This window comes from Paenibacillus aceris (genome assembly GCF_017874035.1).
Lineage (GTDB): Bacteria > Bacillota > Bacilli > Paenibacillales > NBRC-103111 > Paenibacillus_E > Paenibacillus_E aceris.
Map to the genome: position 1 here is coordinate 1 of NZ_JAGGKV010000034.1, position 55,976 is coordinate 55,976.

The following is a 55,976-nucleotide window of genomic DNA, read 5'->3' on the forward strand; positions in this document are numbered from 1 at the left end:
GCGTTCCCATCTCGAACACGACCGTTAAGCCCTCCAGCGTCGATGGTACTTGAACCGCAGGGTTCTGGGAGAGTAGAACGTTGCCAAGCACAGAACAAAAAGCCTTTTTGAGAGGAATCTCAGAAAGGCTTTTTTGCTTTTTTTACGGCAATTTTACGGTGAAGTTTTCGCAAAGTGAGGTCTCTTTTTACAAAAGGGGAACTACAGGCCGCTATTTGAGCTGATTTTGCTCTTTTCAGAGTCTAAACGGAACTACAGGCTCCTATTTCTCCTAAAAGTCCCAAATATAGTCGCAATTGGTGAAATAGCGAATCGTAGGTGCCTTCAAGAGGCCGATGAGCGGCTTTTGTCAGAAATAGCGGATCGCAGTTTCCACTTGCTCAAGGCGCGCAATAGCTCTCACACAATGTCTCCCTCTTACCATGCCCCAAAAAAAGGAACGCACCCTAACGTTAAGCAGGGGTATTTTTGTAAATACTGTGAGTAGGTTGTGAAACAGGCCAGTTTTTCGAGGCGAAAAGTGAAAGGTCGTACCTCGCCGCAAATGTCTGTCTTGGGACATTAGAGTCAGCACTTGTCAAAAAGAAAGGAAATGATTATAATCTAGTTAAGGTCAAAGAAAGTCAAAGTCAATCAAAGTCAATTTACTTCTAGCGGTCTGGGAGGATGAATTGATGCGTAACGTATCAGAAATCATTGAGCAGTATTTAAAGCATGTCCTGCAGCAAAGTTCTGAAGGAGCCATCGAGATTCAGCGTAATGATCTGGCGGATCAGTTCCAGTGTGTGCCTTCCCAAATTAACTACGTGATTAGTACAAGGTTTACGTTGGAAAAGGGTTATCTCGTTGAGAGTAAGCGCGGCGGTGGCGGATACATTCGTATCCAGAAGATTGAGCTCAAGAGTCACGGATCGATTTTGGATCATATTTTTCGCACGATCCATACACACATAGATCAAGTCACTTCAGAAGGACTCATTTACCAGTTGCAGGAGGGGCATTATATTTCAACACGAGAAGCCAACTTGATTCGGGCAGCGATATCCAGAGATGTGTTGACCTTCAAGCTCCCGCTGCGCGATGAAATTCGAGCTAAAATTCTTAAAGCGATGCTGATATCCTTGCTTAGCAGATAAGGAGGCATATGAAATGATTTGTCAGGAATGCGGGAAACGACCGGCGACTCTTCATTTTACAAAGATTGTGAATGGAGACAAGAACGAGTTCCACATTTGTGAGAATTGCGCCCGAGAGAAGGGAGAAATCATTCCTGGAACGTCTGGCGGCTTTTCGATTCATAATCTTTTATCAGGATTACTTGATTTCGAGCCTTCCTCCATCTCGGCGGCGAAGTCCCAGGCTATCCGTTGTGAAAACTGTGGGCTAACCTATTCGCAGTTTAGTAAATTAGGCCGTTTTGGTTGCGGATCCTGTTATCAAAGCTTTTCGGAAAAGTTAGATCCTCTGTTCAAAAGGGTGCATGGGAACACCGTACACGTAGGGAAAGTTCCCAAACGCAGCGGCGGGATTATCCAATGTAAGCGTGAGATTGATACGCTCAAGAAGGATATGATGACCTGCATTGAAGCTGAAGAATTCGAACAAGCGGCCAAGATTCGGGATCAAATTCGCGATATTGAGAAGAAAATTGCCAGCTTGTGAGTTTGTATGGAAGGTGTGAATCCAGTGACACTACAGCGGTTTACAGGAGATGCATTAAGCGAATGGATGAAGGGAGAGGGACCGGAATCGGATATCGTGATCAGCAGCCGAATCCGGATTGCACGCAACCTTAGAGACTACCCTTATCCAATGCTTGCTACCAATCAACAATCACAAGAAGTACTCGATCAGTTGTCCGGTGTGCTTGATAATGATGAACTGGAGACGATCAGTAATTTTTCGCTTATTCCGCTGTCAGATCTTAATGAGCTTGAGCGAATGGTTCTTGTTGAGAAGCATTTAATTAGTCCTAATTTAGCTAATGAATCCAGAAATGGTGCCGTTATTTTAAGCGAAAATGAATCCATCTCCATTATGATCAATGAAGAGGATCATCTTCGTATACAATGCTTATGCCCAGGCTTCCAAATTAAAGAGGTTTGGGACTTGGCGAATCAGATTGATGATATTTTTGAAACCCAGCTGGATTATGGCTATGATGAGAAGAGGGGCTATCTAACCAGCTGTCCCACGAACGTCGGAACCGGCATTCGCGCTTCAGTCATGATGCATTTGCCTGCTTTGGTGCTCACCCAACAAATTAATCGAATTTTATCCGCTGTTACACAAGTTGGATTGACGGTTAGAGGATTATATGGGGAAGGCAGCGAAGCATTAGGTAATCTGTTCCAAATATCGAATCAGATTACGCTAGGGCAATCCGAAGATGAGATTATTGATAATTTACACAGTGTCGCAAGGCAAATTATTGAGCACGAGCGAGCCGCGAGGCATAAACTGATGCAAGAGTCTAGAATGCGCATCATTGATCGAGTGAATCGCTCACTTGGCATTTTGTCTTATGCAGGAATTATGGACTCTAAGGAGGCTGCGCAGCGCCTGTCGGATGTGCGACTAGGCATAGACCTTGGGATTATCAATAATGTTTCATCCAATGTATTGAATGAACTACTGGTAATGACGCAGCCTGGTTTCCTTCAGCAATTCGCTGGCGAGAAGCTGAGCGCGGATGAGCGCGATATGCGAAGAGCTGAGCTGATTCGCGAGAAATTCGGCAGGATTTAATCAGATTAAGATTCATCCTTTAGGTTTTCCATAGATATACTACTTTTGGAGGTGTTCTCTATGATGTTTGGCAGATTTACAGAACGTGCGCAGAAGGTGCTTTCTTTGGCTCAAGAGGAAGCAGTCCGCTTAGGGCATAACAATATTGGTACTGAGCATATCTTGCTGGGTCTTATTCGTGAAGGGGAAGGTATTGCTGCTAAAGCACTCGTTGCTCTGGGTTTAGGTCTTGAGAAAATTCAAGATGAAGTTGAATCCCTGATCGGCAGAGGACAAGAACAACCTACCAACATTGCGTATACACCTAGAGCGAAAAAGGTCATCGAGCTTTCCATGGATGAAGCTAGAAAATTAGGTCACACGTATGTGGGGACTGAACATATTTTACTCGGACTTATTCGTGAAGGCGAGGGTGTCGCTGCGAGAGTCCTTAACAATTTGGGCGTTTCTTTGAATAAAGCGCGTCAACAAGTGCTTCAACTGCTAGGCAGCAGCGAGACTGTGTCGCCAAGCCATGGCAATACCCAGAATGTGAACACACCTACACTAGACGGTCTAGCGAGAGATCTAACCGCTTACGCCAAAGAGGGGCACCTGGATCCTGTCATTGGGCGTAGTAAAGAGATTGAGCGCGTTATCCAAGTGTTAAGCCGCAGAACCAAGAATAACCCGGTACTGATCGGTGAGCCTGGGGTTGGTAAAACGGCAATTGCCGAAGGCCTCGCTCAGAAAATCATTAATAATGAGATCCCCGAAACGTTGAAGGATAAAAGGGTGATGACCCTTGATATGGGTTCTGTCGTAGCAGGAACCAAATATCGCGGTGAATTCGAGGATCGCCTCAAAAAAATCATGGACGAAATTCGTCAAGCCGGCAACATCGTGCTCTTTATTGATGAGCTGCATACGTTAATCGGTGCCGGTGGTGCTGAAGGCGCCATTGACGCTTCCAACATCCTAAAACCAGCATTAGCGAGAGGCGAGCTGCAGTGCATAGGCGCTACAACGCTGGATGAATATCGCAAATACATCGAGAAGGATGCCGCTCTGGAACGCCGCTTCCAGCCAATTACGGTGGATCAGCCTTCCCCAGAGGAAGCGATCCAAATCCTGTACGGCCTGCGTGACCGCTATGAAGCTCATCACCGTGTGAAAATCACCGATGCCGCTATTCAAGAGGCTGTTAAGCTTTCCGACCGCTACATTACGGATCGTTTCTTGCCGGATAAAGCCATTGACTTGATCGATGAAGCGAGCTCCAAAGTAAGACTTCGTTCTTACACGATACCGCCTTCATTGAAACAGCTTGAGAACAAACTCGAGGATATCCGCAAGGAGAAAGATGCCGCGGTTCAAAGCCAGGAGTTCGAGAAAGCAGCTGGACTTCGCGACACCGAACAAAAGCTTCGGGAAGAGCTGGATACAACGAAAAATGATTGGAAAGAGAAACAAGGTCGTCTGGACACGGAAGTAACACCAGATGACATCGCTCAAATCGTCGCAAGCTGGACGGGAATCCCCGTTAGCAAGCTGGCGGAAGAGGAAACAGAGCGTCTGCTCAAAATGGAAGATATTCTTCATGAGCGCGTCATTGGACAAGAAGAAGCGGTTAAAGCTGTCAGTCGCGCGATTCGCCGCGCTAGAGCAGGCCTGAAAGATCCGAAGCGTCCTATGGGCTCCTTCATCTTCCTCGGACCTACAGGGGTGGGTAAAACCGAATTAGCGCGTGCGCTAGCTGAATCGTTATTCGGTGATGATAATGCAGTAGTCCGTATCGACATGTCGGAATACATGGAGAAACATTCGACGTCTCGCTTAGTCGGAGCGCCTCCAGGGTATGTTGGATATGAAGAGGGCGGGCAACTGACAGAGAAAGTTCGCCGCAAACCTTACTCGGTCGTGCTGCTCGATGAGATCGAGAAAGCACATCCGGAAGTTTTCAATATCCTGCTGCAAGTCCTGGAAGACGGTCGATTAACGGATTCCAAAGGGCGTACAGTCGACTTCCGTAACACACTGATCATTATGACATCCAACGTTGGTGCAGACACGATTAAGAAAAATTCGTCTCTCGGCTTTACTGCTGCTCTCGATGCAGGCAAAGATTATTCCAACATGAAAGATAAAGTAATGGGCGAGCTTAAGAAAAGCTTCCGTCCAGAGTTCCTAAACCGGATCGATGAAATTATCGTCTTCCACTCTTTGGATGAGAAGCATATCGCAGAAATCGTCACTTTGATGGCGGATGATCTTCGCAAACGTCTGAAAGAACAAGAAGTTGATTTCTTGCTGACGGACAATGCGAAAATGTTCCTGGCCAAAGAAGGATATGACCCGACTTACGGTGCAAGACCGCTGCGCAGAGCGATTCAGAAGCATATCGAGGACCGCTTGTCTGAAGAGCTTCTCAAAGGCAATATTGCCAAAGGCGACTCTTTAACGATTGATGAGAAAGACGGCGAACTGGTTGTCCTGAAAGGCGAAGGCGTAGCCGCTAAATAATGCAAAGCGAAGAAGCATTTTGCTGCATCCTGTCCGGGTGCGGCAAAATGCTTTTTATTTGCAGATGACCTTTCATGGACTTCGTAAAAATGGTAAACTTTATTGGTAAGGATAGCCAAATATAGAATTGTAAGATCTAAGGAGTCACTTACGTCATGAGTAAACAGAAAACGAAATTTTGCTGTCAAGAATGCGGTTATGAATCGCCGAAATGGATGGGCAAATGCCCAGGTTGTCAATCTTGGAATACGATGGTGGAAGAAATCGAAACGGTTGTGCGTACAAAGGGCATGAATTCTTCTACCCCTCGCACGAAAGAAAAACCGACCCCCATCATACATATAGAAAGTAGCCCGGAGCCTAGGGTCGTGACCAGCAATAAAGAGTTAAACCGCGTCTTAGGCGGAGGTATCGTGCCTGGATCTTTGATTCTCGTAGGCGGGGATCCGGGAATCGGGAAGTCAACGTTACTGCTTCAAACCTCTTTCGAGCTTACGCAAGCACACCAGAAAGTGCTCTATATATCGGGGGAAGAATCCGTCAAGCAAACGAAACTTCGTGCGGACCGATTGAATGCAGCATCTCCGCTGCTCTATGTGCTTTGTGAAACGAACCTTGAACTCATTGAGGAAGCGATTCAAGAGATTGAGCCGGATTTCTTAGTGATCGACTCGATTCAGACGGTCTATCATCCTGCGATTACATCAGCCCCCGGAACCGTTTCGCAAGTTCGGGAATGTACGGGTCATTTTATGAGAATAGCTAAAGGTAAGGGTATTGCAACGGTCCTTGTCGGCCACGTGACGAAGGAAGGCGCCATTGCGGGACCTAGGATGCTGGAACACATGGTGGATTGTGTGCTTTATTTTGAAGGTGAGCGGCATCATTCGTATCGAGTACTTCGAGCAGTGAAGAATCGTTTCGGGTCAACGAATGAAATCGGCATTTTTGAGATGCAAGAAGCCGGCTTGGTTGAAGTAAGCAATCCCTCTGAACTATTCCTGTCTGAGAGACCGCTTGGAGTTGCTGGTTCCACAGTGGTTGCCAGTATGGAAGGAACGCGTCCTGTTTTGGTAGAGATTCAGGCCTTGGTGTCTTCAACGAATTTCCCTTCTCCCAGAAGGATGGCGACAGGCGTTGATCATAACCGGCTTTCTCTCATCATTGCCGTTTTGGAGAAAAGAATGGGCATGTTCCTTCAGAATCAAGATGCCTATCTGAACGTGGCCGGCGGCGTCAAGCTCGATGAACCTGCGGTCGATTTGGCTATTGCGATCAGTATCGCATCCAGCTTTCGGGATCATGCAACGAGACCTTTTGACGTCGTGTTCGGTGAGATCGGGTTGACTGGAGAAGTACGCGGTGTGTCTAGAATTGATCAACGAGTGAAAGAAGCGGAGAAATTAGGATTCCGTAGAGTCATTATGCCGGAGAAAAGTTTGAAGGGGTGGACGCATCCGCCCGGTATGGAGATTATCGGAGTGAACACAGTGTCCGAAGCTTTGAAAGCGGCACTGGATTAGCTCCTGAATCATTCAACCTGCAAGCCTTCAGGAGGAAAATATGAGTAAAGAAGAGATAAAGCGAGACGTCATGAGCCAATTGCTGCAAATGGTAGCGCCTGGCACATCGTTCCGTGACGGTTTGGAGAATGTCCTGCGCGCCAAAACAGGCGGACTAATTGTTGTTGGATACAGTGCGGAAGTAAGGGAAATTGTCGACGGCGGCTTTTCGATCGATTGTGAGTTTTCCCCCAATTATTTATATGAACTTGCCAAAATGGACGGAGCGATCATCCTCAGCGAGGATATCAAGCGTATTCTCTATGCGAATACGCAATTAATTCCCGATTCCTCGATTTCTTCATCGGAGACCGGAATCCGACATCGGACTGCTGAACGTGTGGCGAAGCAGACAAATAAATTGGTTGTCTCGATTTCACAGCGGCGAAATGTTATTACCCTTTATCAAGGCAACTTGCGCTATGCGCTCAAAGATATCGGCGTCATCCTGACGAAAGCCAATCAAGCTATCCAGACTTTGGAGCGCTATAAAGTGGTTTTGGATCAGTCGCTAACCAATCTAAGTGCGTCGGAGTTTGAGGAGTTAGTTACGCTGCATGATGTCACCAATGTCATTGCCCGTTTCGAAATGGTGCTGCGCATTAAGGCGGAAATCAACCGGTACATCAACGAGTTGGGGAATGAGGGCCGCCTAATTAGCATGCAGCTTGAAGAACTTGTCGGCAATGCGGAACTTGAAGCGCGATTGCTCGTAAAAGATTATGTAAGGGAATTATCGGAAGAACGCGTTAAGGAAATGCAAGCAGGCTTAAAGCGCTTGTCTTCGGATGAGCTGCTGGAGCCGCACCAAATCATTCGATTACTCGGCTACCCTCATACGAATTCGATCGTTGAAGAGCCGGTATCTCCTAGGGGATTCCGGATTCTTGGGAAAATACCGCGGCTTCCCTCGATCATTATTGCGAATCTTGTAGAGAAGTTTGGCTACCTGCCGCACATGATGATGGCAACGATTGAGGAATTGGATGAAGTTGACGGAATCGGAGAAGTGAGGGCGCGCGCTATTAAAGAGGGCCTCAAAAGAATTCAAGAACAAGTGTTCATTGACAGACATATTTAAACTGGATACAATCATAAAGTATCTAATGTTGAGGTTTTATAAAGTCAAGTTTAGGGCATAGTAAATCCAGAGGTGGACAAAAACATATGTTAACGAAATCAATTCCCAGTCTTTTTACAGTAGGGAACTTATTCCTCGGTGTTCTGTCAATTATTCTCGCTTTCAGTGGTGAACATGGTATTGCAGCTGTACTTGTTATCGTCGCGATGTTGCTTGACGGTCTTGACGGTCGTGTAGCCCGGGCATTGAATGCGCAGAGTGAATTTGGTAAAGAGCTAGACTCGCTGTCCGATGTTATTTCTTTCGGTGTAGCGCCTGCCTTTATCATGTACGTTGTAGCCTTTAATGATCCGAGTGTGATTAGTCCGGCATTTGCCTGGATCGTCACGGCGATCTTCCCCATTTGTGGAGCACTTCGTCTGGCTCGCTTCAATGTTGTTGCAGGTACACCCGGCTATTTCATCGGCTTGCCGATTCCAGCTGCAGGTGGCGTGCTATGTACACTAGCGTTGTTCGTGAACGAAATTAACGTGTATGTGCTCTTGGTAAGTACAATCTTGTTGTCTTACTTGATGGTAAGTACAGTGAAGTACCCGAATTTCAAGAAAGCGGGTATTCCCAAAGCAGCAATCTGGATCACACCGGTTATCGTTGCCGTAGCTATCCTGATTGCAATTAAATGGCCTGAGTCTATTTCCAAAATGATTTTCGTACCGCTTTTACTGTACGCACTTTACGGCCTAAAAAAAAACGTTGATGGGTTCTTCATCCGCATCCGCAGAAAGAACAAAAGACGCGGCGTAGAGGATCCGAATTCCGTGAAATCGGACGTTTAAACTCCAAAATAAAAAGCATTTATTTTCTTCTGATGACTCAGAGAAAATAAATGCTTTTTTTTTGTTCATCTTCATTTTCATGACATGTTGAATAGTCCAAGGGTTGTGCACTTCTTTGATTCATTTTCGACGACTTGCTCCAGATTAACATCAAGAATGTTACTCAGTGCGGACATATAGAAAAGATTTCTGCCCAGTTCACTACTGACAACCTCAATGCATTGTTCACATAAATGACCGGTTACATGAGTGCCAAGTACATCCTTAGCTTCATTCAACGTCATCTCTGGATGATACTCTTGCTTCGCTGCGTTAACCTGAATACATCCACACTCGGTAATGGATTTCACCACGGAACGATTAGCGGCTGCGCCTGACTGTTGAAATTTGGATAAGACGTCAAGCAGACTTCGGTGACGGAGCAACAATTCGGATACTTGATCTTGAAACTGCTTTAAAGTCAAGGAGCTCATTCCATCCACCTCTGGTAGGTTGGTAACTTCCAATTTCATTATAATGGAAGCCCTCTAATATTTCAATTTTACATGTAAAGAAGTGATTAACGTTGGATAAATTGGAACATAATTGTAAGGGAGCTTTATTAATAAGTTGATGCAGGAGGTGAATCTATGATGAGGAAATGGGTGCAATTCATTTTGGCCATCATGGGTGGTAGTTTAGGTTTTGGATGGAGTGACGCGATCCTTCGAACGACAGGTTTTATGAATGATTCAGGAAAAGCAATAGCCATCAATAGTTTATGTGCGGTAGTTATGTTCATTCTTTCAGCATGGGTTGCAGGCAAGGGGATGAAACTGCTTGTCAGAGGGGAACGGAACGTTGCGGACATTCCTGTGTCCGATCTGCTCTCAGGTACATTAGGATTAGTAATTGGACTGCTTATATCGGTATTGGTGTTTCCTGTGCTCGAGCAGGTGAAATGGGCAAGCCCTCTTTTACCTTTCGTTGTATCAGGGGTTCTAGCGGTTATGGGGTTTCGAATTGGTTACAGCAAACGGGAAGAGCTGGTCCAGATCATTGCAATGAGCCGGGCACCAGCCCCAGAGAAGCAGACGCATCGTCCTTACGAGGAGCATAAGATTCTCGATACCAGTGTTATTATTGACGGGCGTATCGCGGATATTTGCAAAACAGGGTTTATCGAGGGTACTCTCGTTATTCCGGAGTTTGTTCTTGAAGAGCTGCAGCATATTGCTGATTCTTCCGATTTGCTGAAGCGTAACCGTGGTCGCCGGGGGCTCGATATTTTGAACAAGATTCAAAAGGAGCTCGAAGTGAAGGTGCTGATTTATGAAGGCGATTTCGAAGAAATATCAGAAGTAGACAGTAAATTAGTGCGTCTGGCTAAGGTGCTTCAAGGGAAAGTCATCACGAACGATTTTAACCTGAATAAAGTATGTGAATTACAAGGCGTTTCGGTATTGAATATTAATGATTTGGCGAATGCCGTGAAGCCTGTTGTCCTGCCGGGGGAAGAAATTATTGTTCAAGTCATTAAAGATGGCAAAGAGCATGGACAAGGTGTCGCTTATCTGGACGACGGTACGATGATTGTGGTGGAAGGCGGACGTGAATTCATAGGAATGACGCTTGAAGTGATGGTGACGAGTGTTCTTCAGACTTCAGCGGGCCGCATGATTTTCGCGAAACCGAAATTATTGGAAAAAGCGCAATAAAACCAGTATGATAAGGAGATGTAACATAGCTCTTACAAGTTGATAGGAAAGTATAGATTTTATACTTTTGCTTTGCATCAACCTTGACAAACCGCTGGTCCTAAATGGACGACGGAGTTGTTTATCCTTGGGTCTATGCTTACGCAGAAAGCTTTCGGAAGGAAAGCGCCAGTTGGGGTTGGAGGACTTATGGGGAAGCTAGGGGTTATCATCGTGGCAGCGGGCAAGGGCTCGCGCATGGGAACGGCGGAAAGCAAACAATATTTACAACTTGGACAGAAGCCAATTCTGGTACATACGTTGCAATTATTTCAAAACATACATGAAGTGAATGAAATCATTTTAGTTGTTGGCGGAAATGACGTAGAGCGCTGTACAGGCTATGTACAGAGTTATGCGCTTTCCAAGGTCACTCATGTGCTGGCAGGTGGGGCGGAGCGTCAGGATTCCGTCAGACGAGGCCTAGGGGCCCTGGAACGGGACACAGAATGGGTGCTCGTTCATGATGGTGTTCGTCCCTTTGTCAAAAGAGAACACGTGTTCGAATGCCTCGTGAAGGCGCAAGATCGGGATGCAGCCGTGCTGGCTGTACCTGTGAAGGATACGATCAAAATCGTAGATACCGAGAAGCGAATACAATCTACACCGGATAGAAGAAGCTTGTGGGCCATCCAAACCCCGCAAGCTTTTCGACTTTCCCTTCTGCAGGAGGCGCATGAGCGTGCGCTTCAGGATGACTTTATGGGAACAGACGATGCTATGTTGGTGGAGCGGATAGGAACGACGGTGCATGTTGTCGAAGGGGACTATTACAATATTAAGATTACGACACCGGAAGATTTGCCATGGGCAGAATGGATACTACTGAATGTTAGGGGAGAGGGACAACAATGATTCGCGTAGGACAGGGATTTGATGTTCATCAGTTAGTGGAAGGCCGTAAGTGCATTATTGGAGGCGTGACCATTCCTTATGAAAAGGGACTGCTCGGCCACTCCGACGCGGATGTGCTTCTTCATGCGATAACCGATGCGATTCTAGGCGCACTGGGCTTGGGCGATATCGGGAAGCATTTCCCGGATACGGCTGCGGAATTCAAAGATGCGGACAGTTTGGTGTTGTTGAAACATGTTTGGCAGCTGGCTAAGGACAAGGGGTATCGCCTAGGAAATGCAGATTCCACGATTATTGCCCAGAAGCCCAAAATGGCTCCGTATATTCCGCAAATGGTCGAAATTATTGCCGCTGCATTGGGAGCTTCGCCGGATCAAATCAATGTGAAAGCGACGACGACCGAACAGCTCGGCTTTACGGGCCGGGGCGAAGGAATTGCCTCACAATCGGTTGTTTGTTTAATTCGAGATGTGCTAGAATAGCAGGTATTATTGGGGAGAAGAGGGTACAGTCATGAACCAACCTTTACGTGTGCGCTATGCACCTAGTCCAACGGGACATTTACATATTGGCGGTGCTCGTACGGCACTGTTTGATTATTTATTGGCGCGCCGTCATGGCGGAGCGTTTGTAGTACGATTTGAAGATACCGATCAAACTCGTCATAAAGAATCCGGCATTGAGGATCAATTAAACGGTCTGAGATGGCTTGGGTTAGAGTGGGACGAGAGCGTAGATATCGGGGGGCCATACGGTCCTTATCGTCAGATGGAAAGACTTGATATCTATCAAACCCACCTGAATCAGCTGCTTCAGAGCGGCCATGCCTACCCTTGCTACTGTTCCGAAGCGGATTTGGAGCAGGAACGTGCAGAGCAGGAAGCGCGCGGTGAAATGGGCGGTTACTCGGGTAAATGCCGTCATTTGACGCCTGAGCAGATTGCTGCTTACGAAGCGGAGGGCCGCAAGCCTTCAACTCGGTTCCGCGTGCCGGCAGACCGGATTATTGGCTTCGAGGACAAGGTGCGCGAGCATGTTGAGTTTGAGTCGGCTGGGATTGGCGACTTTATTATCGCGCGTCCTGACGGAATTCCCACCTATAACTTTGCTGTTATTGTGGACGATCACATGATGAAAATCAATTTGGTCATCCGCGGGGAAGAGCATCTGTCCAATACGCCAAGACAAATTCTCATGTACGAGGCTCTCGGCATGCCTGTTCCGGAATTCGCGCACTTGGCGCTGATTCTGAATCCGGACCGGAAGAAAATGAGTAAACGGGATGAGTCCATCATCCAGTTCATCGAACAGTACCGGGAATTAGGCTATTTGCCGGAAGCTGTTGTGAATTTCATTGCTCTTCTAGGATGGTCTCCTGGCGGCGAAGAAGAGATGTTTACGAAGGAAGAACTGATTGCCCAGTTTGACCTCGATCGTGTATCGAAGAGTCCGGCTGTGTTTGATATGGATAAATTGAACTGGATGAACAATGCCTATTTGAAAAAGGCCCCGCTCTCCCGCGTCGTTGAGCTGTGTGTGCCTCATTTGCAGAAAGCCGGATACATCGCTCCGCAGTTGGATGAAGCGGGCCAAGCATGGGTGGAGGCTCTGATAGGCTTGAATCAAGAGAGAATGCGCTTCGCGGCGGAAATTGTCGAATTGTCGAGCATCTTCTTCAAAGAAGAGCTGGTGATCGATGAGGAAGCTGCGGCTGTGCTAAAAGAAGAGCATGTACCGGTCGTACTGTCCAGCTTCTTGGGGCAAGTCGAGCAAGCGGAAGATTTCACGGTAGAGGCTATACCAGCTTTGCTGAAGCAAGTGCAGAAGGATACAGGCTACAAAGGGAAGCAGTTATTCATGTCGATCCGTTCTGCGCTGACAGGGCAAGTGCATGGACCTGATCTCAATGTGTCCTTGTACCTGCTCGGGAAAGAAAAAGTCGCTTCACGTCTACGGAACTTGTTGTAATACGGGGTTCTTTTCGCTATACTTAGTTCAATAAGGAACGCAATGATCAGGAGAGTACGATTATTTAGGGATTTATCAGAGAGGATAATCGGAGCCGTCAGGCTTTGGCTGTGAGTTATCCATTCCCTCTAATCGGAAATGCACCTGGGAGCTGCCGCGCCGAATACTCGGATAACAGAGTAGGGTAGGCGCAGCCGGAATGCCCACGTTACGGGTTTTTGAGTTGGGAGACTTCCGAGTCACCAAGCAGAGTGGAACCGCGATTAATCACGCCTCTGCAGCCATATGGCTGCGGGGGCTTTTTTTATACACAGGGGTAATGATTTCCTACAAAAAGAAGGTGAGAGCATGTGGCAAACGATCAAATCTGACATTTCCGCCGTATTCGATAACGACCCGGCTGCACGCAGCTGGTTTGAGGTTGTGTTTACGTACTCTGGGCTTCATGCTATCTGGGCGCACCGCATCGGTCACTGGTTCTATAAACGGAGGATGTTTACAATCGCCCGTATCGTCTCGCAATGGAGCCGTTTTATGACAGGTATTGAGATACATCCAGGTGCCACTATCGGTAAAAGGTTGTTTATTGACCACGGGATGGGGGTTGTGATTGGGGAGACCTGTGAGATCGGCGACGATGTTATTTTGTATCAAGGGGTAACTTTGGGTGGAACAGGGAAAGAAAAAGGTAAGAGACACCCAACAATTGGCAATAATGTAGTTGTTGGATCAGGCGCTAAGATTTTAGGCTCCTTCCTTGTAGGCGAGAATTCACGGATTGGCTCCAATGCAGTGGTCATCCAAGAGGTTCCTTCGAACAGTACCGTTGTTACGATGCCTGCTAAGCTTGTGAAGCGGGACGGTGTACGTGTGAATCGTTTGGACCACGGCAATTTACCGGATCCCATTATCGATATATTCCAGGAAATGCAGCAGCAAATTAATGAGCTTAAAAGACAGTTAGAACAAGAACGGGTTAAGAATGGAGGAGCGAGAGAACATGACGCTCAGAATGTATAATACGCTAACACGCAAGAAGGAAGAATTCGTACCGCTTGAACCGGGGAAGGTGAAGATGTATGTATGCGGTCCAACCGTATATAACTATATCCATATTGGGAATGGCAGACCGGTCATTTTCTTCGATGTTGTAAGGCGCTTCTTAGAGTCTCAAAATTATGAAGTCACTTATATAACGAATTTTACCGATGTAGATGACAAAATGATCCGTAAAGCCGAAGAAATGGCTGTATCCGTTCCAGAGCTGGCCGAAACTTTTATTGCCGCCTTTTTGGAGGATATCCAAACATTGGGGGTACATGAAGCTACCTTGAACCCCCGTGTAACGGAAAATATTCAGGAAATCATCGAGTTCATCGCTGCTTTAGTTGAAAAAGACTATGCCTATGAAGCCCGCGGCGACGTCTATTACCGGACAACCAAATTCGCCGAATACGGCAAGCTTTCCCATCAAAATCTGGAAGAACTCCAATACGGCATTCGCATTGAAGTGGACGACCGCAAAGAGAATCCGCAGGATTTTGTTCTTTGGAAAGCCGCGAAACCGGGAGAAATTTATTGGGATAGTCCATGGGGGCAAGGCCGTCCGGGCTGGCATATCGAGTGCTCCGCTATGGTGCGCAAATATTTAGGCGAAACGATTGATATTCACGGCGGCGGTCAAGATTTGACGTTCCCGCACCATGAGTGCGAGATCGCGCAAACCGAAGCGGTAACCGGCCATCCAATGGCCAATTATTGGCTGCACAATGCTTTCTTGAACATCGATAATGAAAAAATGTCCAAATCGCTGGGTAATGGCATACTCATCCGCGATCTTGTTAAGCAAATCAAGCCGGAAGTATTCCGCTTCTTCATGTTGTCTGCCCATTACCGCAATCCGCTGAATTTCAGCGATGAGAGTTTGAAGCAGGCGGCTAATGCTTTGGAGCGTATTCAAAATGCAAATGACAACCTGAAGCACCGATTAGCTACAGCTTCTATTTCGAGTGAAGTGGAAGCAGCCCTTAAGGAGCGTGTGGACGCGATTGCCAAGCAGTTCGTCGAGAAGATGAATGACGACTTCAATACCCCGGATGCGATCACGGCTGTGTTCGATCTGGTTGCGGAAGCGAACCTGTATCTGCAGCAGGAGCGGGTGAATGCCGCCGCGCTGCAGGTGTTCCTAGATCAGCTGCAAGTCTTCGATCAAACCTTGGGCATATTGTCCCAGCAAGCGGACGAATTGCTGGATGAAGAGATTGAGCAATTGATTGTCGATCGGACAGAAGCGCGGAAGTCGAAAAACTGGGCGCGTGCGGATGAAATCCGTGACCTGCTCACAGAGAAAGGGATATTCCTTGAGGACACGCCGCAGGGAATTCGTTGGCGCCGCAAATGAGTGAGACTTTTACTGATGCAGCGAAGAATTTGTTTGTTTTTCCGCCGTCCAAAAGCCCTCATTTGCTGAACCCGCTTGTACTTGCTTATATCGGGGATGCGGTTTACGAGGTCTACATTCGCCAGTATGTTATATCTGGCGGAAATCATCGGCCCAATCATTTGCACAAAGCATCCACTGGATATGTATCGGCGAAGGCGCAATCCAAACTGCTGGAAGCCTTGATGCCGATGCTGACAGAAGAAGAGACAGATATGGTGAAGCGCGGGCGCAATGCCAAATCAGGAACGACAGCCAAAAACGCGGATGTGCTGGAATACCGGCACAGCACCGCGTTTGAGTGCTTAATCGGATACTTGTACTATAAGCAATCGTTTGAACGTTTGAAGGAAATATTGGATTTCGCCCTTGCCTACAAGAATAAATCTTAGCTTATGCTGAGAGGTAAATTTTGTGTGAGATAAGTGAATTTTTTAGGAGGAAGCATGATGGAAGAAGAATATATTGGCGGGAAGCATTCCGTTCTGGAGGCTATACGTGCCGGTCGAACGATTAATAAAATTTGGATTGCTGAGAACGCGCAGAAGCAATTCGCGGGGCCTATCGTGGCGGAAGCCAAAAACTTGGGGATTCTCGTTCAATTTACAGACAAGCGCAAGCTCGATCAGATGGTGGAGGCGCTTCAGCACCAAGGCGTAATTGCGCAAGTGGCGGCTTATGAGTATGTGGAAGTGGAGGATATTCTTGCGAAAGCCAAAGCGCTTGGGCAAGATCCTTTTATTTTGATACTTGATGAGATCGAAGATCCGCACAATCTGGGCTCAATCCTGCGGACAGCAGACTGCACAGGGGTTCATGGTGTCATTATTCCCAAAAGACGCTCCGTCGGACTGACAGCAACGGTTTCTAAGACCTCAGCCGGGGCTGTAGAGTATGTTCCCGTTGCTCGGGTGACGAATATCGCTCAGACGATTGAGCAACTCAAAGAGCAAGGAGTGTGGGTTGCAGGAACAGATGTGTCCGCAGCGCAAGATGTCTACAAGGCGAATTTCAGTATGCCTATAGCTCTTGTTATTGGTAATGAGGGTAAAGGCGTAGGCAGGTTAATCAAAGAGAGATGTGACTTCTTGGTTAAGCTGCCGATGGCGGGACATGTGAATTCCCTGAATGCCTCCGTTGCCGCGGGTGTCTTGATGTATGAAGTGGTTCGCCAACGAAATAAGAGTTAAAGCAGATGGAAGAGTTTCTGATCGTAGACGGCTACAATATCATCGGAGCTTGGCCGGAACTGAGTAAGCTTAAGGATACTGATTTGGAAGGTGCTCGGGATAAGTTGATCCATATGCTGGCTGAATATCAATCTTACTCGGGTATGAAAGTATACCTGGTTTTCGACGCTTATATGGTACCTGGACTTGGGAAAAAGTATGTACAGAGCAAGTTGAACGTGCTCTACACCAAAGAGAAGGAAACCGCGGATGAACGGATCGAACGTTTGGTCACGAATCTGATGGGAAGGCGTAAGCAGATCTATGTGGCCACCTCCGATATGATTGAGCAGCATGTTATTTTCGGTAAAGGAGCTCTACGATTGCCAGCCGGTGAACTTCTCATCAAAATCAAACAGAATCGCAAAGAGGTTCGAGAACGTATTCATCCAGAAACGACAGCGAAGCGCAATCCATTCGAAGGTAAGTTGAGCAGTGAGATCAAAGCGCAGTTCGAGCGGTGGCGAAGAGGGGAGTAAATCCTCCAAATGCTAGAAATGGTGGGGGTCCCCGTTGACGGTGTGAGATTTCATCATGTATACTTAACCTAAACTTTTAATGTGAATCTGGGTAGTCCTGCAGGCCGGAGGGATTGTTGGTGAGTGTCGACCTCAAAGAACTGAGAATGTATGATTATGACCTCAAGCCAGATGAAGACATTGTCGAGGCAGTCCGTGAAGGCAATAGCGAAGCGTTGGAATACCTTATCAATAAATACAAGAACTTTGTGCGTGCCAAAGCACGTTCTTATTTTTTGATAGGTGCAGACCGAGAAGATATTGTGCAGGAAGGAATGATAGGTTTATATAAATCTATCCGCGACTTCCGAGGAGACAAGCTTGCTTCATTCAAAGCCTTTGCTGAACTGTGCATTACCCGACAGATCATCACGGCGATTAAGACAGCAACGCGTCAGAAACACATTCCTCTTAATTCCTACGTGTCACTGGACAAGCCTATCTATGATGAAGATTCTGATCGTACGCTGCTTGACGTCATTAGCGGTTCCAGGGTCACAGATCCTGAGGAGCTTGTGATTAATCAAGAAGAATTTACGGGTCTTGAAGATAAAATGGGAGAGATATTGAGCGACTTGGAACGTAGGGTACTTATGCTCTATCTCGATGGAAGATCCTACCAAGAAATAGCGGTGGATTTAGATCGTCATGTCAAGTCTATTGACAATGCTCTTCAACGTGTCAAACGCAAGCTTGAACGCTATTTGGAAGTTAGAGATTTATAGAATATGCCCGCGTCGCCTTGCATGGTCTTGGCTGCGCGGGCGTTTTCTTTGAGTGAGGTTTAATATGGTGTCGGAGCGTCTATACTGATGATACTCTCGCATTTGTGAGACTTCTGCCTTGACACTCTGTTGCGGGTTGTGATAAAGTATTTCAGGTAGCCCTAAAAGTCGCTTTCTTTTTGACGCGCTTCGAAGGGCTTTAATTAGAACGTGTCTGTAGGAGGTGTACATCATGCGGGTCATCATCACATTAGCGTGCACAAATTGCAAACAAAGAAACTATGCATCCACTAAAAATAAGCGCAACAATCCCGACCGTATTGAGTTGAAGAAATATTGCAAATTTTGCAATGAACATACTGCTCATCGCGAGACTAGGTAGTTCTTTGGAGGTGTAGTTCGTGGGGTTCTTGGCTAGAATGAGACAAAGCTTCGGATCCACTTTTTCCTTCTTCACCGACAGTTGGACAGAACTCAAAAAGGTCAAGTGGCCAAGTCGTAAAGAGATGACTACCTATACGCTTGTCGTATTGGGTACCGTAGCTTTTGTTGCTATTTATTTCTTTGTGCTGGATCTTGGAATTTCTGAGTTGCTGCGCCTTGTTTTTAAATAAACAGGACTATAGGTGAATTTATTCATGGAAAAAAGATGGTACGTCGTACATACCTATTCAGGGTATGAGAACAAAGTGAAAGCCAACCTGGAGAAACGTGTTGAGTCCATGGAAATGACGGACAAGATCTTCCGTGTGCTTGTGCCTATGGAAGAGGAACTGGTGAACAAAGACGGCAAGAAAAAAGTCGTCATGCGTAAAGTTTATCCAGGTTATGTTCTCGTAGAAATGATTCAAACAGACGACTCTTGGTACGTAGTACGTAACACTCCAGGAGTCACTGGATTCGTAGGTTCTACGGGATCCGGCTCTAAACCGACTGCATTATTACCTGAGGAAGTTGAATCTATTTTGAAGCATATGGGTATGGAAGAGCCGAAGGCCAAAATCGACTTCGAACTCAAAGAAACCGTACGCGTCAAGGTGGGACCTTTCGCAAACTTTGTCGGATCTGTTGAAGAAATTGTGGCTGACAAGGGTAAACTTAAGGTGCATGTCAACATGTTTGGTAGGGAAACCCCGCTTGAGCTCGATTTCGACCAAGTGGAAAAGCTATAACACAAGACAACCAAGGGTTTCTACCAGGTCTATTCCTCGGGATAGACCTTCGTTAGTGGGATCTATATTATAAACAGGAGGTGTCTATCATGGCAAAAAAGGTAATTAAAGTCGTCAAACTTCAAGTTCAAGCTGCGAAAGCAAATCCAGCACCACCGATCGGTCCAGCATTGGGTCAAGCAGGTGTGAACATTATGGCTTTCTGTAAAGAGTTTAACGCTCGTACTGCTGATCAAGTAGGCCTTATCATTCCGGTTGAGATCACAGTATTCGAGGATCGTTCCTTTACATTCATCACTAAAACGCCTCCGGCTGCAGTTCTTCTTCGCGTCGTTGCTGGTATCGAAAAAGGATCCGGTGAACCAAACAAAAAGAAAGTTGCAACTGTGAAACGTGCAAAAGTTCGCGAAATCGCAGAACAAAAAATGCCTGACCTGAATGCTGCATCCGTTGAGGCTGCTATGCGTATGGTTGAAGGTACAGCTCGCAGCATGGGAATCGTCATCGAAGATTAATTCCGCAAGGAATGCGACTGTGTAAGCTCGGCTTACGAAAAAGTTTTCCTGGAGAACTTTGAAGTCGCTCGGTGGGAGGATTATCCGCTAATACCACTAAGGAGGATTTAAATTATGCCTAAACACGGTAAAAAATACCGCGAAGTTTCTCAGCTTGTAAATGCTGAAACTTTGTACGATCCGTCAGAAGCAATCGAGCTTGTTAAGAAAACAGCTCCTGCTAAATTTGATGAAACTGTAGATGTTGCAGTTCGTCTGGGTGTAGACCCAAGAAAACAAGATCAGGCTGTTCGTGGTGTAGTAGTACTTCCACACGGTACTGGTAAAACAAAACGTGTACTTGTATTTGCTAAAGGCGAGAAAGCGAAAGAAGCTGAAGCAGCTGGTGCAGATTTTGTTGGTGATGCTGACATGATCAACAAAATTCAACAAGGTTGGTTCGAGTTCGACGTTTGCGTAGCTACTCCAGACATGATGAGCGAAGTTGGTAAACTGGGTCGTATCCTCGGGGGTAAAGGTTTAATGCCAAACCCTAAAGCAGGAACAGTTACTTTCGACGTAACTAAAGCTGTTCAGGAGATTAAAGCTGGTAAAATCGAGTACCGTCTTGACAAAGCAGGACAAATCCATGCTCCACTTGGTAAAGTATCTTTCGATGCAGACAAGTTGAACGAAAACTTCAAAGCATTGGTTGATGCGCTTGTTAGAGCGAAACCGGCAGCTGCTAAAGGTGTTTACCTGAAAAACATTGCTGTATCCTCAACAATGGGACCTAGTGTTCGAGTAAACGTAAGCTCCTTCAGATAAGTAATAGCTTCCAGTTGACTTCGGTTGCTGGGCGTGATACTCTATCAAAGGTCATAAAAATGAATATGCAAACCGTAGACAGTAGGTGCCGCGTGCTTAATTTCCTACCGAGGTGTTATGATATATATAGCGATTTCTTTGAAGATCAGGGAAAAAGTGAACACATCATGCCTTCGTAGCGTCTACGAAGGCATTTCTTATTCATATAAGGAATGCTGATGCTCCTACTGTTTGTGATATTGAAACATAAATGCATAAGAAGTGAGGTGTACTATGGCAAACGCGAAAATTCTTGCAGAGAAAGAACAAGCAGTAGCTGAAGTAACTGAAAAGTTCAAAGCTAGCGCTTCTACAATCATCGCTGACTACCGCGGTTTGAACGTAGCTCAAGTAACACAACTACGTAAAACCCTGCGTGAAGCTGGTATTGAATTCGTAGTTCTCAAGAACTCGTTGGCTAGACGCGCATCGGCAAATGCTGAACTAAGCGCATTGGATGAGTACCTAACAGGTCCAACCGCTATTGCTTTCAGCAAAGACGATCTAGTTGCTCCGGCGAAAATCTTGACTGAATTTGCGAAAAAGAATGATCAATTGAGCGTAAAAGGTGGCGTGGTCGAAGGCCGCGTAGTTGGATACGATCAAATTAAAGCACTTGCTGAACTTCCATCCAGAGATGGTCTACTCTCCATGTTGCTTAGCGTTCTTCAAGCTCCTGTTCGTAACTTTGCACTTGCTGTTAAAGCAGTTGCTGAGAAAAAAGAAGCTGAAGGTCAAGCTTAATTTCAGTGTACGAAACGATTTACAACAACAAACTAATTTATTAATGATAATGGAGGTTTAACCATGAGCACAAATGCAACGATCCTAGAAGCAATCAAAGGCATGACAATCTTGGAATTGAACGACCTGGTTAAAGCAATTGAAGAAGAGTTTGGCGTAACAGCAGCAGCTCCAGTAGCAGCTGGCGGTGGCGCAGCAGTAGCAGTTGAAGAAGCTCAAACTGAGTTTGATGTTATCTTGACTAGCGCTGGTGCTTCCAAAATCAACGTAATCAAAGTAGTTCGCGAAATCACAGGTCTTGGCCTGAAAGAAGCGAAAGACCTAGTTGACGGCGCTCCAAAACCAGTAAAAGAAAAAGTTAGCTCCGAAGAAGCAGAAGCTGTTAAAGCTAAGCTTACTGAAGCTGGCGCATCTGTAGAAGTTAAGTAATTTCTTTTCAGGAAACCTCTTGAAGCTTGCCTTCAAGAGGTTTTTTTACCTAAGCTTTTACCCTTAGGAAAGCCTTAGGAACGCTCGCAGTTATTTGATTTTCCTATTGGTAAAATTGAGGAGGGAATCTTAACGTGTCAGAGCATTATTATACGCAGCGTCCTACAGTTAAGCATGATGTTAATGTAGCGCAAGAGGAACTGCGTGGGAGAAAGTACACATTCTTGACGGATGCTGGCGTCTTTTCGAAAAAAGGTGTGGATTATGGAAGCAAGCACTTAATTGAAACGATGCAGCTGAAAGAGGATGCCAAGGTGCTTGATGTCGGTTGTGGTTATGGTCCGATTGGCTTATCAGCAGCGGTGATGTGTCCGAAGGGGCATGTGACAATGGTCGACATTAATGAGCGGGCCATTGAGTTAAGTACTGAAAATGCGCGGCGCAATGGGATTAGCAATGTGTCGATTCTACAGAGCGATCTTTTGGAACAGGTGAAAGATCAACGTTTTGATGTTGTGCTCACTAATCCTCCGATTCGTGCCGGCAAGGAAGTCGTACATCGCATTTTTACAGATGCCTATGATTGCTTGGTGGATGGCGGATCAATTTGGGTCGTCATTCAGAAAAAACAAGGCGCACCGTCAGCGATGAAAAAACTTGAGTCTCTCTACAGCGAGGTTATTGAAGTATCTAAGGATAAAGGGTATAAAATACTCAAGGCAACAAAGTAACCTATGAATAATGTATGGACAGCTAATGAAAGACCTATCGCACGATCGTGGAAATTTGTTTGACTTGACTTTTCACATGTGGTATTATTAAAAAATGTCAGTATTAAGATGGGACACATGTCTTTAGTTAACAAAAATGTCAAGTCTTTTTTTCCTCTGATATGAATAAAATTTGAACTTGCAACGTATAATGTTTGAATTTTAGGAAATTCTAACAGGATGGGAAGAAATATTTGGAAAGTCTTATTGATTACAGGGAAAAATCTTCATCCATACAGTCGCTTAATTCGGACGGGCTCCACTAACGGAGGCGTCCTGAGTGTACGTCGGTCGAAGTTTTTCTTCTTCTTTTTATTTATTGAGTAGAGTTGAGGGGTGAATGAAAGTTGGCGGGACATCTTGTTCAATTTGGACGACGTAAACGCAGGACTTATGCACGAATTAATGAGGTGCTGGGTATTCCAAACCTGATTGAAATCCAGCAAAAATCGTATGAGTGGTTTTTGGAAGAAGGATTACGTGAGATGTTTCAGGATATCTCTCCAATTCAGGATTTTACAGGTAACCTAGTACTGGAGTTTATTGACTATAGCTTGGGCGATCCTAAGTATTCGGTCGATGAATCCAAAGAACGCGACGTAACCTATGCGGCGCCGTTAAGAGTCAAAGTCCGTTTGATTAATAAGGAAACCGGAGAGGTCAAGGAACAAGAAGTGTTCATGGGAGATTTCCCTATTATGACCGATACGGGAACGTTCATTATTAACGGTGCGGAGCGTGTAATCGTCTCCCAGCTCGTTCGTTCCCCCAGTGTTTATTATAGCACGAAAGTGGATAAAAACGGCAAAAAAACTTACACGGCAACTGTCATTCCTAACCGTGGAGCTTGGTTGGAACTTGAAACGGATGCGAAGGATATTATTTATGTTCGTATCGATCGCACGCGCAAAATTCCAGTTACGGTACTGCTTCGTTCATTAGGGTTTGGCACGGATGCAGAGATTTTGGATTTGCTCGGTGATAATGAATATATCCGTAATACGCTCGATAAAGATAACACGGATTCTACGGAAAAAGCGTTAATCGAAATTTATGAGCGTCTTCGTCCGGGTGAGCCGCCTACGCTTGATAATGCAAGAAGCTTGATCGTCGCTCGGTTCTTTGATCCAAAGCGTTATGATTTGGCTAACGTAGGTCGTTACAAAATCAACAAGAAATTGCACATTAAAAATAGATTATTTAATCAGCGTCTGGCCGAAACTTTGGTGGATTCCGAAACGGGAGAAATCATCGCGGAAGCAGGACAATTGCTGGATCGTCGTGTGTTAGACGAAATCCTTCCTTTTATTGAAAAAGGAGCAGGCTACAAAGAGTTCTCGATCCCTAAAGGTGTAACTGGTGCGGATACGATTCCTGTTCAGTGCATTAACGTGTACTCACCGACAGAAGAAGGCAAGGTTGTTAAAGTAATCTCTAACGGGGTTATCGACAAACAAGTTAAAAACATCACGCCTGCCGATATCATTTCATCCATTAACTATTTCATCAACTTGCTGCATGGCATCGGGAATACGGATGATATTGACCACTTAGGTAACCGTAGACTTCGCTCTGTTGGTGAGTTGCTGCAAAACCAATTCCGTATCGGTCTATCCCGTATGGAACGTGTTGTTCGTGAACGTATGTCCATTCAAGATGCGAATGTGATTACGCCACAAGCTTTGATCAACATTCGTCCGGTTATCGCGTCGATCAAAGAGTTCTTCGGAAGCTCGCAGCTTTCTCAGTTTATGGACCAAACGAACCCGCTTGCTGAATTGACGCACAAAAGACGTCTTTCCGCACTCGGACCCGGCGGTTTGACGAGAGAACGCGCAGGGATGGAAGTTCGTGACGTCCATCACTCTCACTATGGCCGTATGTGTCCAATTGAGACGCCAGAGGGACCGAACATTGGTTTGATCAACTCGTTGTCTACTTTTGCCCGTATTAATGAGTATGGCTTCATTGAAGCTCCTTACCGTTGGGTGGATCCGAAGACAGGAACTGTTACAGACCAAATCGCATACCTGACTGCGGATGAAGAAGATAACTACGTTATCGCGCAAGCAAATGCCGAATTGACGGAAGACAATAAATTTGTTGATTCCGCGATTATCGTTCGTTACAAGGATGATAACTTAACGCTGCCGGTTGAACGTGTCGACTACATGGACGTTTCTCCGAAGCAAGTTGTTTCCGTCGCGACTGCGTTAATTCCGTTCCTTGAAAACGATGACTCCAACCGCGCCTTGATGGGATCCAACATGCAGCGTCAAGCTGTACCTCTTTTGATTCCAAAAGCACCTTTAGTCGGTACAGGTATGGAGCACAAAGTCGCGAAGGACTCGGGAGTATGTATTGTCTCCAAATTTGATGGAATTATTGAGAAAGCTGCTGCGAATGAAATTTGGCTGCGTCGCCAAGAAATGGTTGACGGCAAATTGGTCAGCGGCAACATCGTCAAATATAAGCTTCACAAATTCATGCGTTCCAACCAAGGTACTTGCATTAATCAACGTCCGATTGTGAAAAAGGGCCAATTGATTAAAGCCGGCGATATTCTTGCTGATGGACCGTCCACAGAGCAAGGCGAATTGGCTCTGGGTCGTAACGTTGTCGTAGCCTTCATGACTTGGGAAGGGTATAACTACGAGGATGCGATCTTGTTAAGCCAAAAGCTTGTGAAAGAAGATGTGTACACGTCCATTCATATTGAGGAATATGAGTCCGAAGCGCGTGATACGAAGCTAGGACCTGAAGAAATCACTCGTGACATCCCGAACGTTGGGGAAGACGCATTGAAAAATCTTGACGAGCGCGGAATCATCCGTGTCGGTGCCGAAATCGGCGCTGGCGATATCCTGGTAGGTAAAGTAACGCCTAAAGGTGTAACTGAGCTTACTGCGGAAGAAAGATTGCTGCATGCGATCTTCGGTGAGAAAGCTCGTGAAGTTCGTGATACATCCCTTCGCGTACCGCATGGTACGGATGGTATCGTTGTTGACGTTAAAGTATTTACACGTGAGAACGGCGATGAGCTGCCTCCTGGTGTGAACCAACTCGTTCGTGTCTATATCGCGCAAAAACGGAAAATCTCCGAAGGCGATAAAATGGCGGGACGTCATGGTAACAAAGGGGTAGTTGCACGTATTCTCCCTGAAGAAGATATGCCTTTCCTTCCGGATGGTACGCCTGTTGAAGTTGTATTGAATCCACTAGGGGTTCCTTCGCGGATGAATATCGGGCAAGTGCTTGAGGTTCACTTAGGTATGGCTTCCAAATACCTTGGTATCCATGCAGCTACGCCGGTATTTGACGGAGCGCGTGAGTATGACGTGTTCGATGCGATGGAAGAAGCCGGCATGCAGCGCAGCGGTAAAACGATTCTGTACGATGGGCGTACAGGGGAATCGTTCGAACGCGAAGTTACAGTTGGCGTCATGTACATGATCAAATTGGCACACATGGTTGATGATAAAATCCATGCCCGTTCCACAGGACCTTACTCCCTTGTTACTCAGCAGCCGCTGGGTGGTAAAGCGCAGTTCGGTGGTCAGCGTTTCGGGGAGATGGAGGTATGGGCGCTTGAGGCTTACGGTGCTGCCTATACACTGCAAGAAATTCTTACTGTGAAATCCGATGACGTTGTAGGCCGTGTGAAAACATACGAATCCATTGTTAAAGGCGAGAATGTACCAGAACCGGGTGTTCCGGAGTCATTCAAAGTTTTGATCAAAGAGCTTCAAAGCTTAGGTATGGACGTCAAAATCCTCTCCGGCGACGAAGAAGAGATCGAAATGCGAGAAGCCGATGATGACGACGAAGTCACTAGCGATAAATTAAACCTAAATTTAGAGGGCTCTGAATTAGGGGTCAACGAATAAAGAACACCACAATAGATCGAGATCGATTCACTGTATAGTGGGTTTAAATTCTTAAAGGAGGGTTGCTCCTTGATGGACGTTAACAACTTCGAGTTTATGAAAATCGGTTTGGCATCACCCGATAAAATTCGCTCTTGGTCCCGTGGGGAAGTAAAGAAGCCGGAAACCATTAACTACAGAACTTTAAAGCCTGAGAAAGAAGGTCTTTTCTGTGAAAAGATCTTCGGGCCAACCAAAGATTGGGAATGTCATTGCGGTAAATACAAACGCGTCCGTTACAAGGGCGTCGTTTGTGACCGCTGTGGTGTTGAAGTAACCCGCCAAAAAGTACGTCGTGAGCGTATGGGTCACATTGAGCTTGCTGCTCCTGTTTCTCATATCTGGTACTTTAAAGGCATCCCGAGCCGCATGGGCCTTGCGTTAGATATGTCCCCAAGATCTTTGGAGGAAATTATCTACTTCGCTTCCTATGTGGTAACCGATCCAGGGGATACACCTTTGGAGAAAAAGCAACTGCTTTCCGAAAAAGAATACCGTAGCTACCGTGAGAAGTATGGCTATGCGTTCCAAGCCGGTATGGGTGCTGAAGCTGTTAAAAAGCTTCTTATCGATATCGATATCGAACGTGAAGTGGATACGCTCAAAGAAGAATTGAAAACAGCGCAAGGTCAACGCCGTAATCGTGCGATCAAGCGCTTGGAAGTTATGGAAGCATTCCGTAACTCGAAAAACTTGCCAGGTTGGATGATTCTAGATGTACTTCCAGTCATTCCACCGGAGCTTCGTCCGATGGTTCAGCTTGACGGTGGCCGCTTCGCGACTTCCGACTTGAATGATCTCTATCGTCGAGTTATCAACCGTAACAACCGTCTCAAAAGATTGCTCGACCTAGGGGCACCGGACATCATCGTTCAAAATGAGAAGCGTATGCTGCAAGAAGCGGTAGATGCTCTTATCGACAACGGTCGCCGCGGCCGTCCTGTAACAGGTCCTGGTAACCGTCCATTGAAATCCCTCAGCCATATGCTGAAAGGTAAACAAGGACGTTTCCGTCAAAACTTGCTCGGTAAACGTGTTGACTACTCTGGTCGTTCCGTTATCGTAGTAGGTCCTAACCTGAAGATGTACCAATGTGGTCTTCCGAAGGAAATGGCGCTTGAATTGTTCAAGCCTTTCGTTATGAAAGAGCTTGTGAATAAAGGGTTAGCCCATAACATTAAGAGTGCGAAACGTAAAGTTGAGCGCGTGAGTCCGGATGTTTGGGATGTTCTTGAAGAAGTCATTAAGGAGCACCCGGTTCTTCTGAACCGTGCCCCCACGCTGCACAGACTCGGGATTCAGGCGTTCGAGCCGATTCTCGTTGAAGGTCGTGCCATCAAGCTGCATCCGCTCGTATGTACAGCCTACAACGCTGACTTCGACGGTGACCAAATGGCGGTCCACGTACCATTGTCATCTGAAGCTCAAGCTGAAGCTCGTTTGCTGATGCTGGCATCAGGTAATATTTTGAACCCGAAAGACGGTAAGCCGGTTGTTACGCCTTCACAAGATATGGTTCTGGGAAGTTTCTATTTAACAACGGACAACAAATTTGCTAAAGGTGCTGGTTCTATCATTAGAACTGTACATGAAGCAGTATCGTCCTACCAATCGGGTAAAATGGCATTGCATGCACGTGTTGCTATTCCGGCCAAAGCGTTGAACAAAACTAGCTTTACCGAGAAACAACAAAATGCGATATTGATTACGACAATCGGTAAAATCATTATGAACGAAATCTATCCAAGTGATTTCCCATTCATCAATGAGCCTACCAAAACGAACTTGCTGAATGGTATTCCGGATTCTCACTTTGTGTTTGACAAAGGTGCAGATTTAAGAGCCATCATGCTTGAGCGTCCTGAGAATAAAGCGGTAGGTAAAGAGTACCTTGGCTCAATTATTGCTGAGTGTTTCCGCAAATACCACACGACTCAAACGTCGATGATTCTTGATAAAATTAAAGAGCTTGGATTCACGTATTCCACTAAAGCGGGTATTACCGTAGCTGTCTCTGACGTTGTTGTTCCGACTGAAAAAGCAGGAATCCTCAAAGAGTGCGAAGAGAAAGTGCGCGTAGTTACGAACCAATACCGTCGCGGTTTGATTACAGATGAAGAGCGTTATGACCGTGTTATTGCGATCTGGAGTAAGGCGAAGGATGAAATCACAGAAATTCTGATGAAATCCCTTGATAAGTACAACTCCATTTCTATGATGGTTGAGTCCAAAGCACGGGGTAACAAATCTCAGATTACACAGCTTGGCGGTATGCGTGGTTTGATGGCGAATCCATCCGGTAAAATTATGGAGTTGCCGATTAAATCGAACTTCCGTGAAGGCTTGACAATCTTGGAGTACTTTATCTCCACGCACGGTGCGCGTAAAGGTCTTGCCGATACAGCGCTTCGTACAGCTGACTCCGGTTACTTGACTCGTCGTCTCGTAGACGTAGCACAAGATGTTATCGTTCGTGAGGACGATTGTGGAACAGATAAAGGTTTCATGGTTAGCAAAATCCAAGACGGTAAAGAGGTTATCGAAGATCTTTATGACCGTATTGAAGGACGTTATGCTTATGAAACACTTCGTCATCCAAAAACAGGTGAAGTTATTGTTCAACGCAATGAACTCATCGAATCCGGAATTGCAGACGCGATTATTGAAGCAGGTATCGAAAGACTGCAAATCCGTTCAGTACTAAGCTGCCGTACGGATCATGGTGTATGTAAGAAATGTTATGGTCGCAACTTGGCAACTGGCCAATTCGTTGAGATTGGAGAGGCTGTAGGCATTATTGCCGCACAATCCATCGGTGAGCCAGGAACACAGTTGACGATGCGTACATTCCATACCGGTGGTGTTGCCGGAGACGATATTACACAAGGTTTGCCGCGTATTCAAGAGCTTTTCGAAGCTCGGAATCCGAAAGGTCAAGCGATCATTTCTGAGATTGACGGTGTCGTCAAAGAAATTCGTGAAGCCAAAGATCGTCGTGAGATCGAAGTCCAAGGTGAAGCTGAATCTAAGGTTTATGCAGTTCCTTACGGTTCACGCGTGCGTGTATCCCTGAACCAACAAGTTGAGGCTGGAGATGAGCTGACAGACGGATCTATCGATCCGAAGGAAATGCTTCGAATCAAAGGTATCCGCGGCGTGCAGAACTACATTCTGCAAGAGGTTCAACGTGTTTACCGTAACCAAGGGGTAGAAATCAACGACAAGCATATTGAAGTAATGGTTCGCCAAATGTTACGGAAAATCCGTATCGTTGACGCTGGAGACACGACTCTACTTCCAGGTTCCTTCGTAGACATTCATGAATATGAAGCAGCTAACAAAGTAGCCTTGTTTGCCGGCAATGAGCCAGCCGTTGCAAGACCTATCTTGCTCGGTATCACCAAAGCGTCCCTTGAGACAGATTCCTTCCTGTCCGCGGCGTCCTTCCAAGAAACGACTCGTGTCTTGACGGATGCAGCGATCAAAGGCAAGGTCGACCAATTGCTCGGTCTGAAGGAGAACGTTATTATTGGTAAACTCATTCCTGCAGGAACGGGTATGCCTCGTTACCGGAACATCCGTATTACGGATCCTAACGAAGTGCTCGTGCAAGATGAGGATCTCGAAAAAGAAACTGTAGCCGTTGAATAACGACTATTAATCTAAGAGGGATAGCCACATGAGCTGTCCCTCTTAGTTTTTCTTGGGAAACTATGATTATGTTAAAAGATATGAACTTCTTCCTTGACACTGGAACTTCAAAATGCTAATATATCGTAGTGTGCCTAAGTTGATATTCTTTCCTTTCTCTGAAGGGGGTGCCTTATGTCTTATGATAAAGTCAAACAGGCGAAGAATATAAGTGTAGGGACGAAGAAAGTAACCAAGACAGTTGAGCAAGATAAGGCTGTTGAAGTGTTTGTTTCTAAAGATGCAGATCCGCGATTGACGATAAAGCTGGTAGCTCTCTGTAAACAAAAGGGTGTGCCAATAACCTACGTAGATTCTATGAAGATGCTAGGTAAAGCATGTGGAATTGAAGTTGGAGCTGCGGTAGCAGCTGTTGTAAATGAATAAACGCTTAAGACGTTTTTGTTAGTGGGATGGCGTACATAAGTTTTCATAACTTTTGCTGCTGCCCTTGGCAAAGACTTTCTCTTTGCTCATTTATGACTCGCCTGGATCTGTGGGCTTGCAAAAAGTTTATCATGTTATGAATGTAGGGAGGAGGTGGCGATATGCCAACAATTAACCAACTAGTACGTAAAGGTCGTCAAGCGAAGGTGGATAAGTCTAAATCACCAGCTTTGCAAAAAGGTTTTAACGCTTTGAAAAGAGAAGCAACGGATTTGAGTGCACCTCAAAAACGTGGTGTCTGCACGCGTGTAGGTACTATGACTCCTAAGAAGCCTAACTCCGCACTTCGTAAATATGCTCGTGTTCGTTTAACGAACCGCGTAGAGGTGACAGCATACATTCCAGGTATCGGTCACAACCTGCAAGAGCACAGCGTTGTATTGATCCGTGGAGGTAGAATTAAAGACCTTCCAGGGGTGCGTTATCACATCGTGCGTGGCGCGCTGGATACTTCCGGTGTTAACAACCGTAAGCAATCCCGTTCCAAATACGGTACTAAACGTCCAAAAGTTAAAAAATAAGAAATAATAATCAGGGATGATTCTTATAAGAAAGGGGGATAACTATGCCTCGTAAAGGTCCAGTTACTCGCAGAGACGTATTGCCAGATCCGATTTATAATAGCAAACTTGTTACTCGTCTTATCAATCGTATTATGATCGACGGAAAAAGAGGGGTAGCACAGTCCATTCTATACAACGCTTTTAACCTCGTGAAAGATCGTACAGGTAAAGAGCCGATGGAAGTGTTCGAAGCTGCTATCAAAAACATCATGCCAGTTCTTGAAGTTAAAGCTCGCCGTGTAGGTGGAGCGAACTATCAAGTTCCGATCGAAGTTAAACCAGAGCGTCGTACGACACTTGGTTTGCGTTGGTTGGTTAACTATTCCCGTCTTCGCGGTGAGAAGACGATGGAAGAAAGATTGGCTTATGAAATTATCGATGCTAGCAATAGCACAGGTTCTTCCGTTAAGAAACGTGAAGATACACACAAGATGGCTGAAGCTAACAAAGCGTTCGCTCACTATCGTTGGTAGAATAATAAAACAGATTATAGAAAGGAGACATAACGACCTATGGCTAGAGAGTTCTCCTTAAAAAACACACGTAATATCGGGATCATGGCTCATATCGATGCTGGTAAAACGACCACTACAGAGCGTATTTTGTACTACACTGGTAAAGTTCACAAAATCGGAGAAGTGCACGAAGGTGCTGCTACGATGGACTGGATGGAGCAAGAGCAAGAGCGCGGAATCACGATTACTTCCGCCGCTACAACTGCGCAATGGGATGGCCACCGCATCAATATTATTGATACCCCGGGACACGTTGACTTTACTGTTGAAGTAGAGCGTTCCCTTCGTGTGTTGGATGGAGCAGTTGGTGTATTTAGTGCGAAAGAGGGCGTTGAGCCTCAATCGGAAACAGTTTGGAGACAAGCTGATAAATACAGCGTTCCACGTATTGCTTACGTAAACAAAATGGATATCATCGGTGCAGACTTCCTGCAAGTTGTTGAATCCATGCGTCAAAAACTTGGTGCAAATGCAGTTGCAATTCAACTTCCGATCGGTGCTGAGAGTGATTTCAAAGGTATCATCGACTTGGTTGAAGAAGTAGCTTATATGTACAAAGATGATCTTGGTAAGGATATCGAGAAAGTCGAAATTCCTGCTGAGTTCAAAGAAAAAGTCGCAGAACTTCGTTTGGAATTGGTAGAAAAAGTTGCTGAGCTTGATGAAGAGCTTACAATGAAATACCTTGAAGGCGAAGAGTTAACTGTCGACGAAATCAAAGCAGCTCTACGTAAAGGTGTCTGCGATGTTAAAATCTTCCCAGTTATCGTAGGGTCTTCTTACAGAAACAAAGGTGTTCAATTGATGTTGGATGCAGTTATTAACTACCTGCCATCCCCTCTTGATGTACCTGATATTAAAGGTGTACTTGACGATGGTACCGAAGTGGTTCGTAAGTCTGCTGATGACCAACCGTTCTCAGCGCTTGCATTCAAAATCATGACGGATCCTTTCGTTGGTCGTCTTACATTCTTCCGTGTATACTCTGGTATCTTGAACTCCGGTTCTTATGTCGTTAATGCGACTAAAGGCAAGCGTGAGCGTGTCGGTCGTATTCTTCAAATGCATGCGAACAGCCGTCAAGAAATCAGCATTGTATATGCAGGTGATATCGCCGCGGCAGTTGGATTGAAAGATACAACTACTGGCGATACGCTTTGCGATGAGAAGAACCCAGTTATTCTGGAGTCCATGAACTTCCCTGAACCGGTTATTCAGCTTGCTGTTGAGCCGAAGACGAAAGCGGACCAAGATAAAATGGGTATCGCATTGCAAAAGCTTGCTGAAGAAGATCCTACTTTCCGTGCTTCTACAGACGAAGAAACTGGACAAACGATCATCGCAGGTATGGGTGAGCTTCACCTTGAAATCCTCGTTGACCGTATGCTTCGCGAGTTCAAAGTAGAAACCAACGTAGGTAAACCACAGGTTGCTTACCGTGAAACATTCCGCGCAGCAGCTAAAGTTGAAGGTAAATTCGTTCGTCAATCCGGTGGTCGTGGTCAATACGGACATTGTTGGGTTGAGTTCGAACCTCAAGAAGCTGGAGCAGGTTTCGTTTTCGAAAGCAAAGTAGTGGGCGGATCTATTCCAAGAGAATACATCGCACCTATTCAAGCTGGTATCGAAGAATCCATGAAAAACGGTGTAATCGCAGGATTCCCGCTCGTGGATATCAAAGCTACTGTTGTTGATGGATCTTACCATGATGTTGACTCCAATGAAATGGCGTTCAAAATTGCGGGATCCATGGCACTTAAAGCTGCGAAAGAAAAATGTAAACCGGTTCTTCTTGAGCCAATCATGAAGGTTGAAGTTACTGTACCAGAAGAGTACATGGGCGATGTTATGGGTGACCTTAACTCCCGTCGTGGACGTATTGAAGGTATGGATAACCGTCATGGTGCGCAAATCATCCGTGCTAAGGTACCTCTTTCCGAAATGTTTGGTTACTCCACAACACTTCGTTCGAGAACACAAGGCCGTGGTGTGTACTCTATGGAACTTTCACATTATGAAGAAGTACCTAAGTCCATTGCAGAAGAAATTATTGCAAAAGGCAAAGGCGCTTAATATAAAACTAATAGTCACTCTAAGGAGGAATCGTTTAAAATGGCAAAGGCTAAATTTGAACGTAATAAACCGCATGTTAACATCGGTACTATCGGTCACGTTGACCATGGTAAAACAACTTTGACAGCTGCTATCACAACTGTATTGTCCAAAAGATACGGTGGAGCTGCAGTAGCTTTCGACCAAATCGATAAAGCACCAGAAGAGCGCGAGCGCGGTATCACAATCTCCACAGCTCACGTTGAATACGAAACTCCTAACCGTCACTACGCACACGTTGACTGCCCAGGTCACGCCGACTATGTTAAAAACATGATCACTGGTGCTGCTCAAATGGACGGAGCGATCCTGGTTGTATCCGCAGCTGATGGCCCTATGCCACAAACTCGCGAGCACATCCTTCTTTCCCGTCAAGTAGGCGTACCTTACATCGTAGTATTCCTTAACAAATGTGACATGGTAGAAGACGAAGAGTTGCTTGAATTGGTTGAGATGGAAGTTCGCGACCTTCTTAACGAATATGAGTTCCCAGGCGATGATACTCCAATCATCCGTGGTGCTGCTCGTGAAGCTCTTCAAAACCCAGATGGTGCATGGGCTGACAAAATTGTTGAGTTGTTCGAACAAGTTGACACTTACATCCCAACTCCTGAGCGTCAAACAGACAAACCGTTCCTTATGCCAGTTGAGGATGTATTCTCAATCACAGGTCGTGGAACAGTTGCTACAGGTCGTGTTGAGCGTGGAACTGTTAAAGTTCAAGAAGAAGTTGAAATCGTTGGTATCGCTGAAGAAACTCGCAAATGCGTTGTAACAGGCGTAGAGATGTTCCGCAAATTGCTTGATTCCGCTCAAGCTGGTGACAACATCGGTGCTCTTCTTCGTGGTGTTGACCGTAAAGATATCGAGCGTGGACAAGTACTTGCGAAACCAGGTTCAGTTAAACCACACACGAACTTCACAGCTCAAATCTACGTTCTAACTAAAGAAGAGGGTGGCCGTCATAAGCCTTTCTTCACTGGTTACCGCCCACAGTTCTACTTCCGTACAACTGACGTAACAGGTATCATCAACCTTCCAGAAGGTACTGAAATGGTTATGCCAGGCGATAACATCACAGTTACAGTTGAACTAATCAACCCAATCGCAATCGAAGAAGGAACACGCTTCGCGATTCGTGAAGGCGGACGTACTGTTGGTGCGGGCGCGGTTGCTACAATTCAAAAGTAATCCCTTTATATAGAAGAAACACTCATCGTTTAGGCGGTGGGTGTTTTTTTTATGCGAATGCCTAAAGTTATGCTTGCAATTCGTTTTTAAATTTTATATAATATTAAACGTTGGTCTGTGACGTTGCGATGATGTGAAAGGTTGCCGACACACCTGGCCCCTTTGCCATGGGGATGGATTTCGGAGAATTTTCACGGAGTATGTCCGATACTAAATTGGGCGATAGAAGGAGGGACTTATATGGCAAAGCAAAAAATTCGTATCCGTTTGAAAGCTTATGATCACAGAATCATTGATCAATCAGCTGAGAAAATCGTGGAAACTGCCAAGCGTTCCGGTGCAGGTGTATCCGGTCCGATTCCGCTTCCGACAGAGAAGCAAATCATCACGATTCTTCGTGCGGTACACAAGTACAAGGATTCGCGTGAGCAATTCGAAATGCGTACGCATAAGCGTCTTATCGATATTGTGAATCCAACACCACAAACAGTTGATGCTCTAATGCGTTTGGACTTACCGTCTGGCGTAGACATCGAGATCAAACTGTAAAACAACTATAGAATGAACGTTTAGGAAGGAAAAGAGGTGTCAACGATGAAAGGTATCTTAGGAAAAAAACTAGGGATGACTCAGTTGTTTACTCCGGAGGGTAATGTAGTTCCGGTAACTGTCATTCAAGCGGGACCATGTGTGGTTCTACAAAAGAAAGATGTGGATAACGACGGTTATGAGTCAATCCAAATCGGTTTTGATGATGTAAAAGCAAGCAGAATCATTAAACCAGAGCTTGGCCATGCGAAAAAAGCAGGGGCAACGCCTAAGCGCTACGTTAAAGAAATTCGTGGCATTCAGTTGGGTGACTATGAAGTTGGTCAAGAACTGAAAGCAGATCTGTTCACAGAGGGCGAATTCGTTGATGTAACGGGTACTTCCAAAGGTAAAGGTTTCCAAGGTAACATCAAAAGACATAACCAGTCAACAGGCCCTATGGCTCACGGCTCCCGTTACCACCGCGGACCAGGTTCGATGGGTTCCATTCAAGCGAACCGCGTTCCAAAAGGTAAAAAGTTGCCAGGACAAATGGGTAACGAGACTGTAACTTTGCAAAATCTTCAAATTATTAAAGTAGATGCTGAGCGTAATGTATTGCTAGTTAAAGGTTCCATTCCGGGTCCTAAAAACAGCTACGTTAGCGTGAAGTCTGCTGTTAAAAAGTAGGAAAGGAGGAAGACAGATGCCAAAAGTAGCTTTATATAATGTAACAGGTGCTCAGGTAGGAGAAGTTGAACTGTCTGACGTTGTTTTCGGAATTGAGCCTCACGTTCATGCGATTCACGAAGCTGTTCTTTTGCAACAAGCAGCTGTGCGTCAAGGAACTCACAAAACAAAAGGTCGTTCGGAAGTTCGCGGCGGTGGTCGTAAACCTTGGAAACAAAAAGGAACTGGCCGCGCTCGTCAAGGTAGTATTCGTGCTCCACAGTGGAAAGGCGGCGGTACCGTATTCGGACCAACTCCTCGTAGCTATGGTTTCAAATTGCCTAGAAAAGTTCGTCGCTTAGCGATTAAATCAGCTTTGTCCTCGAAAGTTCTGGATAACAACTTGATCGTATTGGATCAGCTTCAATTGAACGCTCCAAAAACGAAAGAATTTGTAGCAATCTTGAACAACCTGAAAGTTGATCGCAAAGTATTGGTTGTGGGTGTGGATAACGACTCCAACGTTGCTTTGTCTGCTCGCAATATCCCAGGTGTGAAATTCGTTGCTGCTGATGGCGTAAATGTTCGTGATGTCATGCTGCATGACAAACTGATCATTACGCAAGATGCTGTACAGAAAGTTGAGGAGGTGCTTGCACAATGAAAAATCCACGCGACATTATCAAGCGCCCGATCATCACTGAGCGTACAAGCGACCTAATGGCTAACAAAAAGTATGTTTTCGAAGTGGATCTTCGCGCTAACAAAACAGAAATTAAACAAGCTATCGAAGCTATCTTCAAAGTGAAAGTTACAAATGTAAACACACTCAGAATGCCAGCTAAGCCTAAACGTTATGGTCGTCACTCTGGTTACACTTCCATCTGGAAGAAAGCTATCGTGTCCCTAAGCGCAGAAAGCAAAGAATTGGAATTCTTTGAATCGGTATAAACCATTTCTTAAAGTAAGGAGGAAATCAGAGTGCCAATTAAAAAATATAAACCAACCTCACCAGCTCGTCGTGCGATGTCGGTTTCTACTTTTGAAGAAATCACAACATCAACACCAGAGAAATCTTTGCTTGCTCCTTTAAGCAAAACAGCTGGTCGTAACAACCAAGGTAAAATTACGGTTCGTCACCATGGCGGTGGACACAAACGTAAATACCGGATTATCGATTTCAAACGTACTAAAGATGGAATACCAGGACGCGTTGCTACAATCGAGTACGATCCTAACCGTTCCGCAAACATCGCATTGATTCATTATGCTGATGGTGAGAAAAGATACATCATCGCTCCTAAAGGCCTTAAAGTGGACGATCGCATCGTATCCGGACCACAATCCGATATCAAAGTAGGTAACGCTCTTCCATTGGAAAACATTCCAGTTGGTACAGTTATCCACAACATTGAGTTGAAACCTGGTAAAGGTGCACAATTAGTGCGCGCTGCTGGTACTGAAGCTCAACTTCTTGGTAAAGAAGAAACTTATGTAACGATTCGCCTATCCTCTGGTGAAGTTCGTAAAGTTCTTAAAGTTTGCCGCGCAACTGTAGGTTCTGTTGGTAACGAAGATCACGAGCTCGTGAAAATCGGTAAAGCAGGACGTAATCGTTGGAAAGGCAATCGTCCTCAAGTTCGTGGGGTTGTAATGAACCCGAATGATCACCCACACGGTGGTGGTGAAGGACGCGCACCAATCGGACGTAAATCACCTATGTCTCCATGGGGTAAACCGACGCTTGGTTTCAAAACTCGTAAAAAAGGTAAAGCATCCGATAAATACATTGTACGTCGTCGTACGAAGTAATCTAGGATATATGAATTTTCTTGAGGTTCAAGGAAGGGAGGAACACCCATGGGTCGCAGCTTAAAGAAAGGTCCATTTATCGATGGATACTTACTGAAAAAAGTAGAAGACTTGAACACATCCAGCAAAAAACTGGTTATCAAAACGTGGTCCCGTCGTTCTACGATTTACCCGCAATTCGTTGGTCACACTTTCGGAGTGTACGATGGAAGAAAACACGTGCCTGTATACGTAACAGAAGATATGGTTGGACATAAGCTCGGTGAATTTGCTCCAACACGTACTTACAAAGGTCACGATGACGATAAGAAAACCGGTAAACGTTAATTTCAATTTTTAACCGAGAGGAGGTACTACCATGCAAGCTAAAGCAATATTGAACCACGCTCGGATTGCTCCTCGTAAAGCAAAGCTAGTTGTTGACTTGATTCGGGGAAAAGCGGTAGGTGAAGCGATCGCGATTCTGCGTCATACGCCTAAAGCAGCTTCTCCAATCCTGGAGAAACTTCTAAACTCCGCAATTGCCAATGCAGAGCATAACTACTCATTAGATCCTAATAAGCTAGTGGTTTCTGAGACGTTTGTTAACCAAGGACCGACAATGAAAAGGTTCCAACAACGTGCAATGGGCCGCGCTAGCGCAATCAAAAAACGTACCAGCCACATCACAATCGTGGTATCTGAGAAATAAGGAGGGATAACGTGTGGGTCAGAAAGTCAACCCGGTAGGCCTAAGAATTGGTATTATTCGTGATTGGGAGTCCAAATGGTTCGCAGAGAAAGATTTCGGAACTCTGTTGCTTGAAGACGTCAAAATCCGCGAATACTTAAAAAATAAACTTAAAGATTCTGCAGTTTCCCATATCGACATCGAGCGCGCGGCTAACCGTGTGAACGTTACGATTCATACTGCAAAACCAGGAATGGTTATTGGTAAAGGCGGAGCTGAAGTAGAAGTTATTCGCAACTACATCGCTGGCTTGTCCAATAAAAAAGTACACATCAACATTTCTGAGATTAAAAGCCCTGACCTTGATGCTATCCTAGTAGCAGAAGCAGTTGCACTTCAATTGGAGCGTCGTGTTTCTTTCCGTCGTGCAATGAAACAAGCTATGCAAAGAACAATGAGATCCGGTGCAAAAGGTATCAAAGTAGCAACTAGCGGACGTCTTGGTGGTGCTGAGATCGCTCGTACGGAAGGATATAGCGAAGGAACTGTTCCACTTCATACGCTTCGTGCTGATATCGACTACGGTACTGCAGAAGCACACACTACTTACGGACGTATTGGTGTGAAAGTATGGATCTATCGTGGAGAAGTGCTTCCGACAGCTAAGAAAAAGGCTCAGCCGGAAGGAGGAAATTAAATCATGTTAGTACCTAAACGTGTAAAACACCGTAAAGAACACCGCGGTAGCATGAAAGGTCGCGCTAAAGGCGGAACGGAAGTAGCTTTTGGCGAATATGGTCTGCAAGCAGTTGAACCGGCATGGGTAACCAACCGTCAAATCGAAGCAGCTCGTATTGCCATGACACGTTATATCAAACGTGGCGGTAAAGTTTGGATTAAAATTTTCCCAGCTAAACCAGTTACACAAAAGCCGCTTGAAGTTCGTATGGGTAGCGGTAAAGGTAACGTGGAGAAATGGGTTTCCGTAGTAAAACCGGGCAAAATTTTGTTTGAACTTGCTGGTGTAAGTGAAGAGGTCGCTCGCGAAGCGATGCGTCTTGCTGCTCACAAGCTTCCAATCAAAACGAAGTTCGTGAAAAGAGAAGAAGTAGGCGGTGAAGCAAATGAAGGGTAGTGAATTCCGGAACTTAACCACTGCTGAAATCGAGCAAAAAGTTAATGGTTTTAAAGAAGAACTCTTTAACCTCCGTTTTCAACTAGCTACTGGTCAATTGGACAACCCGACTCAAATTCGTGATTTGCGTAAAGAGATCGCTCGTGCCAAGACTATTTTGCGTGAAAGAGAATTGGGTATTGGGTAACCAAATCTAGAAGGGAGGGTTCCTTAGATGGCTGAACGTAACGATCGTAAAGTTCTGATCGGTAAAGTTGTCAGTGATAAAATGGATAAAACCATTGTTGTTGCTGTTGAAACTTACAAAAAACATGATCTCTATCACAAGAGAATCAAATATACGAAAAAGTTTAAAGCGCATGACGAAAACAACCAAGCTAAAATCGGTGACACCGTGAAAATCAGTGAAACAAGACCGCTATCCAAAGATAAAAGCTGGAGACTGGTTGAAATTACTGAAGTTGGCGTTGTTATCTAATAATCGAGACATGAACCCCGAAAGGAGGGAATACGATGATTCAACCATTTACTCGTTTGGCTGTCGCTGACAACTCAGGTGCGAAACAATTAATGTGTATCCGCGTTTTGGGTGGTACTGGTCGTCGCGTTGGTCACATTGGTGATTTGATCGTCTGTTCAGTAAAAGAAGCAACACCAGGTGGCGTTGTCAAAAAAGGTGACGTTGTTAAAGCAGTTATCGTTCGTACGAAGAGCGGAGCTCGTCGTAAAGACGGATCATATATCTCATTTGATGAGAATGCGGCTGTTATCGTGAAAGAAGATAAAAGTCCACGTGGTACACGTATCTTTGGACCAGTTGCACGCGAACTTCGTGACAGAGACTTCATGAAGATCGTATCCTTGGCTCCAGAAGTTATCTAAGAACAGTTAGTCTGTTTTCCTTACGGGAAACCTCAGGAGGTGTAGAAGCTAATGCCAAGAACTAAAAAGAGATTAGAATCTCATAACAATAAACTGCACGTGAAGAAAGACGATACGGTTTTTGTAATCACTGGTAAAGACAAAGGTAAAAAGGGTCGCGTTATCGCTGCTTATCCTCGTCAAAACCGTGTATTGGTTGAAGGTGTAAACATGGTTAAGAAACATGCGAAACCATCCCAACAAAACCCACAAGGCGGTATCTTGAATCAAGAAGCTGCAATCCACGTTTCTAACGTGATGCTGATTGATCCTAAGAGCGGCAAACCTACTCGCGTAGGATACAAAGTATTGGATAACGGAACGAAAGTTCGCATCGCGAAAAAATCCGGCGAAGTTATCGACTAATACAAACAAGCATGGAAAGGAGGCAATTGAGTCATGGCAGTAAGAATGAAAGATCGTTATTTGAACGAAATTACTCCAGCGTTAATTCAAAAGTTTAACTACTCAACAGTAATGCAAGTTCCTAAAATCGAGAAAATCGTTATCAACATGGGTGTTGGTGAGGCTGTATCGAATTCCAAAGTACTTGACACTGCAGTAGAAGATCTTCAAAAAATCGCTGGTCAAAAACCAGTTGTAACTAAATCCAAAAAAGCAATCGCGGGTTTCAAACTTCGTGAGAACATGCCAATCGGTGTGAAGGTAACACTTCGCGGCGAGCGCATGTATCATTTCTTGGATAAACTCTTCAACGTATCACTTCCACGTGTACGTGACTTCCGTGGTATTTCCAACAAGGCTTTTGACGGCCGTGGTAACTACACACTAGGTTTGAAAGAGCAACTCATTTTCCCTGAAATTGAGTATGATAAGGTTGATAAAGTTCGTGGTATGGATATCGTTATCGTAACAACGGCTAAGTCCGACGAGGAAGCTCGCGAGCTTTTAACACAACTCGGAGCGCCTTTCGTTAAATAGGTTCCAGGTCGTACCTATCAGGAGGTGTTATATTAAGTGGCAAAAACTTCGATGAAAGTCAAACAACAACGTACCCCGAAGTTTAAAGTGCAAGCATACACACGTTGTGAGCGCTGCGGACGTCCGCATTCAGTGCTTCGCAAGTTCAAAATTTGTCGGATTTGTTTCCGCGAATTAGCACACAAAGGTCAGATTCCAGGCGTGAAAAAAGCAAGCTGGTAATCACCCTATTTTCGGGAAGGAGGTTTACACAAATGGTCATGTCAGATCCAATTGCAGATATGCTAACTCGCATTCGTAATGCGAACATCGTACGTCATGAAACAGTTGAAATTCCTGCATCTAAAGTGAAAAGGGAAATCGCTGAAATCCTCAAAAAAGAAGGATTTATCCGTGACGCTGAGTACGTTGAAGATAGCAAACAAGGTATCATTCGTTTGTTCCTGAAATACGGTTCAAACAATGAGCGTGTTATCTCCGGTTTGAAGAGAATCTCCAAACCAGGACTACGCGTTTACACTAAATCACAAGAAATCCCTCGTGTATTGGGCGGATTAGGGATTGCCATCATCTCCACATCTAAAGGAGTTATGACGGATAAAGATGCTCGTCAATCCAAAGCTGGCGGAGAGGTTATCTGCTACGTTTGGTAATACAATTGTAATTGAATGGAGGTGCAAACATGTCTCGTATTGGTCGCAAACCAATCACCATTCCAAGTGGTGTAAATGTAACACTAGAGAATACTCAAATCACGGTTAAAGGTCCTAAAGGTTCTTTGTCCCGTGAACTTCATAAAGATATGAAAGTAAGTGTTCTAGAAAACGAGATTTCCGTTGAGCGTCCTTCCGACAACAAGCTCCACCGTGCTTTGCATGGTACAACACGTAGTGTTGTTGCCAACATGGTAAGTGGTGTAACGGAAGGCTTTGCGAAATCTTTGGATCTAGTAGGCGTAGGTTACCGTGCTAACAAAAGCGGTGACAAATTGGTTCTCAACGTTGGGTACTCCCACCCAGTTGAAATCACTCCTGAGAGCGGTATTGAGTTCGAGGTTCCTACGAACACGAAGATTATCGTTAAAGGGATTGATAAAGAACGCGTTGGTGCTATGGCAGCTAAAGTTCGTTCCGTACGTGAGCCTGAGCCGTATAAAGGTAAAGGTATTAAGTATGAAGGCGAGCGTATTCTTCGTAAAGAAGGTAAAGCTGGTAAGAAGAAATAAGATCGTTAGATCGCGGGTAATAGCTAAGAGCTTTCGTAAGAAAGCTTGCTATCTAAGCGTAACCCTCGCATCATAAGTGATGAAAGGAGTGTAAGTATAGATGATTACTAAAGGCGATAAAAACAAAGCACGTTTGAAAAGACACCTTCGCGTTCGTAAGAAAATTGAAGGTACAACTGCTCGCCCACGTTTGAACATTTTCCGTTCTTCCAAACACATGTATGCTCAACTGATTGATGACACTACTGGTGTTACAATTGTTGCTGCATCTACACAAGATAAAGATCTGAAAAGTGAAATCGGCAACGGCGGTAACGTTGAAGCTGCTCGTAAAGTTGGCGCATTGATCGCTGCTCGCGCAAAAGAGAAAGGTGTAGACCAAGTGGTATTTGACCGCGGTGGATACCTGTATCATGGTCGCGTTCAAGCATTGGCTGACGCAGCTCGTGAAGCTGGACTAGAATTCTAGGAAATAGATATATAAGGAGGTAAAAGACTTGCGTGTAGATCCTAATACTTTAGAGCTAACAGAAAAAGTCGTTAATATTAATCGCGTAGCTAAAGTAGTAAAAGGCGGACGTCGTTTCAGCTTCAGCGCACTTGTTGTCGTTGGCGATGGCAATGGCTGGGTTGGCGCAGGAATCGGTAAAGCTTCCGAAGTTCCTGATGCAATCCGCAAAGGTATTGAAGATGCGAAAAAGAACTTGATTCATGTTCCAATCGTAGGCACTTCGATTCCTCACCTTGTAACTGGTAAGTTTGGCGCAGGACGCGTTCTGCTAAAACCAGCTTCCCAAGGTACAGGAGTTATCGCGGGCGGACCAGTTCGTGCAGTACTTGAACTTGCTGGTATCGGCGATATCTTGACAAAATCCCTGGGTTCATCGAACTCTATGAACATGGTTAACGCAACGCTTGAAGGCTTAAGCCGCTTGAAAAAAGCGGAAGAAGTTGCAAAGCTTCGTGGAAAAACTGTTCAAGAGTTACTAGGTTAGGAGGGGTAAACATGGCGAAACAATTACAAATTACCCTAAAACGCAGCTTGATTGGCCGCCCTGAAACGCAACGTGTTACTGTGAAAACTCTTGGTCTGCGCAAGCTGCACCAAACAGTTCTTCACCAAGATAACGCAGCAATCAGAGGTATGGTTAATCAAGTGAGCCATTTGGTAGAAGTTAAAGAAATCGAAGCATAATAGCACAATATTAAGATCTAGAGGAGGTGTGCAACGATGAAGTTACATGAGCTAAGTTCTGCTACTGGCGCTCGTCAAACTCGTAAGCGTGTTGGACGTGGAACAAGTAGTGGTATGGGTAAAACATCAACTCGCGGACACAAAGGTCAAAACGCACGTTCCGGTGGAGGCGTTCGTCCTGGATTCGAGGGTGGACAAAACCCGTTATACCGTCGTTTACCTAAACGTGGTTTCACGAACCGTTTCCGTACGGAGTACGCGATCGTAAACCTTGAAGATTTGAACAATTTCGCAGCTGGTACTGAAGTTACTCCAGAAGTATTGATGGAGTCAGGTATTGTTAAAGCTCCTAAAGATGGCATCAAGATTTTAGGAAACGGTGAAATCACAGTAAAATTAACCGTTAAAGCGAATAAGTTCTCTCAATCAGCGATTGAGAAAATCCAAGCTGCCGGCGGTCAAACCGAGGTGATTTAATGTTCAGTACCATAGCCAACATCTTCAAGGTAGAGGATTTACGTAGAAGAATTGTATTTACACTTATCTTGTTAATCGTCTACCGCTTAGGTGCCTTCATTCCGGTGCCTAACATTAATACAGATGTTCTTAAACTTCAAGACCAAGCGAATCAGAGCGATGTCTTTGGTTTGCTTAACACGTTTTCCGGCGGTGCGCTCTTCCAATTCTCCATCTTCGCGATGGGAATTATGCCTTACATCACAGCTTCTATCATCGTTCAACTTTTGTCCATGGATGTAGTCCCGCGCTTTGCGCAATGGGCCAAAGAAGGGGATGTTGGTAGAAAGAAGATGACGCAAGTTACTCGGTACGGTACGATCATTCTAGGTATTGTGCAAGCATTTGGTCTCTCAATCGGGTTCAACCGCTTATACAGCGGACTCGTAATTGACCCAGGTTTCACAACTTTTGCTTTGATCGCTATCGTTCTGACAGCTGGTACAGCTTTCTTGATGTGGCTTGGGGAGCAAATCACTGAATTTGGGATCGGCAACGGTATTTCCATTATCATCTTTGCAGGTATCGTCGCGGCGATTCCTACAAGCATACAGCAAATCTACAAATCACTGTTTGCGACCGAAGGAGCTTTGTTCCTGAATATCGTGAAACTAATCATTATTGCTTTGGTTGTTATTCTGATTATTGCCGGTGTCATTTTTGTACAGCAAGGTGTTCGTAAGATCCCTGTACAATATGCTAAACGGGTAGTTGGACGTAAAATGTATGGCGGCCAAACCACGCACATTCCTCTTAAGGTGAATGCTGCTGGTGTAATCCCAGTTATCTTTGCACTCTCGTTATTGATGTTTCCTCCTACCATCGCAAGCTACTGGAGAGGGAATGTTGTTGCAGAATGGATTATTAACAACTTAAGTATTAACCAAACTGCACCGTTAGCGATTGTCCTATATGTACTGTTGATTATCGGATTCACATACTTTTATACCTTCGTGCAAATTAATCCAGTTCAAATGGCTGATCAGATGAAGAAAAATGGTGGCTACATACCGGGTATCAGACCTGGTAAAACAACTTCTGTTTATCTGACTCGTGTAATGACTAGAATTACTCTTTCTGGAGCTCTGTTTCTCTCAGCAATCTCGATTCTTCCGATGTTGTTCGGAGGTCTTGCAGGCTTGCCAAGTTCGGTACGGATTGGTGGTACATCTTTACTTATCGTAGTAGGCGTTGGTCTTGAAACGATGAAACAAATCGAGAGCCAATTGATTAAACGGCATTACAAAGGGTTTATCAATAAATAGCAAATAGGTTCTGATGGGGCAATTTTTGCGACATCGGCACCTATTGTGCTGTTCGTAATGCCGAGTGCGATGGGAGGTTTTAAAGTTGAACGTAATTTTTATGGGGCCTCCTGGTGCAGGCAAAGGTACGCAAGCAGAAAAAATCGTAAGTGAATTTCAAATTCCTCATATTTCAACTGGTGATGCTTTTCGCTTGGCGATGAGCCAAGGAACACCGCTTGGTGTTGAAGCCAAAGGTTATGTAGATAAGGGGCTTCTTGTTCCTGATGAAATCACGAACGGTATTGTGAGAGAACGTCTTGCTCAACCGGACTGCGATAAAGGTTTCTTGCTTGACGGGTTCCCGAGAACTGTTGCTCAGGCAGATGCTTTAGCTGAAATTGTAGATTCCTTAGGCAAGAAGATTGAAGTAGTTATCAATCTTTCCGTTGATCGGAGCTTCTTGCTTGCACGATTAACCGGCCGAAGAATTTGTAAATCCTGTGGTGCTACGTATCATGTAATCTTCAACCCACCAAAGCAAGAAGGCGTATGCGATAAATGTTCAGGTGAGTTGTACCAACGATCTGATGATACGGAAGAGAAAGTCGGAACGCGTTTGGATGAATACATCAACAAAACCGCTCCGCTGCTGGATTACTACCAAAAGAGGGAATTATTGCGTGAGGTTAACGGGGAACAAGACATTCATGCGGTAACCGAACAAATTAGCTCACTGCTACGAGGTCTAGCGTAATGATCATTTGTAAGTCCGAGGTTGAACTAGACCTAATGCGAGAAGCTGGGCGTATCGTAGCCGAAACGCACCGCTTACTGGCAAGGGCAATTCGTCCGAACATTACAACGAAAGAACTTGATCAGATCGCAGAGGAATACATTCGCAGTCAGGGAGCGATTCCATCTTTCAAAGGCTACAACGGTTTTCCTGGAAGCATTTGTGCTTCAGTCAACGAAGAATTAGTTCATGGTATTCCTGGTCCAAGAAAGCTGGTTGAGGGCGATATTATCTCTGTTGATATTGGCGCTCAGTATAAAGGTTATCATGGAGATTCTGCTTGGACGTATCCTGTCGGTGAAATATCTGAAACAGCCAAACGTTTGTTAGCCGTGACAGAACAATCACTGTATCGAGGCATAGCAGAAGCTAAACCGGATGCTAGACTCTACACGTTGTCGCATGCAATCCAAACTTGTATTGAAGACGCAGGCTTCTCCGTGGTTATAGAGTATGTCGGTCACGGTATCGGAACGGATCTTCACGAAGAACCACAAGTTCCGAATTACGGTGTACCTGACAAAGGTCCCCGTCTCAAACCAGGCATGGTCCTAGCCATTGAACCCATGGTGGTTGTTGGCGAAAGATTCGTCCAAACACTAGAAGACGATTGGACTGTTGTCACCGCGGATCGTACATTATGCGCTCATTTTGAACATACGGTTGCTATAACGGCTGCTGGTTATGAAATATTAACCTTGCCTAGATCGTAGGTGATGATGAATGGATAGGTTGATGCCGAAGGTGGGTCAAATCGTAAAGGTGCTTCGCGGTAGAGACCCCGGAGAATATGCGGTCGTGATTGGCATTGTCGATGATCGCTTTGTCTGGCTTGCAGACGGCGTACATCGTAAATTCGATCTGCCGAAGAAGAAGAACCTGAATCATCTTCAATTACAAGAAACGATTAGCAGTGAAGTGGAGTCAAGCATTAGGGAAACAGGTCGTGTTACTAATGGAAAGTTGCGCTTCGCAATTGCCAAATTCGTTGAACTCAAGCAAGTTGAAGCACAAGAGAAAGGAGAATGACTGTGGCCAAAGAAGATGTAATTGAAGTAGAAGGTACAGTGATTGAACCTCTTCCGAATGCAATGTTTAAGGTTGAATTGGAAAATGGTCATAAAATCCTAGCCCATGTATCTGGTAAAATCAGAATGCACTTTATCCGCATTTTACCTGGAGACAAGGTTACCGTAGAATTATCGCCTTATGATTTAACGAGAGGCCGTATAACCTACCGTTTTAAATAAATGTTCGGCTTACATGTAAGTTACTCTCTCAAGGCGTATGCTTACGAAGCAAGTTTTCTAACAGAAAACGCAACATGGTTGCTTACGATGATAAGGAGGGCTTAGAAATGAAAGTTAGACCATCGGTTAAACCGATTTGCGAGAAATGCAAAGTTATTCGCCGTAAAGGTAACGTTATGGTAATTTGCGAAAATCCAAAGCACAAACAAAAACAAGGTTAAAAGGAGGTGCAATCTGTAGATGGCACGTTTAGCTGGAGTTGACTTACCTCGTGACAAACGAGTTGTAATCGCGTTGACTTACATTTTCGGTATCGGCACTACAACTGCTCAGAAAATTATCGCTTCCACAGGTATTGATGCTAGTACTCGCGTTCGCGACCTGACTGAAGATGAAGTGAGCAAAATCCGTGATGTAATTGACAAAACCCTAAAAGTAGAAGGCGACCTTCGCCGCGAAATTTCCCTAAACATCAAACGTCTAATCGAGATCGGATCCTACCGTGGTCTTCGTCACCGCCGTGGTCTTCCTGTTCGTGGACAACGTACTAAAACTAATGCTCGTACACGTAAAGGTCCTCGTCGTACGGTAGCTAATAAGAAGAAATAATAAAGGGGGTTAGAGCTAATGGCAAAACCTAAAAAAGTAGTCCGTACGAAACGTCGTGACCGTAAAAATATTGAGTCCGGAGTAGCACACATCCGTTCAACATTTAACAATACGATCGTAACGATCACGGATCCACATGGCAACGCAATTTCCTGGGCATCTTCAGGAAACCTTGGATTCAAAGGTTCCCGTAAAAGTACTCCTTTTGCGGCACAAATGGCAGCTGAAAAAGCAGCTAAAGCAGCTATGGAGCATGGTTTGAAAACTGTTGAAGTTATGGTTAAAGGTCCTGGAGCTGGCCGTGAAGCAGCAATCCGCTCTTTGCAAGCAGCAGGTCTTGAAGTAAACCTGATTAAAGACGTGACTCCGGTTCCTCATAATGGCTGCCGTCCTCCAAAACGTCGTCGCGTATAATTCAGGATTACTTTGTAGTATAATTATCCTAAAAACGTGAATAATGGTTTGAAGGATAGGCATACTATGAAATTTTGAAGCGAAGTATCCAGAGGGAAACGACGTATTGAATGGAGGGTACATTTCATGATCGAAATCGAAAAGCCAAAAATAGAAACCGTAGCATTAAGTGAAGACGGCGCTTATGGAAGATTTATCATAGAGCCGTTGGAGCGTGGCTATGGTACAACCTTAGGTAACTCACTACGTCGTATCTTACTGTCCTCTTTACCCGGGGCTGCAGTAACCTCTGTCCAAATCGATGGCGTTTTGCATGAGTTTTCAACGATTCCTGGCGTGCTTGAGGATGTTACGGAAATTATCCTTAACTTAAAAGGACTTTCGTTGAAAATTCACTCCGACGAGGAGAAAGTGCTTGAAATTGATGCAGAAGGAGAAGGTAATATTACTGCGGCAGATATTCGCGGTGATAGCGATGTAGAGATTCTTAATCCGGATCTTCACATTGCTACCTTATCTCCAGATGCACGTCTTCACATGAGGATTCATGCGGGCAGAGGACGCGGTTACGTCCAATCGGACAAAAATAAGCATGAAGAACAACCAATTGGTGTGATTCCAATTGATTCGATCTACACGCCTATTACCCGAGTGAACTACAGTATTGAAAATACTCGCGTCGGCCAAGTGACAAACTATGATAAGTTGACCCTCGAAGTGTGGACCGATGGAAGTATTCGACCAGAAGAAGCCGTGAGCTTGGGCGCCAAAATCTTAACTGAACATCTGAACTTGTTTGTCGGTTTGACGGATGAAGCGAAAGATGCGGAGATTATGGTGGAGAAGGAAGAAGATAAGAAAGAGAAAGTTCTAGAGATGACTATCGAGGAACTGGATCTATCTGTTCGTTCTTACAACTGCCTCAAGCGTGCAGGGATTAACACCGTACAAGAGCTTATTACCAAAACAGAAGAAGACATGATGAAAGTTCGGAACTTAGGTCGCAAATCGCTTGAAGAAGTTCAAGAAAAGCTCGAAGAGCTTGGTTTGGGTCTACGTACCGAGGAATAGTCTTGTTAGAAGGAGGTTAATTCAATGAACTACAGGAAGTTAAACCGCGATTCCAGTAATCGTAAAGCGTTATTCCGTGATCTGGTTACAGATTTGTTCATACATGAACGCATTCAAACTACAGAAGCAAAAGCAAAAGAAATTCGTTCCATCGCTGAGAAGTTAATCACTCTTGCGAAACGCGGAGATCTTCATGCACGCCGTCAGGTTGCTGCTTTTGTTCGTAGAGAAGCTGCAGACGAGAATCAAGATGCGATTCAAAAACTTTTCTCCGATTTGGCTACTCGTTACTCCGAGCGTCCAGGTGGATACACACGTATCCTTAAACTGGGACCGCGCCGCGGTGACGCAGCACCAATGGTATACCTAGAGCTAGTAGATCGCGCATAAAGACGGATGGGAAAGGGTGGACGGAATCATAGATTCTGGTGAAGCCCTTTTTTTGCAGTCTTTTGTCTGACCTTTAGAGGTAGGAAGGATGACTCATGGAGGAACAAGCCTTGAGAAATCTACGATTTACCATAAGCTATGATGGCTCAGCATATTCAGGCTTTCAGATTCAACCGAATGCAGACACGATTCAGCACCGGTTAGAACAGGCTGTATATCTGCTGACTGGAGAGCAAGTAAAAGTAGCCTCATCGGGGCGTACTGACGCGGGTGTTCACGCTAAAGCGCAAGTTATTAATTTTACCACGAGCTCCAAGATTCCTGTGGAACGGTGGTGTTTAGCTCTAAACGCTAGACTACCCAAGGACATCGTCGCTCATACAGCGGAGGAAGTCCTTCCTTCCTTTCACTCCCGCAAAGCTGCGAAGCGTAAGACATACTGCTATACGATTCGCTCGGCGCGCTTCCCTGATGTCTTTCACCGCAACTATGAATACCATCACCCTACGCATTTAAATGTGGAAGCCATGAGAGAGGCGCTCCCTTGTTTGCTAGGAGAGCATGATTTTACTTCGTTTTGCACGGTGAGAACGGATAAGGAAGTGAAGGTGAGAACGCTCTACGAGGCTCGTATGGTGCTTGAAACCGATGAGCTGACTGGAGAAGGATCTTTGGAGAGGATTCGAATTATTGTGACGGGAAATGGCTTCCTGTACAACATGGTTAGGATCATTGTAGGAACGTTAATTCAGATCGGAGAAGGTAAGAGACCTAGCAGCGATATGCAGCGAATTCTTGAAGCCAGAAACCGGGCAGAAGCCGGACCAACAGCCGAAGCGATGGGGCTAATGTTGTGGAGAGTTGAGTATTAAAATGCTCAAAACATTACTTGCTTCTTCACTAGGTTTCGTGTAAAATATAACTTGGCGTTTCGTGATCGGCTACCCCACAGCCCCTGATCCGTAACTGCCACAATCATCCATCGAAATTGTAAGTTAACAATAATAATTATGTATTTGAGATATATTTTCTAGGAGGATTCAGCATGCGCACGACATATATGGCGAAGCCAAATGAAGTAGAGCGTAAATGGTACATTGTTGACGCTGCAGGCCAAACACTTGGCCGTCTTGCAAGTGAAGTTGCTAGCATTATCCGCGGTAAGCACAAACCGGAGTTTACTCCACACGTAGATACTGGTGATTTCGTAGTTGTTATCAATGCTTCCCAAATTAAGCTTACTGGTAAAAAAATGCAAAACAAAATGTACTACCGTCACTCTTTGTACCAAGGTGGTTTGAAAGTGACTTCCGCTCAGGACTTGCTTAACAGCAAACCTGATCGCATGATCGAATTTGCCGTACACGGTATGCTTCCTAAGAACCGTCTTGGCGACAGCTTGAAAACTAAGCTTAAAGTATACGGTGGAGCAGAACACCCACATCTAGCACAACAACCAGAAGTTTGGAATCTTCGCGGTTAATATAAGGAGGAACGTTTCGTGGCACAAGTTCAATATTATGGAACGGGTCGTCGTAAACATTCGGTAGCGCGTGTGCGCCTTGTACCGGGTGAAGGACGCATCATTATCAATAAACGTGATCTAGATGAGTATTTCGGTCTAGAAACTTTGAAACTTATCGTTAAACAACCTTTGGCATTAACAGAAACTGTCGGTAAATACGACGTTCTTGTTCTTGCTAATGGCGGTGGAATCAGCGGACAAGCTGGAGCAATCCGTCATGGTATTTCCCGTGCTTTGTTGAAAGCTGATCCGGAATACCGTGGATCCTTGAAAAAAGCTGGATTCTTAACACGTGATTCCCGTATGAAAGAGCGTAAAAAATATGGATTGAAAGCCGCTCGTCGCGCTCCTCAATTCTCCAAACGTTAAGATCCTGCGCCTTGGCGCTACAAAGAAACCTTTCTGGCAGTATGCTAGAAAGGTTTTTCTGTTTTATAAACACAGGATTCATTCTTTTCGTTGAAAAGTATTCTCATTTGCGTGTATAGATTAACTCCGATTCGGGTCATATGTATGAAAAATGTTGAAGTTAATACCAAAATGGCAAAAAGTCATTGACAGCATGAAGAACTCAGCTATAATTAAAGATAAATCATATAATATTACTCGGAATTAATATATGGAGGTAAACCTACAATGAATCTTTTTGAAAAAGAAGCCTTTGTAACGAAAGCAGCTGAGGAATTTGAGAACCAATCACCAGAAGCGGTGTTGAAATTAGCCGTTGAGAAATTTTCTAGCTTAACGCTTGCATGTAGTTTTGGTGCTGAAGATGTTGTGCTTGTGGATATGCTTCAAAAAATTAACCCAAACGTAGATATTTTCTACCTGGATACGAATGTTCATTTTCCAGAAACATATGATACTAGAGATCGTTTAGAGCAGCACTACGGTACTAAATTCGTTCAAGTCTTGCCGAAACTTACACTTGAAGAGCAAGCAGAGAAGTTCGGCGATGAGCTCTGGAAAACGGATGCAAACCAATGCTGCAATATTCGTAAAGTTGATCCACTAACGGATATCCTCAAAAACTACGACGCTTGGATCACTGGAATCCGCCGCGATCAAGCGCCAACTCGTGCAAATGCTAAAAAAGTGGAGTACGATGTGAAATTTGGCCTTATCAAATTCAATCCATTGGCTAGCTGGACTTCCGAAGATGTTTGGAATTATATTCGTGAGAACGATGTGATTTATAATCCCTTGCATGACCGCAGCTACCCAAGCATCGGCTGCACACACTGCACGCGTCCAGTAGCAGCAGGCGAAGATCCACGGGCGGGCCGTTGGGCAAACATCGAGAAAACAGAATGCGGACTTCATAAATAAAATTATGGAGGTACAACGTAAATGGCGACGATCAAACCGCATGGCGGCGAGCTTATCAATCGCCTAGTTCCGGCAGAGCAAATAGAAGGGCTGCTCAAACGCGCGGCATCTTTGAAACAAATTCGTGTAAGCTCATGGACTATTTCTGATTTGGATCTTATTGCAGTGGGGGCATTTTCTCCGCTAATCGGTTTTCTCGATGAAGTAAACTACAAGTCTGTCGTAGAAACGATGCGTCTTGTGGACGGAACGGTTTGGAGCATTCCAATTACATTGTCCATTGCTCCGGAAGTTGCTTCTTCCATGACAATCGGTGAGCAGATCGCCCTCGTTGGTGAAGAAGATGGGATTACTTATGCCATCCTAGATGTGACCAGCATCTACACAGTTGATCAATTGAATGAGGCAGTTAAGGTGTTTAAAACCGACGATGTGGCTCACCCTGGTGTTGATAAATTGTTCTCTCGTTCTTCTACAAATATCGGTGGGCCCATTCAACTGCTGAACCGTCCTAAGCCTAAGAAGTTTGAAGAATTCTACTTTGATCCTTCAGAAACACGCCGTATTTTCGCTGAGAAGGGCTGGAAAACGGTTGTAGGCTTCCAAACACGTAACCCTGTTCATCGTGCGCATGAATACATTCAGAAATCAGCAATGGAAATCGTAGACGCACTTTTCCTCAACCCGCTTGTTGGCGAAACGAAATCTGATGACATATCCGCTGATGTACGAATGAAAAGCTATCTTGTTCTGCTTGAGAATTACTATCCGAAGGATCGCAGGTTCCTAGGCGTTTATCCGGCCGCTATGCGTTATGCAGGGCCTCGTGAAGCGATTCTGCATGCAATTGTTCGTAGAAACTATGGTTGTACCCATTTCATCGTAGGACGCGACCACGCGGGCGTAGGCGATTACTACGGCACATATGAAGCGCAAGAGATCTTCAGTAATTTTACTGCAGAAGAAATCGGTATCACCCCGTTATTCTTCGAACATAGTTTCTTCTGCACCAAATGCGGCAATATGGCATCAAGCAAAACTTGTCCGCATGATAAGTCTCAACATATGCACCTGTCCGGTACAAAGGTTCGTGGCTTGCTCAGAAGCGGCCAATGCCCGCCTCCGGAGTTTACTCGCCCAGAGGTTGCACAAGTCCTTATTGAAGGCCTGAGAGACCCCGAATATCAAGTGTAAGCAAGGTATATTTGTCCACCCTGTCCCATATAGATGTTACAGAGTCTATGGGGAACAGAGGTGGATTTTTTATGCGCAAAAGGAAGAAGAGGTTGGTCGTTTGGCTGACTTTGCACAGTAGTCTTAAGTTAGCGCTTTCGACTCTGTTAGTTGCACTTGTTGTTTTCATTTATGCCTATGAGCTTCCAGCGACGAAGACGTGGTCAGATTGGACTTTGCCGCTGTCCGGCAAAACGATTGCCCTTGATGCCGGACATGGTGGACCTGATGGCGGTGCGTCAAGTAAAGCGGGCGTAATTGAGAAAGATATCAATTTAGCCATCACCTTGCAATTGCGGGACTATTTACAGCAAGCCGGGGCCATTGTTGTTATGACAAGAGAAACAGACACCGATCTGGCCGATGCCGGAACGAAAGGGTACAGTAAAAGAAAAACGGAAGATCTACACAACCGTGCAGACATGATAAAAGAGAAAAATGCAGATATGTTTCTGAGCGTTCACTTGAACAGTATCCCTTCGCCAAAATGGAAAGGCGCACAGACGTTCTACTACACCAATAATCCTAACAACTCGAATCTTGCTACGTTAATTCAACTCGAATTGAAGAGAAATTTGGAGAATACCGATCGCGTTGCCAAGCCGGCTGACAAGACGGTTTATTTACTCAAAACGTTGAAAATTCCAAGTGCCCTGGTAGAAGTAGGTTTTCTTTCAAATCCGGAGGAAGCCAGATTGCTCGCCGATGAAAAATATCAAAAAATGGTTGCTGCTTCTATCTACCAAGGAGTTCTCAGATTTTATGCAGGGGAGAAAGTGGGTTCTGAATCATAATGTGATATAATAAAGGCCACTAATATAATTTCGATCTCTGAAAAAGGTGAGTGGCTATGATAAATAAAGACCAACTATTAGAAGCATTAAAACCTCTGCAAGAGCCGCGATATAACAAAAGTGTTGTAGAACTCAACTTAGTTCGGGACATTTTAATTAAAGAAGAGAGTGTCTCCCTAAGTTTGATTGTTACAGCCGAGGATGAGGCATTCAAAGAAAAAGCGAAGACTTATATTCGAGAAGCTATAGAACAGCTTGGGACCGTGCAAGTTCATATTCGTTTTAGACTGATGACGGATTATGAGCGGAACCAAATTGAAGAACTATACAAACCGGCTTCAGAAGCGCCTAAACAGACTATTCCTGTACAACCGCCTATTGATCAACCGATTCTGGGCGAAGCCTCGAAAGTTCAGTTTATCGCTGTTGCGAGCGGCAAGGGCGGCGTAGGCAAATCGACGGTGACCGTTAACTTAGCCGTTGCTTTAGCCCGTCAAGGGAAAAAAGTAGGTATCATCGATGCTGATATTTACGGTTTCAGTATCCCGGATATGATGGGAATTGAAGAACAACCTAAGCTTGTCGAGA

Annotated in this window: 71 protein-coding genes, 1 rRNA gene and 1 other annotated feature (1 of these 73 running past the window's edge); of the genes, 71 read left to right on the forward strand and 1 reads right to left on the reverse strand. The window is 45.1% G+C overall.

The window, feature by feature from the left end; translation table 11 throughout:
- The 8 genes from rrf to pssA form a co-directional block, all read left to right on the forward strand.
- Positions 1-89 (forward strand): 5S ribosomal RNA (gene rrf, locus J2Z65_RS32435); the annotation flags it as partial.
- 585 nt (positions 90-674) lie between these two features.
- Positions 675-1,136, forward strand: a complete 462-nt coding sequence (locus J2Z65_RS32440; RefSeq protein ID WP_167067774.1) for a CtsR family transcriptional regulator — start codon at positions 675-677, stop codon at positions 1,134-1,136.
- A 13-nt stretch (positions 1,137-1,149) separates the two neighbouring features.
- A complete protein-coding gene (mcsA, locus tag J2Z65_RS32445; protein ID WP_167067771.1) occupies positions 1,150-1,662 on the forward strand; it encodes a protein-arginine kinase activator protein McsA in 513 nt (170 codons plus the stop codon).
- A 6-nt stretch (positions 1,663-1,668) separates the two neighbouring features.
- On the forward strand, positions 1,669-2,748 hold the full coding sequence (mcsB, locus tag J2Z65_RS32450) for a protein-arginine kinase McsB (protein WP_167067768.1): 1,080 nt from the start codon (positions 1,669-1,671) through the stop codon (positions 2,746-2,748).
- A 60-nt stretch (positions 2,749-2,808) separates the two neighbouring features.
- Positions 2,809-5,250: an ATP-dependent protease ATP-binding subunit ClpC gene (gene clpC / locus J2Z65_RS32455; protein WP_167067765.1), complete on the forward strand. Its 2,442-nt coding sequence runs from the start codon at positions 2,809-2,811 to the stop codon at positions 5,248-5,250.
- A gap of 155 nt (positions 5,251-5,405) precedes the next feature.
- Entirely contained in the window at positions 5,406-6,773 is a 1,368-nt protein-coding gene (gene radA, locus J2Z65_RS32460; protein ID WP_167067762.1) for a DNA repair protein RadA, read from the forward strand.
- Between the two features lie 40 nt (positions 6,774-6,813).
- Entirely contained in the window at positions 6,814-7,893 is a 1,080-nt protein-coding gene (gene disA, locus J2Z65_RS32465) for a DNA integrity scanning diadenylate cyclase DisA (protein WP_167067759.1), read from the forward strand.
- Between the two features lie 86 nt (positions 7,894-7,979).
- Positions 7,980-8,729 carry a CDP-diacylglycerol--serine O-phosphatidyltransferase gene (gene pssA, locus J2Z65_RS32470; protein WP_167067755.1) on the forward strand — a complete coding sequence of 250 codons (750 nt, stop codon included), beginning with the start codon at positions 7,980-7,982 and terminating at the stop codon, positions 8,727-8,729.
- A gap of 77 nt (positions 8,730-8,806) precedes the next feature.
- Here pssA and J2Z65_RS32475 read toward each other — a convergent pair whose 3' ends face one another.
- Complete coding sequence (locus tag J2Z65_RS32475) at positions 8,807-9,202, reverse strand: DUF1573 domain-containing protein (RefSeq protein ID WP_167067783.1); 396 nt, start codon at positions 9,200-9,202, stop codon at positions 8,807-8,809.
- 156 nt (positions 9,203-9,358) lie between these two features.
- On the opposite strand from J2Z65_RS32475, the gene J2Z65_RS32480 reads away from it, so the two are divergent.
- The 63 genes from J2Z65_RS32480 to J2Z65_RS32790 form a co-directional block, all read left to right on the forward strand.
- A complete protein-coding gene (locus J2Z65_RS32480; protein WP_167067752.1) occupies positions 9,359-10,426 on the forward strand; it encodes a PIN/TRAM domain-containing protein in 1,068 nt (355 codons plus the stop codon).
- A 189-nt stretch (positions 10,427-10,615) separates the two neighbouring features.
- Complete coding sequence (ispD, locus tag J2Z65_RS32485) at positions 10,616-11,320, forward strand: 2-C-methyl-D-erythritol 4-phosphate cytidylyltransferase (protein WP_167067749.1); 705 nt, start codon at positions 10,616-10,618, stop codon at positions 11,318-11,320.
- Entirely contained in the window at positions 11,317-11,802 is a 486-nt protein-coding gene (gene ispF / locus J2Z65_RS32490; RefSeq protein WP_167067746.1) for a 2-C-methyl-D-erythritol 2,4-cyclodiphosphate synthase, read from the forward strand. Before ispD ends, ispF begins: the two co-directional genes overlap by 4 nt.
- 31 nt (positions 11,803-11,833) lie before the next feature.
- Positions 11,834-13,288, forward strand: a complete 1,455-nt coding sequence (gltX, locus tag J2Z65_RS32495) for a glutamate--tRNA ligase (RefSeq protein ID WP_167067743.1) — start codon at positions 11,834-11,836, stop codon at positions 13,286-13,288.
- Between the two features lie 348 nt (positions 13,289-13,636).
- Positions 13,637-14,308, forward strand: coding sequence for a serine O-acetyltransferase (gene cysE / locus J2Z65_RS32500; RefSeq protein ID WP_240160057.1), 672 nt, complete (start codon positions 13,637-13,639; stop codon positions 14,306-14,308).
- Positions 14,289-15,689 (forward strand): cysteine--tRNA ligase, encoded by a 1,401-nt coding sequence (cysS, locus tag J2Z65_RS32505; RefSeq protein ID WP_167067737.1) that lies wholly within the window; start codon positions 14,289-14,291, stop codon positions 15,687-15,689. Before cysE ends, cysS begins: the two co-directional genes overlap by 20 nt.
- Entirely contained in the window at positions 15,686-16,120 is a 435-nt protein-coding gene (locus tag J2Z65_RS32510) for a Mini-ribonuclease 3 (RefSeq protein WP_167067734.1), read from the forward strand. The genes cysS and J2Z65_RS32510 overlap by 4 nt, the downstream gene beginning before the upstream one ends.
- Before the next feature lie 57 nt (positions 16,121-16,177).
- Positions 16,178-16,918, forward strand: coding sequence for a 23S rRNA (guanosine(2251)-2'-O)-methyltransferase RlmB (rlmB, locus tag J2Z65_RS32515; protein ID WP_167067780.1), 741 nt, complete (start codon positions 16,178-16,180; stop codon positions 16,916-16,918).
- A gap of 5 nt (positions 16,919-16,923) precedes the next feature.
- The gene (locus tag J2Z65_RS32520) at positions 16,924-17,436 is read left to right on the forward strand and encodes an NYN domain-containing protein (protein WP_167067731.1); all 513 of its coding nucleotides are present in this window, start codon (positions 16,924-16,926) and stop codon (positions 17,434-17,436) included.
- Between the two features lie 119 nt (positions 17,437-17,555).
- Positions 17,556-18,200 (forward strand): RNA polymerase sporulation sigma factor SigH, encoded by a 645-nt coding sequence (sigH, locus tag J2Z65_RS32525; RefSeq protein WP_079418043.1) that lies wholly within the window; start codon positions 17,556-17,558, stop codon positions 18,198-18,200.
- Between the two features lie 232 nt (positions 18,201-18,432).
- Positions 18,433-18,582, forward strand: a complete 150-nt coding sequence (rpmG, locus tag J2Z65_RS32530; RefSeq protein ID WP_079418041.1) for a 50S ribosomal protein L33 — start codon at positions 18,433-18,435, stop codon at positions 18,580-18,582.
- A 19-nt stretch (positions 18,583-18,601) separates the two neighbouring features.
- A complete protein-coding gene (gene secE / locus J2Z65_RS32535; protein ID WP_167067728.1) occupies positions 18,602-18,814 on the forward strand; it encodes a preprotein translocase subunit SecE in 213 nt (70 codons plus the stop codon).
- 24 nt (positions 18,815-18,838) lie between these two features.
- Positions 18,839-19,372 (forward strand): transcription termination/antitermination protein NusG, encoded by a 534-nt coding sequence (gene nusG, locus J2Z65_RS32540; RefSeq protein WP_126144113.1) that lies wholly within the window; start codon positions 18,839-18,841, stop codon positions 19,370-19,372.
- 89 nt (positions 19,373-19,461) lie between these two features.
- Complete coding sequence (gene rplK, locus J2Z65_RS32545; RefSeq protein WP_167067725.1) at positions 19,462-19,887, forward strand: 50S ribosomal protein L11; 426 nt, start codon at positions 19,462-19,464, stop codon at positions 19,885-19,887.
- A gap of 114 nt (positions 19,888-20,001) precedes the next feature.
- On the forward strand, positions 20,002-20,694 hold the full coding sequence (rplA, locus tag J2Z65_RS32550; RefSeq protein WP_127457551.1) for a 50S ribosomal protein L1: 693 nt from the start codon (positions 20,002-20,004) through the stop codon (positions 20,692-20,694).
- A 54-nt stretch (positions 20,695-20,748) separates the two neighbouring features.
- Positions 20,749-20,901 (forward strand) — a sequence feature (ribosomal protein L10 leader region).
- 66 nt (positions 20,902-20,967) lie between these two features.
- The gene (gene rplJ, locus J2Z65_RS32555) at positions 20,968-21,477 is read left to right on the forward strand and encodes a 50S ribosomal protein L10 (RefSeq protein ID WP_047683208.1); all 510 of its coding nucleotides are present in this window, start codon (positions 20,968-20,970) and stop codon (positions 21,475-21,477) included.
- A gap of 63 nt (positions 21,478-21,540) precedes the next feature.
- The gene (rplL, locus tag J2Z65_RS32560) at positions 21,541-21,906 is read left to right on the forward strand and encodes a 50S ribosomal protein L7/L12 (protein ID WP_127457549.1); all 366 of its coding nucleotides are present in this window, start codon (positions 21,541-21,543) and stop codon (positions 21,904-21,906) included.
- Between the two features lie 134 nt (positions 21,907-22,040).
- Entirely contained in the window at positions 22,041-22,637 is a 597-nt protein-coding gene (locus J2Z65_RS32565) for a methyltransferase (RefSeq protein ID WP_167067722.1), read from the forward strand.
- A gap of 386 nt (positions 22,638-23,023) precedes the next feature.
- On the forward strand, positions 23,024-26,563 hold the full coding sequence (gene rpoB / locus J2Z65_RS32570; protein ID WP_167067719.1) for a DNA-directed RNA polymerase subunit beta: 3,540 nt from the start codon (positions 23,024-23,026) through the stop codon (positions 26,561-26,563).
- 69 nt (positions 26,564-26,632) lie between these two features.
- A complete protein-coding gene (gene rpoC, locus J2Z65_RS32575; RefSeq protein ID WP_167067716.1) occupies positions 26,633-30,253 on the forward strand; it encodes a DNA-directed RNA polymerase subunit beta' in 3,621 nt (1,206 codons plus the stop codon).
- A gap of 174 nt (positions 30,254-30,427) precedes the next feature.
- The gene (locus J2Z65_RS32580; RefSeq protein ID WP_167067713.1) at positions 30,428-30,679 is read left to right on the forward strand and encodes a ribosomal L7Ae/L30e/S12e/Gadd45 family protein; all 252 of its coding nucleotides are present in this window, start codon (positions 30,428-30,430) and stop codon (positions 30,677-30,679) included.
- 161 nt (positions 30,680-30,840) lie between these two features.
- Positions 30,841-31,260 carry a 30S ribosomal protein S12 gene (gene rpsL / locus J2Z65_RS32585; RefSeq protein ID WP_028557500.1) on the forward strand — a complete coding sequence of 140 codons (420 nt, stop codon included), beginning with the start codon at positions 30,841-30,843 and terminating at the stop codon, positions 31,258-31,260.
- Positions 31,261-31,304: 44 nt separating this feature from the next.
- Positions 31,305-31,775, forward strand: a complete 471-nt coding sequence (rpsG, locus tag J2Z65_RS32590) for a 30S ribosomal protein S7 (protein ID WP_127457544.1) — start codon at positions 31,305-31,307, stop codon at positions 31,773-31,775.
- A 39-nt stretch (positions 31,776-31,814) separates the two neighbouring features.
- On the forward strand, positions 31,815-33,890 hold the full coding sequence (gene fusA, locus J2Z65_RS32595) for an elongation factor G (RefSeq protein WP_167067710.1): 2,076 nt from the start codon (positions 31,815-31,817) through the stop codon (positions 33,888-33,890).
- A 39-nt stretch (positions 33,891-33,929) separates the two neighbouring features.
- The gene (gene tuf, locus J2Z65_RS32600) at positions 33,930-35,120 is read left to right on the forward strand and encodes an elongation factor Tu (protein ID WP_145669490.1); all 1,191 of its coding nucleotides are present in this window, start codon (positions 33,930-33,932) and stop codon (positions 35,118-35,120) included.
- Between the two features lie 240 nt (positions 35,121-35,360).
- Entirely contained in the window at positions 35,361-35,669 is a 309-nt protein-coding gene (gene rpsJ / locus J2Z65_RS32605; protein WP_028557496.1) for a 30S ribosomal protein S10, read from the forward strand.
- Positions 35,670-35,714: 45 nt separating this feature from the next.
- Positions 35,715-36,338 carry a 50S ribosomal protein L3 gene (gene rplC / locus J2Z65_RS32610; protein ID WP_167067777.1) on the forward strand — a complete coding sequence of 208 codons (624 nt, stop codon included), beginning with the start codon at positions 35,715-35,717 and terminating at the stop codon, positions 36,336-36,338.
- 16 nt (positions 36,339-36,354) lie between these two features.
- Positions 36,355-36,981 carry a 50S ribosomal protein L4 gene (rplD, locus tag J2Z65_RS32615; protein ID WP_167067707.1) on the forward strand — a complete coding sequence of 209 codons (627 nt, stop codon included), beginning with the start codon at positions 36,355-36,357 and terminating at the stop codon, positions 36,979-36,981.
- A complete protein-coding gene (rplW, locus tag J2Z65_RS32620) occupies positions 36,978-37,268 on the forward strand; it encodes a 50S ribosomal protein L23 (protein WP_127457540.1) in 291 nt (96 codons plus the stop codon). The genes rplD and rplW overlap by 4 nt, the downstream gene beginning before the upstream one ends.
- A gap of 30 nt (positions 37,269-37,298) precedes the next feature.
- Positions 37,299-38,129: a 50S ribosomal protein L2 gene (gene rplB / locus J2Z65_RS32625; protein WP_167067704.1), complete on the forward strand. Its 831-nt coding sequence runs from the start codon at positions 37,299-37,301 to the stop codon at positions 38,127-38,129.
- 48 nt (positions 38,130-38,177) lie between these two features.
- Complete coding sequence (rpsS, locus tag J2Z65_RS32630; RefSeq protein ID WP_029196461.1) at positions 38,178-38,456, forward strand: 30S ribosomal protein S19; 279 nt, start codon at positions 38,178-38,180, stop codon at positions 38,454-38,456.
- Between the two features lie 31 nt (positions 38,457-38,487).
- A complete protein-coding gene (gene rplV / locus J2Z65_RS32635) occupies positions 38,488-38,820 on the forward strand; it encodes a 50S ribosomal protein L22 (RefSeq protein WP_028557490.1) in 333 nt (110 codons plus the stop codon).
- Positions 38,821-38,833: 13 nt separating this feature from the next.
- Positions 38,834-39,496, forward strand: a complete 663-nt coding sequence (gene rpsC / locus J2Z65_RS32640) for a 30S ribosomal protein S3 (RefSeq protein WP_167067701.1) — start codon at positions 38,834-38,836, stop codon at positions 39,494-39,496.
- Between the two features lie 3 nt (positions 39,497-39,499).
- The gene (gene rplP, locus J2Z65_RS32645) at positions 39,500-39,934 is read left to right on the forward strand and encodes a 50S ribosomal protein L16 (protein ID WP_157326751.1); all 435 of its coding nucleotides are present in this window, start codon (positions 39,500-39,502) and stop codon (positions 39,932-39,934) included.
- Entirely contained in the window at positions 39,924-40,121 is a 198-nt protein-coding gene (gene rpmC / locus J2Z65_RS32650) for a 50S ribosomal protein L29 (RefSeq protein ID WP_028557487.1), read from the forward strand. The genes rplP and rpmC overlap by 11 nt, the downstream gene beginning before the upstream one ends.
- 27 nt (positions 40,122-40,148) lie before the next feature.
- Positions 40,149-40,412 carry a 30S ribosomal protein S17 gene (gene rpsQ, locus J2Z65_RS32655; RefSeq protein ID WP_029196458.1) on the forward strand — a complete coding sequence of 88 codons (264 nt, stop codon included), beginning with the start codon at positions 40,149-40,151 and terminating at the stop codon, positions 40,410-40,412.
- Between the two features lie 35 nt (positions 40,413-40,447).
- Entirely contained in the window at positions 40,448-40,816 is a 369-nt protein-coding gene (gene rplN / locus J2Z65_RS32660; RefSeq protein ID WP_028557485.1) for a 50S ribosomal protein L14, read from the forward strand.
- Positions 40,817-40,867: 51 nt separating this feature from the next.
- Positions 40,868-41,221 (forward strand): 50S ribosomal protein L24, encoded by a 354-nt coding sequence (rplX, locus tag J2Z65_RS32665; RefSeq protein ID WP_209856245.1) that lies wholly within the window; start codon positions 40,868-40,870, stop codon positions 41,219-41,221.
- A 33-nt stretch (positions 41,222-41,254) separates the two neighbouring features.
- Positions 41,255-41,797, forward strand: a complete 543-nt coding sequence (gene rplE, locus J2Z65_RS32670) for a 50S ribosomal protein L5 (RefSeq protein WP_157326749.1) — start codon at positions 41,255-41,257, stop codon at positions 41,795-41,797.
- Between the two features lie 36 nt (positions 41,798-41,833).
- Complete coding sequence (locus tag J2Z65_RS32675) at positions 41,834-42,019, forward strand: type Z 30S ribosomal protein S14 (RefSeq protein ID WP_029196455.1); 186 nt, start codon at positions 41,834-41,836, stop codon at positions 42,017-42,019.
- A gap of 32 nt (positions 42,020-42,051) precedes the next feature.
- A complete protein-coding gene (rpsH, locus tag J2Z65_RS32680; RefSeq protein WP_029196454.1) occupies positions 42,052-42,450 on the forward strand; it encodes a 30S ribosomal protein S8 in 399 nt (132 codons plus the stop codon).
- A 29-nt stretch (positions 42,451-42,479) separates the two neighbouring features.
- Positions 42,480-43,022, forward strand: a complete 543-nt coding sequence (gene rplF / locus J2Z65_RS32685) for a 50S ribosomal protein L6 (protein WP_167067698.1) — start codon at positions 42,480-42,482, stop codon at positions 43,020-43,022.
- Between the two features lie 100 nt (positions 43,023-43,122).
- Positions 43,123-43,491: a 50S ribosomal protein L18 gene (gene rplR, locus J2Z65_RS32690; protein ID WP_167067695.1), complete on the forward strand. Its 369-nt coding sequence runs from the start codon at positions 43,123-43,125 to the stop codon at positions 43,489-43,491.
- A 28-nt stretch (positions 43,492-43,519) separates the two neighbouring features.
- Entirely contained in the window at positions 43,520-44,017 is a 498-nt protein-coding gene (gene rpsE / locus J2Z65_RS32695; RefSeq protein ID WP_029196451.1) for a 30S ribosomal protein S5, read from the forward strand.
- Between the two features lie 11 nt (positions 44,018-44,028).
- The gene (gene rpmD / locus J2Z65_RS32700; RefSeq protein ID WP_079417994.1) at positions 44,029-44,217 is read left to right on the forward strand and encodes a 50S ribosomal protein L30; all 189 of its coding nucleotides are present in this window, start codon (positions 44,029-44,031) and stop codon (positions 44,215-44,217) included.
- Between the two features lie 36 nt (positions 44,218-44,253).
- On the forward strand, positions 44,254-44,694 hold the full coding sequence (gene rplO / locus J2Z65_RS32705; protein ID WP_127457532.1) for a 50S ribosomal protein L15: 441 nt from the start codon (positions 44,254-44,256) through the stop codon (positions 44,692-44,694).
- The gene (secY, locus tag J2Z65_RS32710; RefSeq protein WP_167067692.1) at positions 44,694-45,998 is read left to right on the forward strand and encodes a preprotein translocase subunit SecY; all 1,305 of its coding nucleotides are present in this window, start codon (positions 44,694-44,696) and stop codon (positions 45,996-45,998) included. The genes rplO and secY overlap by 1 nt, the downstream gene beginning before the upstream one ends.
- A gap of 85 nt (positions 45,999-46,083) precedes the next feature.
- Positions 46,084-46,734, forward strand: coding sequence for an adenylate kinase (locus J2Z65_RS32715; RefSeq protein ID WP_167067689.1), 651 nt, complete (start codon positions 46,084-46,086; stop codon positions 46,732-46,734).
- Positions 46,734-47,486: a type I methionyl aminopeptidase gene (map, locus tag J2Z65_RS32720; RefSeq protein WP_167067686.1), complete on the forward strand. Its 753-nt coding sequence runs from the start codon at positions 46,734-46,736 to the stop codon at positions 47,484-47,486. Before J2Z65_RS32715 ends, map begins: the two co-directional genes overlap by 1 nt.
- A 10-nt stretch (positions 47,487-47,496) precedes the next feature.
- Positions 47,497-47,802 carry a KOW domain-containing RNA-binding protein gene (locus J2Z65_RS32725; RefSeq protein WP_167067683.1) on the forward strand — a complete coding sequence of 102 codons (306 nt, stop codon included), beginning with the start codon at positions 47,497-47,499 and terminating at the stop codon, positions 47,800-47,802.
- Positions 47,803-47,804: 2 nt separating this feature from the next.
- On the forward strand, positions 47,805-48,023 hold the full coding sequence (infA, locus tag J2Z65_RS32730; protein ID WP_009676800.1) for a translation initiation factor IF-1: 219 nt from the start codon (positions 47,805-47,807) through the stop codon (positions 48,021-48,023).
- Between the two features lie 107 nt (positions 48,024-48,130).
- Positions 48,131-48,244 (forward strand): 50S ribosomal protein L36, encoded by a 114-nt coding sequence (rpmJ, locus tag J2Z65_RS32735; protein WP_003333770.1) that lies wholly within the window; start codon positions 48,131-48,133, stop codon positions 48,242-48,244.
- Positions 48,245-48,263: 19 nt separating this feature from the next.
- A complete protein-coding gene (gene rpsM / locus J2Z65_RS32740; protein WP_028557471.1) occupies positions 48,264-48,632 on the forward strand; it encodes a 30S ribosomal protein S13 in 369 nt (122 codons plus the stop codon).
- An 18-nt stretch (positions 48,633-48,650) separates the two neighbouring features.
- Positions 48,651-49,046: a 30S ribosomal protein S11 gene (gene rpsK / locus J2Z65_RS32745; RefSeq protein WP_028557470.1), complete on the forward strand. Its 396-nt coding sequence runs from the start codon at positions 48,651-48,653 to the stop codon at positions 49,044-49,046.
- Positions 49,047-49,172: 126 nt separating this feature from the next.
- Positions 49,173-50,117, forward strand: a complete 945-nt coding sequence (locus tag J2Z65_RS32750) for a DNA-directed RNA polymerase subunit alpha (RefSeq protein ID WP_029196443.1) — start codon at positions 49,173-49,175, stop codon at positions 50,115-50,117.
- 24 nt (positions 50,118-50,141) lie between these two features.
- The gene (gene rplQ, locus J2Z65_RS32755) at positions 50,142-50,507 is read left to right on the forward strand and encodes a 50S ribosomal protein L17 (protein WP_029196442.1); all 366 of its coding nucleotides are present in this window, start codon (positions 50,142-50,144) and stop codon (positions 50,505-50,507) included.
- A gap of 110 nt (positions 50,508-50,617) precedes the next feature.
- Positions 50,618-51,379, forward strand: a complete 762-nt coding sequence (gene truA / locus J2Z65_RS32760; RefSeq protein WP_167067680.1) for a tRNA pseudouridine(38-40) synthase TruA — start codon at positions 50,618-50,620, stop codon at positions 51,377-51,379.
- A 173-nt stretch (positions 51,380-51,552) separates the two neighbouring features.
- Positions 51,553-51,990, forward strand: a complete 438-nt coding sequence (gene rplM, locus J2Z65_RS32765; protein WP_127457525.1) for a 50S ribosomal protein L13 — start codon at positions 51,553-51,555, stop codon at positions 51,988-51,990.
- Between the two features lie 18 nt (positions 51,991-52,008).
- Positions 52,009-52,401 (forward strand): 30S ribosomal protein S9, encoded by a 393-nt coding sequence (gene rpsI / locus J2Z65_RS32770; protein ID WP_090826682.1) that lies wholly within the window; start codon positions 52,009-52,011, stop codon positions 52,399-52,401.
- A gap of 267 nt (positions 52,402-52,668) precedes the next feature.
- Positions 52,669-53,361 (forward strand): phosphoadenylyl-sulfate reductase, encoded by a 693-nt coding sequence (locus J2Z65_RS32775; protein WP_167067677.1) that lies wholly within the window; start codon positions 52,669-52,671, stop codon positions 53,359-53,361.
- A 21-nt stretch (positions 53,362-53,382) separates the two neighbouring features.
- Positions 53,383-54,555 carry a sulfate adenylyltransferase gene (gene sat, locus J2Z65_RS32780; protein WP_167067674.1) on the forward strand — a complete coding sequence of 391 codons (1,173 nt, stop codon included), beginning with the start codon at positions 53,383-53,385 and terminating at the stop codon, positions 54,553-54,555.
- Positions 54,556-54,626: 71 nt separating this feature from the next.
- Positions 54,627-55,388, forward strand: coding sequence for an N-acetylmuramoyl-L-alanine amidase CwlD (cwlD, locus tag J2Z65_RS32785; protein ID WP_167067671.1), 762 nt, complete (start codon positions 54,627-54,629; stop codon positions 55,386-55,388).
- A 56-nt stretch (positions 55,389-55,444) separates the two neighbouring features.
- Positions 55,445-55,976, forward strand: partial view of an Mrp/NBP35 family ATP-binding protein gene (locus J2Z65_RS32790; protein WP_167067668.1) — the beginning only. Its footprint extends 566 nt past the window's final position; only the first 532 of its 1,098 coding nucleotides appear in the window; it begins with the start codon at positions 55,445-55,447; its stop codon lies beyond the right edge, outside the window.

Coding starts and splice junctions, on each gene's coding strand:
- J2Z65_RS32440 (WP_167067774.1), top strand. CDS start 675: ATGCGTAACGTATCAGAAATCATTGAGCAGTATTTAAAGCATGTCCTG.
- mcsA (WP_167067771.1), top strand. CDS start 1,150: ATGATTTGTCAGGAATGCGGGAAACGACCGGCGACTCTTCATTTTACA.
- mcsB (WP_167067768.1), top strand. CDS start 1,669: ATGGAAGGTGTGAATCCAGTGACACTACAGCGGTTTACAGGAGATGCA.
- clpC (WP_167067765.1), top strand. CDS start 2,809: ATGATGTTTGGCAGATTTACAGAACGTGCGCAGAAGGTGCTTTCTTTG.
- radA (WP_167067762.1), top strand. CDS start 5,406: ATGAGTAAACAGAAAACGAAATTTTGCTGTCAAGAATGCGGTTATGAA.
- disA (WP_167067759.1), top strand. CDS start 6,814: ATGAGTAAAGAAGAGATAAAGCGAGACGTCATGAGCCAATTGCTGCAA.
- pssA (WP_167067755.1), top strand. CDS start 7,980: ATGTTAACGAAATCAATTCCCAGTCTTTTTACAGTAGGGAACTTATTC.
- J2Z65_RS32475 (WP_167067783.1), bottom strand. CDS start 9,202: ATGAGCTCCTTGACTTTAAAGCAGTTTCAAGATCAAGTATCCGAATTG.
- J2Z65_RS32480 (WP_167067752.1), top strand. CDS start 9,359: ATGATGAGGAAATGGGTGCAATTCATTTTGGCCATCATGGGTGGTAGT.
- ispD (WP_167067749.1), top strand. CDS start 10,616: ATGGGGAAGCTAGGGGTTATCATCGTGGCAGCGGGCAAGGGCTCGCGC.
- ispF (WP_167067746.1), top strand. CDS start 11,317: ATGATTCGCGTAGGACAGGGATTTGATGTTCATCAGTTAGTGGAAGGC.
- gltX (WP_167067743.1), top strand. CDS start 11,834: ATGAACCAACCTTTACGTGTGCGCTATGCACCTAGTCCAACGGGACAT.
- cysE (WP_240160057.1), top strand. CDS start 13,637: ATGTGGCAAACGATCAAATCTGACATTTCCGCCGTATTCGATAACGAC.
- cysS (WP_167067737.1), top strand. CDS start 14,289: ATGACGCTCAGAATGTATAATACGCTAACACGCAAGAAGGAAGAATTC.
- J2Z65_RS32510 (WP_167067734.1), top strand. CDS start 15,686: ATGAGTGAGACTTTTACTGATGCAGCGAAGAATTTGTTTGTTTTTCCG.
- rlmB (WP_167067780.1), top strand. CDS start 16,178: ATGGAAGAAGAATATATTGGCGGGAAGCATTCCGTTCTGGAGGCTATA.
- J2Z65_RS32520 (WP_167067731.1), top strand. CDS start 16,924: ATGGAAGAGTTTCTGATCGTAGACGGCTACAATATCATCGGAGCTTGG.
- rpmG (WP_079418041.1), top strand. CDS start 18,433: ATGCGGGTCATCATCACATTAGCGTGCACAAATTGCAAACAAAGAAAC.
- nusG (WP_126144113.1), top strand. CDS start 18,839: ATGGAAAAAAGATGGTACGTCGTACATACCTATTCAGGGTATGAGAAC.
- rplK (WP_167067725.1), top strand. CDS start 19,462: ATGGCAAAAAAGGTAATTAAAGTCGTCAAACTTCAAGTTCAAGCTGCG.
- rplA (WP_127457551.1), top strand. CDS start 20,002: ATGCCTAAACACGGTAAAAAATACCGCGAAGTTTCTCAGCTTGTAAAT.
- rplJ (WP_047683208.1), top strand. CDS start 20,968: ATGGCAAACGCGAAAATTCTTGCAGAGAAAGAACAAGCAGTAGCTGAA.
- rplL (WP_127457549.1), top strand. CDS start 21,541: ATGAGCACAAATGCAACGATCCTAGAAGCAATCAAAGGCATGACAATC.
- J2Z65_RS32580 (WP_167067713.1), top strand. CDS start 30,428: ATGTCTTATGATAAAGTCAAACAGGCGAAGAATATAAGTGTAGGGACG.
- rpsL (WP_028557500.1), top strand. CDS start 30,841: ATGCCAACAATTAACCAACTAGTACGTAAAGGTCGTCAAGCGAAGGTG.
- rpsG (WP_127457544.1), top strand. CDS start 31,305: ATGCCTCGTAAAGGTCCAGTTACTCGCAGAGACGTATTGCCAGATCCG.
- fusA (WP_167067710.1), top strand. CDS start 31,815: ATGGCTAGAGAGTTCTCCTTAAAAAACACACGTAATATCGGGATCATG.
- tuf (WP_145669490.1), top strand. CDS start 33,930: ATGGCAAAGGCTAAATTTGAACGTAATAAACCGCATGTTAACATCGGT.
- rpsJ (WP_028557496.1), top strand. CDS start 35,361: ATGGCAAAGCAAAAAATTCGTATCCGTTTGAAAGCTTATGATCACAGA.
- rplC (WP_167067777.1), top strand. CDS start 35,715: ATGAAAGGTATCTTAGGAAAAAAACTAGGGATGACTCAGTTGTTTACT.
- rplD (WP_167067707.1), top strand. CDS start 36,355: ATGCCAAAAGTAGCTTTATATAATGTAACAGGTGCTCAGGTAGGAGAA.
- rplW (WP_127457540.1), top strand. CDS start 36,978: ATGAAAAATCCACGCGACATTATCAAGCGCCCGATCATCACTGAGCGT.
- rpsS (WP_029196461.1), top strand. CDS start 38,178: ATGGGTCGCAGCTTAAAGAAAGGTCCATTTATCGATGGATACTTACTG.
- rplV (WP_028557490.1), top strand. CDS start 38,488: ATGCAAGCTAAAGCAATATTGAACCACGCTCGGATTGCTCCTCGTAAA.
- rplP (WP_157326751.1), top strand. CDS start 39,500: ATGTTAGTACCTAAACGTGTAAAACACCGTAAAGAACACCGCGGTAGC.
- rpmC (WP_028557487.1), top strand. CDS start 39,924: ATGAAGGGTAGTGAATTCCGGAACTTAACCACTGCTGAAATCGAGCAA.
- rpsQ (WP_029196458.1), top strand. CDS start 40,149: ATGGCTGAACGTAACGATCGTAAAGTTCTGATCGGTAAAGTTGTCAGT.
- rplN (WP_028557485.1), top strand. CDS start 40,448: ATGATTCAACCATTTACTCGTTTGGCTGTCGCTGACAACTCAGGTGCG.
- rplX (WP_209856245.1), top strand. CDS start 40,868: ATGCCAAGAACTAAAAAGAGATTAGAATCTCATAACAATAAACTGCAC.
- rplE (WP_157326749.1), top strand. CDS start 41,255: ATGGCAGTAAGAATGAAAGATCGTTATTTGAACGAAATTACTCCAGCG.
- rpsH (WP_029196454.1), top strand. CDS start 42,052: ATGGTCATGTCAGATCCAATTGCAGATATGCTAACTCGCATTCGTAAT.
- rplF (WP_167067698.1), top strand. CDS start 42,480: ATGTCTCGTATTGGTCGCAAACCAATCACCATTCCAAGTGGTGTAAAT.
- rplR (WP_167067695.1), top strand. CDS start 43,123: ATGATTACTAAAGGCGATAAAAACAAAGCACGTTTGAAAAGACACCTT.
- rpmD (WP_079417994.1), top strand. CDS start 44,029: ATGGCGAAACAATTACAAATTACCCTAAAACGCAGCTTGATTGGCCGC.
- rplO (WP_127457532.1), top strand. CDS start 44,254: ATGAAGTTACATGAGCTAAGTTCTGCTACTGGCGCTCGTCAAACTCGT.
- secY (WP_167067692.1), top strand. CDS start 44,694: ATGTTCAGTACCATAGCCAACATCTTCAAGGTAGAGGATTTACGTAGA.
- map (WP_167067686.1), top strand. CDS start 46,734: ATGATCATTTGTAAGTCCGAGGTTGAACTAGACCTAATGCGAGAAGCT.
- J2Z65_RS32725 (WP_167067683.1), top strand. CDS start 47,497: ATGGATAGGTTGATGCCGAAGGTGGGTCAAATCGTAAAGGTGCTTCGC.
- rpmJ (WP_003333770.1), top strand. CDS start 48,131: ATGAAAGTTAGACCATCGGTTAAACCGATTTGCGAGAAATGCAAAGTT.
- rpsM (WP_028557471.1), top strand. CDS start 48,264: ATGGCACGTTTAGCTGGAGTTGACTTACCTCGTGACAAACGAGTTGTA.
- rpsK (WP_028557470.1), top strand. CDS start 48,651: ATGGCAAAACCTAAAAAAGTAGTCCGTACGAAACGTCGTGACCGTAAA.
- J2Z65_RS32750 (WP_029196443.1), top strand. CDS start 49,173: ATGATCGAAATCGAAAAGCCAAAAATAGAAACCGTAGCATTAAGTGAA.
- rplQ (WP_029196442.1), top strand. CDS start 50,142: ATGAACTACAGGAAGTTAAACCGCGATTCCAGTAATCGTAAAGCGTTA.
- rplM (WP_127457525.1), top strand. CDS start 51,553: ATGCGCACGACATATATGGCGAAGCCAAATGAAGTAGAGCGTAAATGG.
- J2Z65_RS32775 (WP_167067677.1), top strand. CDS start 52,669: ATGAATCTTTTTGAAAAAGAAGCCTTTGTAACGAAAGCAGCTGAGGAA.
- sat (WP_167067674.1), top strand. CDS start 53,383: ATGGCGACGATCAAACCGCATGGCGGCGAGCTTATCAATCGCCTAGTT.
- cwlD (WP_167067671.1), top strand. CDS start 54,627: ATGCGCAAAAGGAAGAAGAGGTTGGTCGTTTGGCTGACTTTGCACAGT.